We start from the raw sequence: 57,671 nt of genomic DNA, 5'->3' as shown, positions 1-57,671 counted from the left end.
TACGGGGCGCCTTGGTTTTCTAGCCACCGTCACCCCCGACCGGATTGCACAGGCCATGGATGCTCTCTTCAAAGGGCATTTCGTTCTGGAAGACCGTAGCTTAATCCGAGTCGAAACCGATCCTGACGCCTTTGGGGGTATCAATTTTGGACTCAATGAGTTCAGTATCCTCAAGCGTGATACCTCCTCCATGATAGTGGTCCATACCTATATCGATGGGGAGTATTTGAATTCTTATTGGGCTGATGGCCTCGTGGTGGCTACTCCAACTGGGTCGACGGGTTACTCGCTTAGCTGCGGTGGACCCGTCATGCTGCCGCAAACAAACAATTTTATCATTGCTCCCGTATGCCCTCACAATCTCAACGTGCGACCCATCATTGTATCGGACCGAAGCGTAATTTCCTTTGAAATTGAGGGCCGGAGCAACCAATTTTTGCTTTCTCTCGATTCGCGTTCTGTGGCGGTTGATGCGGGGGTTCAAATTGCAGTTAGACGGGAGAGCTTTTCAGTACGCTTAGTAAAATTCAATCATGTTAATTTCCTAAGTACGCTGCGTAGCAAGTTGAACTGGGGTCTAGATCGACGAAATCCGGCTGGAATTCCAGTTTAGGAGATATACTTTTTCTGCTATTTGTTTTTTTAGTTCCCTATATCTTCTACTTTTGTTGCTGACTGCTACTGTGTTTCCTTCAGATCAGGCCTCTTCTTTCGCTATTACTAACCTTCGCTCCAATATGAAGCAGTTTTTCAATTACAGTCTTACGTTGCTATTGGCTTCTATGCTAGTGGCACCTGCGGCGGATGCGCAGCAATTCACGAAGCGGAAGCAGTATAACTCGGTCGGTGTAACGCTGACAGCTATGAACTATTTTGGTGATATCACTCCTAAGCCTAGCATTCCAAGCTTACGTTTTGGTGCCACCCGCCCCAACCTCGGCGTTACGATCACTCACCGCTTTACACCTCGCCTCTCTGGTCGTGGTGGCCTAAGCTACGGTCGTATCACTGGTAGTGATGTTAAAGCTGCTGACCAAAATGATGCTGATGCTAAATTCCGCTACAACCGTAACATGAATTTCCGCAATGACATTGCCGAACTTTCTGCTGTAGCTATTTTTGACTTAATTCCGAACCGGAATACCTATATCAAACGTCCGGACTTCGTTCCATACTTGTTTGCTGGTGTAGCAGGCTATGCTGGCAACCCGAAGGGCGAGGTTACAGATGATAATTCTCAAAACCTGACCAGGGGCAGCTTCATTGCTTTACAACCCCTCAAAACTGAAGGATTTTCTTATAACAGAGCGGGTATTGCTATACCATTTGGTATTGGCGCACGTTACAAACTTAATAAGAGCTTTGACTTGGGTTTTGAAATAGGCTTCCGGAAGACGTTTAATGACTATCTTGACGATGTAAGCACAAAGTATGTAGTCAGCAGAAGTGCTCTTAATGCTGGAGCTGCTCAATATTTCGGCTGGGATATCACTGGCGGAGGCACTGCCGGGCTAGATGGTACTTGGCAAGAAACAAACCAATCCGGCTACCAGCGTGGCAAGAATAACGAAGACGATTGGTACGTTCAAGCTGGATTCACGCTCAACTACATTCTCGCTCCGCGCGTTAAAAGCCCCAAATTCCGCTAACCAGTTTTTGCTGGTTGGCATTCATTCACAACCAGTCTAATGACAAAAGCGAATCTATCTAAAACACTCCTTGTTTGCTTAACGCAAGCAGGGAGTGTTTTTTTTGCCCATTCAGCGGCCGCCCAATACACCAGTGAAATTGGAGTAGGCTTGGGTGGTCTAGTTTATAAAGGCGAGTTGTCGCCTAACTATCAGTTCAAGAATAATCGTCCGGCTATTACGGCCTTTTACCGCAGAGACATTTCAGCGCCGGTCACGCTGCGAGGAGCCTTGCTTGCTGGCCTTCTACGCGCTGATGATGGTAACGTGAGAGGGGAGAGCGGGAATGTGCCTGCATTACAAGCCTACCGCCAAGCGAATATGAAAGGCAGCCTATATGAAGCATCGGCGGTGCTGGAGTACAACTTCTTCGACTACCATTACCGTAAGGCAAAGGTGCATTTTACCCCTTATGTCTTTGTTGGAGTAGCTGGTTTTTTGGCCAGCACTACAACAGCCACCAACAATGGGGCTCTACCCGCGCTTAATCAAAAAGGAAGTATGCTAGGCGTAGCGGTGCCAGCGGGTTTTGGCTTCAAGTATGCCTTGTCTAATCGGTGGAACCTGGGTCTGGAGGCTGGTGCCCGTAAAGCATTCAGCGACCAACTCGACCATATTGATGGCAAGAGCAACGGGCAGACGGATGTAGTAGGCAACCCACACGATCAAGATTGGTATTTCTTTAACGGTTTCACTATCTCTTATACTTTTTATAAGATTAACTGTCCGCCTCAATACAAGGACAATCCTAAGTTGCTACGGTAGATAGCGGTATTGGACAGGTTGGAATGCAACCATTTGCGTAACTTGCAGCCTCTTTACGCAAAAAGTACCCATGGCCATCCGGTCCGAAATCGACCCACATAATATTCCTGCTCACGTAGCCGTGATTATGGATGGTAATGGCCGCTGGGCCAAGCAGAAGGGCGGCCTCCGCATCTTCGGGCACCAGAGCGCCATTACTGCCGTACGCGAGACAGTTGAAACTGCCGCCGAAATGGGGGTGCGCTACCTTACGCTCTATGCTTTTTCCACGGAGAATTGGTCGAGGCCAGCGCATGAGGTGACGGCCCTGATGCAGTTGCTGGTGCACACTATTCGGAAAGAGACTCCCACACTATTAAAGAATAGTATTCGTTTACAAGCTATCGGACAAACCGAAAGCTTGCCGAATTCTTGTCAGCGGGAACTGGCGGAAGCAATAGAGTTAACCAAAGCAGGTTCTCGAATGACGCTGGTATTAGCACTTAGCTACAGTGGCCGTTGGGATCTGACGCAAGCGGCTCGTCGCTTGGCTGCCGATGTAGCGGCCGGGCAATTGCGTGCCGAAGACATTCAGGAAAACACTATTGCGAAATACCTAACTACGGCGGGTATACCCGATCCAGAGTTGCTAATTCGCACTAGCGGTGAACAGCGAATCAGCAATTTTCTGTTGTGGCAGCTGGCTTATACTGAATTGTATATCACAGATCTATTGTGGCCTGATTTCCGCCAAGCTCATTTCGAGGAGGCTGTGCGGGCATATCAGCGTCGGGAGCGGCGTTTTGGGAAGACGAGTGAGCAGCTAACCGTTTCGTAAGGTTTCAACAACAGAATGAATTTATTTTTCACCACAGTAGGCCGAGTAGCGGCTATAGTTCTTGCACTAGGTGTAGTAGCACCGCTAACTGGAGTGGCCCAAACGGCAACTCCTGCTGCAGCAGGCGAAGAGCCGAAGCGCTACGAGCTAGGGGGCATTACCATTAGTGGTGCCCGTTACCTAGATGCCAATACCCTGATTGGCTTAACGGGACTGCGAGTCGGCGACCCTATCTCTATACCAGGAGAGGAAATAGGCAAAGCCATCCGTAAAGTATGGGAACAAGGTATTCTCGGGGACGTGAGCGTTTCGATTACGCGCATCGATGGGAATCGTATTTTCTTGGACTTCAACTTAAAGGAGCGTCCCCGACTATCGAAGTTCGAGTTTGCGGGCATTGGTAAGAGTCAGGCCGATGATCTTAAGAACAAGATCAAGCTGATTCGCGGCAAGGTGGTGACGGATGCTTTGCTGAGCAACACCAGCACGCAGGTACGGAAGTTTTACACCAACAAAGGCTTCTTAGACGCTAAAGTAAATATCACGCAGATACCCGACTCTAGTTTGTCGAATAGTGTGGTATTGAAGATTAACGTTGACAAAGGCGGGAAAAGTAAAATCCGTGAAATCACTTTTGAAGGCAACGAAGCATTCAAAGACAGCAAGCTGAAGGGAAAATTCAAAAAGACCAAGGAGAAGAAGTTTCCTAAATTCTTGAATTCTGGGAAATTCCAGCGCGTAGAGTTCGAGGGAGATAAAGAAAAGCTTATCGAGTTCTACAATTCGCAGGGTTACCGTGACGCAACGGTAGTATCGGATTCACTTATTCGCAACGGGGAAGACTTGGCATTACGGATCCGAGTGGACGAAGGTCCCAAGTACTACTTCCGCAACATCACGTGGGCCGGTAACTACTTGTACGACGACAAAACGCTGGCCTCAGTGCTTGGTATCAAAGAGGGAAGTGTGTACAGCAAGGAAACGCTGGACAAGCGCCTGAACTACAACCCAACGGGTCAGGACATCACTTCGCTCTACATGAACGACGGCTATCTGTTCTTCTCCATCGAACCGGTAGAGACCAAGGTAGAAGGCGATTCGATTGACATCGAGATGCGACTCACCGAGGGGGTACAGGCTCGAATCAAGGAGGTGAACATCGCCGGTAATACCAAGACTACCGACCACGTCTTGCGTCGCGAATTACGTACGTTGCCCGGCGACAAGTTCAACCGGGAACTGCTTATCCGCTCGCAGCGCGAAATATCTACCCTAGGCTACTTCGACCCGGAAAAAGTAGGTATCAACCCGGTGCCCAACCAAGCCGATGGTACGGTTGACATCAACTATACCGTAGTAGAGAAGCCTTCCGACCAGATTACTCTCTCGGGTGGTTGGGGTGGCTATGCTGGCTTTATTGGCACGGTTGGACTGGTATTCAACAATTTCTCGTTGCGTAAAGCTAAGGACTTCCGCAACTGGACCCCAGTCCCAGCAGGTGATGGTCAGCGCATAGCGCTGAACGTGCAGGCCAATGGTTTGCAGTATCAGGCTTATTCGTTCTCATTCACTGAGCCTTGGCTTGGTGGCCGCAAGCCCAACTCTTTTTCCTTCAGCTTAAATCGAAGTATCAGTCGTTTAGGTAACAACTTTGATGTGAGTAATGCTGGGTTTATTAAAAGCAACAGTGCTTCCATTAGTTTAGGCCGACGCTTGCGCTGGCCTGATGATTACTTTACGTTAACCAATTCGTTGTCAGCTACTCAATATCAAACTAGAGGATATTCGCAGTTCGCAGGTATTCCTGACGGTACTGCTACTAACATTACGTTTAATACTACGCTGGCTCGTAACAGCATAGACAACCCAACCTATACCAGACGAGGTTCTTCGTTATCACTGAGTACAAGCTTGACACCTCCTTACTCGGTATTCAAAGGTGCGCATCCAGCCGTTAATGAATGGGTTGAATTCCATAAGTGGATGTTTGATGCCTCGTGGTTTACACCTATTGTGGGCAAGCTGGTGCTCAATACCAGGGCTCACTTTGGCTTCATTGGTTCATACAACAGTAGCCGCCAGATCGGCCCATTTGAGCGATTTAAGCTTGGTGGTTCAGGTCTAGGGGCTGGTGGTAGCCAAAATTTCTTGGTGGGCACCGAGTTTGTAGGCTTGCGTGGCTATGCAGATGCACAAGATCCTAATGCAATACCTACTGCTCAGAATAATGAGACGGGGGGAGTTGTCTATAACAAGTACGTCATGGAACTGCGTTATCCGGTGTCACTGAACCCAGCGGCAACGGTTTATATTCTAAGCTTCGCGGAAGCTGGTAATGCTTTCGACAACTATACGAACTATAGCCCCTACAAGCTGTACCGTTCGGCTGGGGTAGGAGCTCGTATTTTCATGTCGGCATTTGGTTTGCTAGGGTTTGACTTCGGGCGGGCCTTTGACACTGTTCCGCGCAATGCGGCTAATGCATCATCGCCTCAGGACCGCAGTCAATTCCACTTCATCATCGGCCAGCAAATCCGCTAAACGCGGAAAGTGCTGGTCGGCTTTTATTGCTTGCTGCTATGAAGAAAATGTTTTCTGCTCTAGCTTCTCTGCTAGTGCTTTTATCGACTGCTAGCTCAGCTACGGCCCAAAAGTTTGGGTATGTAGACTCTGAGTTTGTTATGGGCAAAATGCCGGAGTACGCTCAAGCGCAGACTGAGTTGAATAATCTGTCGCAGAACTGGCAGAAAGATATTGAGGCTCAAAAGAAAGACCTCGATAAGTTGTACCGCACTTATCAGGCCGAGGAAGTTCTGCTAACGGAGCCGATGAAGAAGAAGCGGCAAGATGAGATCCTGAAAAAAGAGCAGGATATAAAAGGCTACCAGAACAAGATCTTCGGCTACGAAGGTCAACTGTTCAAAAAGCGCCAAGAACTTACAAAACCGGTGCAGGACAGGGTGTTTGAAGCCGTAGAAAAAGTAGCTAAGAAGAAGCAGCTAGCCATCATATTCGATAAATCTGGCGACTTAACTATGCTTTATACCAACCCAGTACATGACTACACGGAATTTGTATTGGAAGAATTGGGTTTAGCATCTGAGGACAGAAATCAAACCGCACAGAAGGGCAGCGTTAAATCGGTGTCCGTTCCCAAAACGCCGGCTGGTGATGAGCCTCAGGCCGACGATGACAAAGCTGGTGCGACTACACCAGCTTCTCGCCCCGCCCGGCAGCCGGCTACCCGTGCGGCAAGCCGAAAGAATTAACTTTGCAACAAAAACTTCCCTGACGTTTCCCTTTTCAATGACCATTATGAACATGTTCCGCGTTGTATTGGCTGCGGCCGCCCTTACTTTCACGTCGGCTTCAGTTGCGTTAGCGCAGGCTCCCACTACTGCAGCGGCAACCCCAGCTCCTACGGCAGCAGTTGCCAGCGGCCCGCTGAAAATTGGCTATACGAGCGTGGAATACGTGCTGAGCCAAATGCCCGAAAGCCGTCAAATCGAAACAGATTTGAAAGCATACAGCACGCAGCTGGAAAACCAGCTCAAGAGCAAGTATGCCGATTACCAAGCTAAGGCCGAAGCCTACCAGAAAGGTGCTGCTACTATGACCGATGTAGTGAAGGCTGACAAGGAAAAGGAGCTGACGACCATGCAGCAGTCCATCCAGGAATTTCAGCGTTCTGCCGACCAGAATTTGCAGCAAAAGCAGCAGACTCTGTTGAAGCCTGCACTAGACAAGCTTCAGAAGACAATTGATGCTGTTTCGCTAGAGAACGGTTATACCTACGTCCTAAACTCTGACGGCGCTAGCCCAGTATTGCTGCACGGTCCGAAAGAAGGTGATATTTCCGACTTGATTTTGAAGAAGATGGGTGTAACGCCAGGTGCTACGGCTTCGGCTGCCCCTAAGGCCAGTGTTGCTCCTGCGACTCCGGCGGCAACCTCTGCTTCAAGCACCAACAAAACAACTAAGACTACCAAAAAGAAGTAAGCTGCTTTTGCTTACTACTATAGAAAAGCCGGAGCTTTGCGCTTCGGCTTTTCTGTTTTTTAGCCACTCCACCTGAGATTTTATATGACTCAGATCGACTCATCAGACGATGAACTGCTGCCCCTTATTCCGTCTGAAGATGACGAGGCAGAAATAGGGGATGAACTTTACGAGCACCATCGCATAGTAGTAAGCCGTAAGCAGGATTTGCTACGGCTCGATAAATATTTGCTGCGCCAGTTACCGCACACCTCCCGCACCAAGATTCAAAACGCTATTCTGGCGGAGGCTGTGCAGGTAAACGAGCGGCCCGTAAAGTCCAGCTACCGCATCAAGCCCGGCGACCTTATTACCATTACGCTGCCAGAGCCGCCCATTGATTATCGGGTGTTGCCTGAACCCATGGACCTCGATATTCGCTATGAGGACGAGGCGCTGTTGATGGTAAATAAGCCGGCTGGCATGGTGGTGCATCCGGCTTATGGCAATTGGCACGGCACACTAGTTAATGGCTTGACTCATCACCTCAACAACCTGCCTACGGGCCGCAATGGTGAAATTCGTCCCGGCCTTATCCACCGCATCGACAAGGACACGTCTGGGCTGCTAGTTATTGGCAAGACGGAGTTTGCTATGACCCACCTCTCGCAGCAGTTCTTTTACCACACTATTGAGCGGACCTATCTGGCGTTGGTATGGGGTATACCCAAGGAAGCGCAAGGCACCATTCGCACCAACATAGGCCGCAGTGTAAAAGACCGTAAGGTACAGGCGGTATATCCACTCGACAGCGACCAAGGAAAATCAGCCGTAACGCATTACAAGGTGCTCCGCACGTTCGGACATGTAGCCTTGGTGCAGTGCAACCTTGAAACGGGTCGTACGCACCAGATTCGGGTGCATATGAAGCACATTGGTCATCCGCTGTTTTCCGACACCACCTACGGCGGAAATAAGGTGCTATACGGCCAGCGTACGGGGGCGTACAAGGCTTTCGTAGATAAAGCTTTCGAACTGATGCCTCGTCAAGCACTACATGCGAAATCTTTAGGCTTTGTGCATCCTATCACGGGCGAGCAAATGCAGTTCGAAGTAGAATTGCCCGCAGACTTTGCCTCAGTACTGAATCAGTGGGAACAGTATGTTGAGTAGAAATATAAGTTGCTTGATCTTTGAAGCGCATTAAAACAAAAAGCCCCGTAACAATTGTCACGGGGCTTTTTACGCTTTTCAAAAAAGCAGTTATGACTTCTTCTTTGGCGCGGCCTTAGGAGCAGTCTTAGGAGCTCTCATCGAGTCAATTACTTTCTTCGCGTTAGCGTTAGACGGATCTAGCTCAAGTACTTGCTCATAATAAGGAGCAGCAGTGGTCTTTTCGCCTTTAGCGTAGTAGTAGTAGCCTAGATACTCATTGGCCTCTGCCAGACCTTCCTTGTTCTTGGCAGGATCAGCTTTTGCTAGCTCTACATATTTCTCGTAGTGCGGCTTTGCCAAACCCTGCTTGGAGTCTGGGTCCAAGTACGAGTTAACCTTAGCACGCATCAGGTACGCCGGAGCATAAGTTGGGCGAGCTGTAATGATGATGTTGTAAAGGCTGTCGGCCTGCGTGTACTGCTTGTTGCCCTGATATGCAGTGGCCAGACGGAACTGGTCAGTCAGAGCAGGGGTAGGAGTGGCTTTCATGATTTCCTTGTAGGCAGCAATAGCCGAAGGATAATCTTTGCCTAGCATGTAGCTCTGAGCAAGCTCTCCTTGCAGTTCAGCAGCTTTCTTGGGGTCTTTAGCGATAGCACTCTTGATAGCCGCTTCTCCATCCTTTGCACGACCATTTTTGGCCAGTATCTTACCGTAGTACACATAGTCTTCGGTAATGAGCTTGTCAGCTGGCTGGATCTTCATGTAGTTTTCCATAGCCGTCAAAGACTCTGGATACTTACCGTTTTCGAACATCGAGTAAGCCAACAGACGGTTCATGGTCACGTTCTGAGGGTCACGAGCCAATACTTTCTCTACCTCGGCTTGGGCTTCAGGGTACTTCTTGGTCAGAAATAGGAATGAAGCATACTTGGCGTCTGTGCCCGGCGACTTCTCAGCTACACCCTGATACTTCTGGAAAGTAGCCAGGGCATCATCATATTTGCCAGCGTAGAAATACGTCTCGGCTAGCGCATTGTAGGCAGGAGCGTAGTTTGGGTCGATTTGAATAGCCTTCTCAAAAGAAGTTTTCGCATCGTTGTAGTTACGAGCCCGAACATTGAGCTCGCCTTTGCGATAGTTGGCTAAGGCGCTATTTGGATCGGCCAAAAGGGCACGCTCGTAGCTGTTCATTGCTTCGCCACCACCTTGCTCCGACTGAGCATAGATGTCACCGCGTGCAATCATCAACTCCGGGTTGTCTTTGCCCTTGCTCAGCTTTTCGGCTTCTTGCACATACGACAAAGCTTTGGCGTTATCGGCTTTAACGTCCGACTCACCATAGGCTTGGGCAATCATTGTGTAGACCTTAGGGTCTTTCTTTTTGCTGGCCTTTACTGCATTGTCGAACTGGATTTGAGCATCAGCAGGCTTGCCTTTTGCCAATGCCGCCCGGCCAGCCGCTACCATGGTCATCGGATTCTTGGGGTCCAGCGGAACACGGCTGAAGTAATAGGCAGCAGAGTCAGCCAAGCCACGCTTCTGATAGAGACGACCTAGTTCGTAGGAAGCTTCAGGAGACTGACCTTGCTTCAATAATGCGGCGCGGGCTTCGCTGTAGCGCTCAAGTTCAATAGCTTTTTGAGGAGTCTGAGCGAAAGCGGCAGAGCCGGAAACCGACAAGGCAACGAGGAACGAGATATTCCAGGGCTTGAAGTTCATGGATAATGGGTTTAGTGGAAAAGAGGTGTGTTAAAGTGAAAAAGAGCAGACCTACTTCTTGGAAGTATTTATGATTCGAGTCTGTCCGGTAGCAGGCATCAGACCTGATTTCAAAACAATCAGTTGACCCTTGGTTCCTGCTATGAAGGATGCAAAACCGGTGCCAAGCCCTGCTCTGCCTTCCCGACTGATAATATATACTTCGCGACGCAAAGGATATTTTTTGAGTGCCAAGTACGCCTGAAAAGGCTGGTAATAATCGTCAACCGATTTCGGGCTAGCTTCGGAGCTGATACTAGCTACCCGTACGCGTTTTAAGAACCGTTGTACTGCGGCGTCATCCCGGTCGCTGATCCAGTTGGCTCCGACAATGCCGATAGCGTTCGGATGAGTTGCAACGTAATCTAGTAGCGCAGGGTTCGATTTGGCCGCAAACACTCGCTTCGAAAGCGGTGCACCACGCGTGATAGAGTCTTGCACGTAGCGAGTTGTGCTAGACCTATTGGCATCGAAAACCACATCAATAGGTCCTAGCTTGCTCTTGCCACTTACTTGCTGCCAATCTGCTTGCCTACCCGAGAAGATAGCGCTCAACTGCGCCATCGTTAGCAGAGAATCAGGATTGGAAGGATGCAGAATGATAGCTAAACCATCAGTGGCAATGTGCGTGGTACGTGGAATAAGCTTTTGCTTTTCCAATTCGCTTTTCTCAGCAGCATTGAGTTGACGCGCCAAGACAACAGCCCTAACCTTATCAGTTAAAATGTCTTGCGCAACAAAATCTTCTGGCTTATAAGCCGCCGTAACGTGCGCGTACACATACAGCTGTTGAAATGTGTCGATGTGCGATTTCAGAATCGGCGCAAACGTTTCGTCTACGCTGATATTGACCCGGCCAGTGGTAGAAGTGTCTTCGTCAGGACCGGCACTATCTGGATTTCGGTTACAAGCCGCCATCAGCAATAGCCCACAGGCGGCCACACTGAGCGAAAAAAGACGAGAGAGAGCAGGGAGTTTAGTCATATTTAGAGTCAGCATTGCGGAAATGCTGCTGATAAGTACGGACAAATCTAATAATTCCGTAGAATACGAATATACCTCCTAAGATACGCCGGTTTGCTAAAGATAGGTTCAATGCCGGAGGAGGAGCCAACCAGAGGTATATACCCAAGGCGATATAAACGAGCGTCATGAACAGCAAAAAATAGCGTATCAGGCTCTTTGAGCCGGTGCCAGCGTTTATGCGTTCTTCCGTAGTGGGGCGATTCATCATGGTGTTGGTGACGACAACTGAAGAAAAGTGTGTACTACTTAATTAACACAAAATTCTTGGCCTCAGGTTCGCCAAAACGCAGGTAAGGCCATGTTATTGCCACAAGAAAGGCGGAAAAGTGCTTGATTTCGTAGAAATCAAGCACTTTTCCGCCAGTCAAGAAGCGTAATTTGTTTAAAGCATTACTCTTAAGCTTTTTACAAGATAAACTTATTTAGCTATTCGTAGCGAAAAGTAATAGGCATTGTGTACCGCACAGATACAGCGTGCTTATTTTGCTGACCAGGTTTCCAAGTCGGCATATTCTTTACGACACGTGCAGCTTCTTCATCGGTACCAAAGCCTAAGCCTTTGAGTACTTGCACATCTGCAACAGAGCCGTCAGCCTGCACAGTAAACGAAATGTATACTTTGCCTGCTATGTTGTTGCGCAATGCTATTGATGGGTACCGTAAGTTCTTCTGCATGTAACGCTGTAGTGCCTCAGGACCTCCTAAGAACTCGGGCATTACTTCCGCAGTGAGAAAGACAGTAGGCGCTGGAGGTGCTTTGGCTACGCTTCCAGCTGTGTCTTTACCACCTATGCTACCTGTCTCTGTCGAAGTGCCAGTGCCGCCTTCAACACCACCCGTCATTACTTCTGCTATAGCCTCGGTTGGAGTTATTGTAGGCTTTGTAGGCTCTTCCCGTTTTACCTTTTCGTCAGGCACTACCTTCGTAGCTACTTCTGGTGTCCGCACGATGGGTTCCAGCGGTTTTGGCTGGCTGGCTACTGGTTTTACTTTCGCAGTTGGTAAAGGAATGAAAATAGGCTCAACTGTCTTAGAAATTTCAAGAGGATCAGGAGCTTCTACAAGCGTAGGAAATAGCCACTCCTTGATAAGAGGGGAAGCCACTAATAACAAAGTCAGCGAAATGGCAATAGCTAGCGCTCTGGCCAAATGGCGCTCATACAATTGGCGAAGCACATAGGCTCCGTACAATTTGTTTCGGCCTTCAAAGACAATGTCATTGAGTGTTGCGGTGCTTAGGTCGGGCATGGTCATGAGATATATAGGTTAAGGTGAAACGGATACATATTTTGTAATACCCAAACCCGGCCTCTTGCTCGTCCTATACCCACTATTGCCTGGCTTTCACATCTCTAACGCCTCCTATATTTATCGTAGTATGCAAGCAGATAAATATTTTATAATAAGTTTTTCACTTGTCTCCTGGTATAAGAGTTTAGCTTTTTGTAGGGTTAAGTGGAAGATGCTTGGTTAATTTCGAAGGATATAGAAGGCTACCTGTTTAGAAGAAAAGCACAAAAAGGAACCCCGCTTCCGGCCGAGGCTGAAAGCGGGGTTCCTTTTTAAATGCCAGATACGCTAGTATCCGGAAAATTTACTTGATGGCAAAGGTTACAGGTACCGTGTAAGATACGCTAACTGCCCGACCGTTCTGCTTACCAGGAGAGAACTTAGGGAGCTTCTTTACCGAGGCAACTGCCGATTCGTCGCAGCCACCGCCGATGCCTTTTTGTACCTTAACATCCGTTACTGCACCATCCGGACCTACTACAAATGAGATGAAGACTTTGCCTTCAATCTGGTTACGTAGCGCGAGTGCCGGATAAGAGGCACCTTTTTGAATGGCTGCCAGCAAAGCATCTTGGCCACCAGGGAATACGGGCATTTGCTCCACGTACTGGTAAACCTTTTGCTCTACCACTTCTTCTACGACCTTATTGCCTTCACCTTCCAAGCCGTTCAGGTCGAGCGGGTTGTCGGTGTTGCCTTTTACGGTAGCAGTTGAAACCACTTTATCTTCCAGTTCCTTCTGATCTGGAATCTCTTCTACCTTCTTCACTTCTTCGTCTTTCTTAACGACGGGGGGAGTGAACTTGATGGTAGAGAGCTTCGGTGGTGGTGGTGGCGGCGCCTCGGGTGGCGGCGGGGGTGGTGGTGGTTTCGTTTCGTCCAATGGAGGAGCATCCATCAGGACGTTCTCCTTCAGCATCTTGTCGTCTTCTACCACTGTCTCGTCGCGGAACAACCGCGCAATCAGCGGGAAGCTCACCAACAGGGCGAAAACGGCAATGGCGATGAGCAGGGCGCGCGTGACGTGCTTGGTGTACAAGCGCCGCAACACATAGGCTCCGTAGGCCTTGTTACGGCCTTCGAATACGATGTCGTTGAGGCTAGCCCGCGCTATTTGGGTGTTGTCCATCATAGCCCAGATTTTTCAATTAAGTCCTTGTCAGCTTTCGAAGCAGGCACTAGTGCGTACTTCTTCTGGTCGGTGATATTCATCTCGTCCAAGATGTCCACCATGTTCTTGTACTTCGACTTTTCGTCCGGCTTGATCAGAATAACCGTTTTAGGGTTCTGACGTTGCCGAGTGAGCAACACTTTACGAATACCATCGGCCGAATAATTGGAAGTCTTTAATTCGGGCTTCACATCGTTATCCAGCAGGCCTTCGTAATAGTACAGCTTGTCGTTTTCACCCATGATGATGGTAAAAGCATCCGAAGCTTTTAGTACGGTTTGCTCGTCCGGGTTCTTCTCTTTTACCGGTAGCGTGAGCTGCATCACGTTCGGCTTGTTGAACGAGGCGGTCAGGATGAAGAAGGTTAAAAGCAAGAAGGCCAAATCCACCATGGGAGTCATGTCGATACGAGTCGACATTTTCTTGGCCCGCTTCTTTCCACCTTTTCCACCCCCGCCGGAGTTCTGTTGTATTTCTGCCATGGCTTAGCGAGGGTTAGCGTGACACCACCGGCTTGTTTTCCAGGTCGGTGATAAGGTTGAAACGGTTGATGTTCTTATCCTGCAGAATCTTAGTCACCTTTATCACCGTTGCCACGTCGGCGTCATTGTCGCCTTTGATAGCAATGAACGTTGGTTTACCAATGGCCTCCTGGTTAGCTTTCCGTGCCTCCATCACCCAATCAATCAGTTGATTGTTGAGCGAGTCGATCGGAATACCAGTTTGGTTGACTTTCTTGCGCTGCTCTGTGCTCATGCTAAGCAAAGAACCTAGCTGTTGCACCGGTACACCAAATGAATTCAGGTTACCGAAGTTTTTCTTCTGCTTCTCGTTGAAAGAAAGCTGGTACTTGGCAGCGATTTTGTCGAGCAATAAGCTTTTTGCTTTATCACTTTCAAAACCAAAGAAGACGCGCTTGTCTTTGTCAACGAGCAGGCGGATGATGTTGCTTTCCGGCAGCTTGATTTCCGAGGTAGAAGAGGGAGTATCAACTACCACCACTTCCTCGGCAGCAAACTTGGTGGTGAGCATGAAAAACGTCACCAGCAGGAAGGCCAAATCCACCATTGGAGTCATGTCCAGCGAAGGATTGGTTCTATGGGGCTTTACTTTAGGCATGTGCTGGAGGGTTTATAGAATATTCAGAAAACGAAACTCGTAGCTTCTTATTGCGTGAACCGCAACTTAGGCCGTGTAAGTTTCCTTTTCGCCGTGCTGCGAGGCGAAAGTCTGAATAATGCTGAAGCCAGCTTCGTCGATGCTGTAGGTCAGTTCGTCAATTTTGCTGGTGAAGAAGTTGTAGGCGATGATAGCCAGAGCCGAACCGGCGATACCGATAGCCGTGTTGATCAAGGCTTCCGAAATACCTTCTGCCAGGGCTACAGCGTCAGGGCTACCAGCTTGGGCAAGTGCCGAGAAGGCCTTGATCATACCGAATACCGTACCAAGCAGACCTACCAGCGTTGATACTGAGGCAATGGTCGAGATGATAACCAGGTTTTTCTCTAGCATAGGCAATTCCAGAGCAGTCGATTCTTCGATTTCCTTCTGGATGGCCAATACCTTCTGGTCTTTGTCCATACCACGCTCGCGAGCCATTTCCTGGTACTTCAGCAGACCCGACTTCACTACGTTAGCTACTGAGCCTTTCTGCTGGTCGCAGGTAGCAATAGCGCCGGTGATGTCGTTCACATTCAGCTTCTGGCGGATGTTGCGCACGAAGCTTTCGATGCTCTTGCTGCCTTTGGCCTTGCTGATGGTCAAGTAACGCTCGATAGAGAACGTGATTACCAACAGGAAAAGCGACATCAGAATAGGTACGATGGGGCCGCCTTTGTATACAATGCCTAGGTAGTTACCGGGCAATGCAGCGTTAGCATTATTACCACCTACGAAGTTGCCTCCGTTACCCAATACAAAGATGTAGATGACGATGCTAACAATGATTGCCAGCGGAATAACGATGGCGGCAAACGCGGAACCGCCTTTTGCCTCACCTGGTGCGGCGGCCGTAGCGGCAGGCCGCACGTTCTTGTTTGTGGCATTCTTTTGTTCCATTGTTCCGGAGTTTTAAGGGAGTTGGTGGTGAAAGGTAAACTGGTGTTGAAAAGAGGTAAAATGAACGGTAGAAAGCCTTAAGACGGCGGCGGCCCCGCTCACCTGCATGTTATGCAAAAAAGCATTAATAACATGGGTTTAATCGTGTGCGGGGCCCGTCCGAAATTCAGTCGATCCTTGGCAAACCTAAGTAAAAACCTGAGTGCCGCCAAATGAAATCACGGTTTAAACGCTCTAAAACCAATCAAGACTTAAAAAAAGCTACTTTTTATTTGTCGTGGAAGTAGAAAGCAAGTTAGATTTTTTTGCCTGCTCCCAATATATATCCATCTGGGCTAAACTTAGGTCCTGAAGCTTATGCCCGTCGCGGGCAGCCTCTGACTCAAGGTATTGGAAGCGAGAAATAAACTTTCGATTGGTGCGTTCGAGAGCTTCTTCGGGGTTGATGCCGGCATGACGGGCAAAGTTGATGAGCGAAAATAATAGGTCGCCAAATTCAGCGGTTGCCCGCTCCTGATCGATTGAAGCTGGATCGGTATGAGCGAATTCAGCTTCAAATTCCCCCAGTTCTTCTTGCACCTTGTTCCAAACCTGATCGGATTTTTCCCAATCAAATCCTGCACCGCGAGCTTTCTCCTGAATGCGCATGGCTTTCACAAGGGCGGGCAGTGAAGTAGGTACGCCGCCAAGTACTGACGTGTTGCCTTTTTCTTTGAGTTTTAATTGCTCCCAGTTGCGTTTGACATCTTCTTCGGTTTCAGCTTGGGTGTCGCCGTAGATGTGCGGATGACGAAAAATAAGCTTTTCGCACTGCGCGTTCAGAACGTCTGCCACATCGAAATGCCCCGTTTCCGACGCAATCTTCGCATAAAACAACAAGTGCAAAAAAACGTCGCCGAGTTCCTTCTTTACGTCGTTCAAGTCGTGGCGGATAATGGCGTCGCTTAGCTCGTACGTTTCCTCGATAGTGAGGTGGCGTAGGCTTTGCAGGGTTTGCTTCCGGTCCCAGGGGCACTCGACGCGTAGGCGCTCGAGTACGTCAAGTAGGCGGCCGAAAGCAGCTAACTGAGCTGGTCGGCGGTCGGGCGAGTTATATTCCATACAGTCAAAGATACAAGCGTGGGGCGCACTGTGCTACCTGTTCTAACGGCTCTGTTCACGGCTGAGGCAGTACATTTGCGTCTTCTGCAGTTGGGCTTATTAGCTCCACTGTAGCGAAACCAGGGGCGTTTCTCTACTTTTGCGGACCTATTTAAAGAATCAGCCTGTGGCACTCATAAAATCAATTTCTGGTATTCGAGGTACTATCGGCGGAGCTGCTGGTGAGGGCCTTACTCCGCTCGATATAGTGAAATATACGGCGGCCTTTGGGACGTGGGTACTCGATAAAACGCAGAACAACACCATCGTTATTGGGCGCGACGCCCGTATTTCTGGTGAAATGGTAAGTAAGCTGGTAGCGGCCACGCTACAAGGACTAGGCATCAATGTAATCGACTTGGGCCTGAGCACAACGCCTACCGTAGAAATGGCTGTGCCCGCTAAAAGAGCCGGTGGAGGCATTATTCTAACGGCCTCGCACAATCCAAAGCAGTGGAACGCACTCAAGTTGCTTGATAGTTCGGGCGAATTTATTTCCGATGCCGACGGGCAGCGGGTGCTGGCGCTTGGCGACACCGAAGCCTTCACGTTTGCCCCTGTTATGAAGCTCGGCCAGTACAGCATCGACGAAACGTTTTTGCAGGAGCACATTGATGCCATCTTGCGACTGCCGCTGGTTGATGCCGAAGCCATTAAAGCCAAGAACTTTCGGGTGGTAGTTGACGCTGTAAATTCGACTGGTGGTTTTGCTGTGCCTATGCTGCTGAATGCGTTAGGCGTGGAAACCATTGAAAAGCTGTTCTGCGAACCCACCGGCGACTTTGCGCACAACCCCGAGCCACTGCCCGAAAACCTGCGTGAAATAGCCAAAAAGTTGGAAAAGGGCTCATTTGACCTTGGTATCGTAGTAGACCCCGACGTTGACCGACTAGCACTGGTAAACGAGGATGGTAGCATGTTCGGTGAAGAGTACACCTTGGTGGCCGTAGCTGACTACGTGCTGCAACAGAACGGGGGGGGCAACACCGTAAGCAACCTCAGCAGCACCCGCGCCCTGCGCGACGTAACCGAGAAACACGGTGGTAGCTATGCTGCCGCTGCGGTAGGAGAGGTGAACGTGGTAACCAAAATGAAGGAAACCAACGCCATCATTGGTGGCGAAGGAAACGGCGGCATTATCTATCCGGAGCTGCACTACGGCCGCGACTCCCTGGTTGGTATAGCACTGTTTCTAAGTCATCTGGCGAAAAGTGGCCTCACGATGACGCGCTTACGAGCCAGCTATCCTAATTACTACATCTCGAAAAACAAGATCGAGCTGACGCCGGAAATTAACACCGATAAGGTGCTGAAGCTGATGGAGAAGCGTTATGCCAAGCAGCCTGTTAATACGATTGACGGCGTGAAAATTGAGTTTGACAAGGAATGGGTGCATCTGCGCAAATCCAATACGGAACCCATTATTCGGATTTATGCCGAGTCAGAGTCCAATGCTACTGCTGATCATTTAGCAAATAAGATCATTGCTGACATAAAAGAAATTATCAATCACTAGGGTAAAACAGGTTTTCCTTCAAGTATTCGCAACCAAGTAGGCTATGGCATTGCTTGAATAGCAAAAAAGAGATTTAATAGGTTTTTACTTTGTGCTAGGATTCCGGCTACCCCGCCGGAATCCTTTATTTTTGCAGGCAGTACCCATTCCCCATTAAGCTATTGCGCCGCATGACCGTGTATTTCGATAACGCCGCCACTACCCCCCTGGACTCTGAAGTGCTGGATGCTATGTTGCCCTTTATGCGGGAGCATTTCGGTAATCCGAGCAGCATTCACGGCCACGGACGACAGGTGCGCGCCGCCATTGAAAATGCCCGGAAGACCATTGCGCACCTCATCAATGCGGCTCCCGCGGAAATCAGCTTCACATCGGGAGGAACGGAGGCGGATAATTACGCGGCTTTTGGCAGCGTCCGGGCACTTGGGCTCAAGCACGCCATTACGTCGCTGCTAGAGCATCACGCGGTGCTACACGCCTTGCAGGCTTTAGAGAAGTCTGGCGACATTCAACTTAGCTACGTGCGTCACGACGAGCAGGGGCGCTTCGATTTAGAGCACTTGGACGAGTTATTGGCCACCCATCCGCGCACGTTTGTAAGCTTGATGCATGCCAACAATGAAATTGGCAATCTGAACGACATTGAGGCTATTGGGGAAATCTGTGCCCGGCATGACGCTGTGTTTCATACGGACACGGTGCAGACCATGGGGCATTACCGGCATGACGTGCAGAAGCTGAAAAACCACTTCCTGGTGGGTTCAGCGCACAAATTTCATGGACCGAAAGGAGTTGGTTTCCTTTACCGCCGCTCGGGGTTGCTGATAGACGCCCTAATTCATGGGGGCTCGCAGGAGCGGAATCAGCGGGCGGGCACCGAAAACGTATACGGCATTGTGGGACTGGCCAAGGCGTTGGAAATTGCTTACCACGGCATGGCCGAGCATCGGCAGCATATTCAAGGCTTAAAAGACCGATTCATCACGAAGTTGCGCAACGAAATCGACGGGATAGAATTCAATGGTACATCGGCCGAAGCCAATCAAAGCCTCTACACGGTGCTGAACGTGAGCTTGCCGCCTTCCGACTTAAATGAAATGCTGCTCTTCAACTTGGATATCAACCGCGTGTCGGTGTCGGGTGGTTCGGCGTGTACCAGCGGGGCCAACGCTGGCTCTCACGTGCTGACGGCTTTGGGCTGCGACCCTAACCGGGGCGCTATTCGCTTCTCGATGAGCAAGTACAACACTACCGAAGAAGTTGATTACGCCGTAGAGCAGCTAGCGAAGATGTACCGCAAGGTGCCTGCATAAAGAGCTAGGCGGGTGCGTTTCGTTCTTGATTGCGCGGGCAGTGAATTTATTGTTGCATTGCTGTGCATAGTACATCTTTTGCACTTCAGCAAGCGGCTTTACTGAGCGGGCCGCTGATGCCATGAGCAGCCAAGAGGCAACTCTAAGTTGCACTTCGCGACGTGTTGAACGACTGGCTACGCCGTTTGAGTAGGCGTCAGCACGCACCTCGCGAAGTATAACTTCCCGCGTTACCTCTGGTAGGCCCGGCTGTAGTATGGCTCCTTCACACGCTTCAGAAGAGTTTTTGCTGCTGTAGAAATGGCCTTTTTAGCCTCTCAGCTGACGGAGCGCAATAACAGTTATTTCAATTTTGGTTTGGCGCTTGAGGCCATTAACCACGAAAAACGAACTCAGTAGCTACCATCGGCCCCGCCGCCGCCGGAGCTACCCCCGCCAAACTCGAAGCCCACTGCTGCTGGCTGCGGCACAGTGGCTGTTTCGGCAATAATAAGAGATTCAAGGTTGAATTTGGGTTGGTCCTCATCGTCGGCAGTGGCGGTGAGGCCGTGGCGAGGCTGGCGCAAATAGCGTGTTACCCACAGCATGGCCACAATAAGCACTGCGCCCGCCAATGTAGCTGCTATTTCGGGCGGCAGTACGGAGCGGTAGTGCCGCAGGGTGTAAAGTGAGAAGACCACTATCAACAGCCCGACCAGCAGCCAAACCCGGTCGTGCCGGCGTAATCCGACTATTATGTAGGCTACTGGAATGCCAGCCGTAAAAAAGTAGAACAGCCACGCAAAAGGTATTTGCGCCGACACAAGGGCATCACTTAGCAGAGCGTTGCCTTCGCGCACCACGAGGTAGTTGCCGCCTAGGTAGAAAGTCAGCAACGACAGCACTTTCAGCACCTGGAGGCAGGGCTTGTAGTACAGGTGATCAGGGCGAAGGCTAAGCTTCTTGCCTAGGAAATAAGCTGCTACGGAGGCTAGCATCACGGCAAACGGTAGAATGAGGCGGCCAATGGGAAACTCAAGCAAGACGCTTGCTAGCAGTAGCAGGGAAGTGGCATAAGCCGCTGCCGCCACCAACCGGTCGGCATAGCGGACCGTGGCGGCTAGGAGCACAGGCAGCACGAGCAACAGGGTTGTTATGGTGTAAGAGCTGGTAGATGTGTTGCCTTCATAAAGTCCACTAGTGGCAGTTTTGTGGGTGAGGTAAACCAACAGGAACACAATCCAGCCAAGCAGGTAGTAGAGCAGCGCGTTATCGATACCCGAATGGCAGAGGCGAGACTCTTTGATGGCAAATTCCAGTGCTATCAAGCTCCCGATGATGCTTAGCACTCCTGTAGTAAGCAATAGCGTTTCCTCTGAGACACCGGAAGAAAAGCCTCCGGAAAAAACCAAGGCGGCAAAACCAGAGCCCGCCAACAGCCCGATGCTAGTGAAGATGAATAAGGTGATGCGCAAAAATATGGTGGGCCGGTAATAGTCAAGAGGGTGAGCGGCTTGTATGGCCGAAAGTTGCGCCATGGAAAGCAATCCTCGCTTCTGCCACCGAGTAGCCGTTGCGCGTATGGCCTCGTGATGCGCCCAAATAGGGTTATAGGCTTTCCAGTTCATTAATTGATACGCAAGATTTTCTTGATATTCACGAAGAACACGAGCACTCCGAAACACGAGAGCAAGAAATACAACATGATCAGGGATACTGCATCTGAAGTGCTATGATCAATAAGCCGGATAAACAGATAGGTGAGGACGATGTAGCTGTACAGGGCACCCATCAATATGAAAAGGTAGGAGCGGGTGCGCCGAGCATACCAAGCCAGAAAGCCGCACAGCACCAAAATCAGAACGGCGGCAACAAGAGGAGAAAGCCACGTTTCCGAATAACCGTCAACCAGCAAGAAAGTAGCAGCCAACAGCGCCAGGTTACTGCCCAGGGAGAGGTAAGTGAAGCCGAAGTGCCGTTTCCAGTTCTTGTATTCCGATAGTAGTCCTGCGCATGCCAGCGCGAGCCCCAAGCCTACTGCCGCGCCGCTTAGGCTGCGAAAATTATTGTCGGTAAAAGCCGACAGTGGCGCCACCGATACGCCCACCCAAGAGGCCAGGGCCGTAATGCCCATGGTAAGCACGCCCCGGTGGTCGAAAAGGTAAGCCAACCAAAAAAACAGTACGGCCGGCAGAAAAACCGCCAGCCCGTAGCGGGTACCGAAAATGCCGTATTGATACTGCACGTAGCCTTCCAGGCTCAGAAATAGCAGGCAGCCGAGCAGCAGCACATAGTCGGGCACAAAGCCGGCGCGTGGTACCTCGCCCCAGGTGAAGGCCGTGCGGTAACGGGCCACGTAGCCGAAACACACCGCTGTCAGCAACGTCATGCCGGCCACTACCACCCCATGCCCAATTTCGTCGATGTGCTGGTAAAGCAGCACGCCCAGGCCTCCGGTCAGCAACACGATGCCCAGGTACAGCAAGGTGCGCACCTCGTAGTGCACGGAGAACGGGCGCGTCTGCTCGTCTCGGCGGATAAGCGCGGCTTGCTCAGGCATGACCAGGCCTTGGGTTTGCAATTCGTTGAGAAACTGGTCGGGGAACATAAGCCGATAGTATATAGGAGCGTTAATATAAAAGGAAACATACCAACTTCGCTGGAATGCGTAATATGCCACTGCCCCGGCTGCACTATCAGCAGCCGGATTCATAGAACCAGGATATATGGCCGATATCAATATTCAGCGTAAAAAGTCTTCTCCCAGCCCCTGGCTGCTCGTTCTGCTGGCGCTGGTGGTACTAGGTGGCCTAGCCTGGTACCTGTTGCGCACTGATGCCAATGAGCAAATCCCTGCCGTGCCCCCCGAGCCAACCACGCCGGCTACCGGAACTGCGGCACCGGCCGCTGGTCTTTCTGCGGCCGATAGCATGATGCTGGAAACTCCCACTGCTACGCCCGAAGACCTGGCCGCTGCTGCCCAGCGCGACCCCACTGGCCCCAACTACGCCCGCAATGGCCTCCGCGTGCTAAGCGGCGTCCTAGTAGATTTGGCCGACCGCGCCGACCTGCGCGACGCCGCCGTAGGCGAAAAGCGCGACGTGCTAACCAGCGCTACCGCCCGCCTCGACGACTCCACAGCCAGCTTGCGCCCCGGCTTCGTTGCGGCCACGGGCCTTATGCAAGCCATGCAGCAAAAAGCGTATCCTACGCTGGAACCTGCCGTAGGCGACTTACTGGACCGAGCCAACCAACTGTCTGGCCACAGCAACACGCCGGAAGACCAGCAGCAATTGCGCGAGTTTTTTGGCCGAGCCACAGAAGTAGTGCGTACGCTAAACGAGCCCAGCAAATAGCCCATTGTTATTCCGACATTCCGCGCATTAAGCGGCTTGAGGAATAACAGCAAGTTTGAATGGTTGACCTGTGTATTCCTCTTTTCAGCTTCTCAACTGTCAATTCTGTGGAACCTACTCCTATTCCTTCCGCCCAGGGCATGCACCTACGCCGCCTGCGCGACCTAACTGAGTTTGAGGTAGCCAACGGCAGCCCCGACGTGCGTGGCTGGTCTGTCCGGGGCGGCGACGGTAAGAAATTCGGCGACGTAGCCGAGCTTATTGTAGAAGAAGTTGCACTGAAAGTTCGTTACCTCGATGTGGAGCTGGACGCCAGCCTCCAAATCAACGAGCACGAGCGCCACATCCTAATTCCGGTTGGCGTAGCAGCGTTAGATGAGGAAAGCGACAATGTCTTTGTGCCTTCCCTTACCCTAGAATCGGTGCTCGATTATCCACCCTACGAGGAATTCCATATTTCCCGTGAGTACGAAGAGGCCATGCTCCGCGCGTTGAAGCTGCCGCTGCCCGAACACAACAGCACCACCTTCTACGAGCAGCCATCCTTCAACGAGCAAAGCTTCTACCAGAACCGTCGCTCCCCCAAACTCCTAGACAGCTTCCGCCGCCGCGACCGGCAGGAATAGGTGAAATGGTGAGGCTGTAGTACCACTATCGTTGAACGACCCATCCGTATGGGGGCAGCAACGATAGTGGTACTACAGCCTCACCATTTCACCATCTCACAACTTCACCACTTAATTCCGGTGAATCATGTCCACCACGGCTTGTACCCAGGTGGGGTGGGTGTTGAGGGAAGGTACTAGCTGCCAGTGTTCCCCACCGGCTTCTTCGAATAGCTCTTTAAATTCTTCGCCTACTTCGATAGTAGTCTCCAGGCAATCGGCTACGAAGGCGGGGCTGAAGGCCAGCACATTCTTGATGCCTTTGGCCGGGAAGGGTTTCAGGACTTCATCGGTATAGGGCTGGAGCCATGGGTCGCGCAGGCGGCTTTGCAGGCGGCTCTGGAACGAAACCGTGTATTGTTCGGGCGTGATGCCTAAGCCTTGCGCTACGAGGCGGGAGGTTTCGAAGCACTGTGCCCGGTAGCAGTAGCGGTTGTTTTTGTTGTAGCTGTTGCAGCAGTTGCCCAGCTTGCAATAGCCGTTGTGGCTGCCCTTCAGCACGTGGCGCTCCGGAATGCCGTGGTAGCTGAACACGATGTGGTCGTAGTCGTGCTTGGCCATTTCCTGCTTGCCTAGGTCCACAATGGTGGCAATAAAACCGGGGTCGTTGGCGAAGGTGCTGATAAAGGAAATGCTCGGTACCACCCACCACTTGCTTACCAACTCCATCACCTTCTCCTGCACCGAACCCGTGCTGGCTGCCGCGTACTGCGGAAACAGCGGTAGCACAATAATGCGCTCCACGGCCGCCTCGCGCAACTCATTCAGGGCCTTCTCTATGCTTGGGTTCTGATAGCGCATCCCAAAGGCTACTAAGTAGTCGGAGCCGAGTTGCTCTTGCACCAGCTTCTGTAAGTCGAGGCCGTGGAAGAGCAGGGGGGAGCCCCGGTCGGTCCAGAGTTGTTGATAAATCTTGGCCGACTTGGGGGCCCGCAAGGGCACTACCAGGCCCTGAAAGAGCGGGTAACGGATAGCCGCCGGCATATCAACTACGCGGCCATCGGTCAGAAATTCGTTGAGGTAACGCCGTACATCACCGGTTTGCGGCGAGTCGGGGGTACCGAGGTTAACAAGCAGGACGCCAATGCGGCCTTTGGAGGGAGCGGGCATTTTATAGTAGCTGTTAGCGGTTGGCCGCTAGCGGTCAGACTTTTGCAAGACAGACAGCCGCTAGCCGTAGGCTGATTGGTGGTAACTATGCGTTAAACCAAAAAGAAGGCTTTTTGGCTCGAATTCACTTGCAAAAAAAGCGAATAGCTAACCCCCAATAGCTAACGGCTAAGAATAACCGTACCTTTGCAGGCCAATTTCCAGATTCTGAAGTGAATACCGAACCTACTCCGCACCGCGCTGGCTTTGTGAGCATTATCGGCAAGCCCAACGTTGGCAAGTCGACGCTCATGAACGCCCTAATGGGCGAGCGGCTCAGCATTGTCACAAGCAAAGCCCAAACAACGCGCCACCGCATCCTAGGCATCCTCAACGGGGAAAACTTTCAGTTGGTGTATTCCGATACGCCAGGCATCATCCAGCCTAAATACGAGCTGCACAATGCCATGATGTCGTTCGTGTATTCGTCGCTGGAAGATGCTGATGTTGTTCTGTTTGTGACGGATATCTACGAGAAGCACGACGAAGAGCCCGTGGTGGAGCGGCTGCGCAAGATGGAGAACACGCCCATCCTGCTCCTCGTCAACAAAATCGACCAAGCCGACCAGGCCGAGGTGGAAGCTAAGGTGGAATACTGGCAGCAACAGCTGCCTAATGCCACGCGGGTACTGCCTATTTCGGCCCTGGAAAAGTTTGGCACCGGTGAATTGTTGGATCTGATTCTTGGTTATCTACCAGTGCACCCTCCGTATTATCCTAAAGACGAGCTGACCGATAAACCCGAACGGTTTTTCGCTGCCGAGATGATTCGCGAGAAAATCTTTAAGCTCTACAAAAAAGAGGTGCCCTACAGCTGCGAAGTCGGCATCGAAGAGTTTAAAGAAGAAGAAGACATTATCCGGATGCGCTCCGTCATTTATGTGGAGCGCGCCAGCCAGAAAGGCATTATCATCGGCCAGAAAGGGGCGGCTTTGAAAAAAGTCGGCACCTGGGCCCGAGAAGAAATGGAAAAGTTTTTCCAGAAAAAAGTGTTCCTGGAAATCTACGTGAAAGTGGATGAGAACTGGCGCACCGACCCCAAAGCCCTAAGCCGCTTCGGCTACCAATAAAGGTGAAATTGTGAAGTTGTGAGATGGTGAATTCAACGTTCTAACCGCGCGGGTCCGCGCATTTTGCCTAAGTAGAACGTTGAACTCACTATTTCATAACTTCACAATCTCACCACTTCTGACCTTCTTCAACTTAACTACTCCGGGCACTGCCGAACATGGTCGGGCCGGCGGCTGGAGTCAGACCCAATGAAAAACACAATTGCTATTGTGGGACGCCCTAACGTGGGCAAATCCACGCTCTTTAACCGCCTCGTCGGCCAGCGCAAGGCTATCATGGACGACGAAAGCGGTGTTACCCGCGACCGGCACTACGGCTACGGTGAATGGATTGGTAAGTACTACACCGTTATCGATACGGGTGGTTACGTGCACAACTCCGACGACATCTTCGAAGGTGAAATCAACAAGCAAGTAAAGCTGGCTATTGACGAGGCCGATGTGGTGCTGTTCATGGTAGATGCCATGGCCGGGGTGCACGGCCTCGACGAGGAATTTGCCAGCGTGCTACGGCGCTATCAAGGCAAAAAGCCGATCTACATTGTCGCTAACAAAGCCGATACCAACTCCCGCATCCACTCTTCCGGTGAGTTCTATGCCTTAGGGGTAGGCGATGGCGAAATATTTCCGGTTTCCTCCGCCAATGGTTCTGGTACCGGTGATTTGCTGGATGCTGTGGTGAGCCACTTCCAGGAAGAAGGGGTAGAAGACCCCGACCTCGGCATTCCGAAAATTGCGGTAGTAGGCCGCCCCAATGTGGGTAAGTCCAGCTTCGTGAACCTGCTGCTCGGCACCGAGCGGAGCATCGTGACGGACATTGCGGGCACCACCCGCGACTCTATTCAGGCTCGCTACAACGCCTTTGGCAACGAGTTTATCCTGGTAGACACTGCAGGTCTGCGGCGCAAAACCAAGGTACACGAGGACGTGGAGTTTTACTCGGTGCTGCGCTCCATCCGGGCGCTGGAAGAAGCCGATATATGCGTAGTGATGCTTGACGCCACCCGTGGCATCGAAGCGCAGGACGTGAACATCATCGGTTTGGCCGACAAGAACCGCAAAGGCATCGTGATTCTGGTGAACAAGTGGGACTTGATTGAAAACAAGGAAACGAACACGGCTAAGGAGTTCGAAGAGAAGATCTACGAGAAGATTGCGCCTATTGCCTATCCGCCCATCATTTTCACTTCGGTGCTCACCAAGCAGCGCGTGCATAAAGCCATTGAAACGGCTATTGATGTGTACGAGAACAAGCGTCGTAAAATCCCGACTTCGCAGCTCAATGAAGTGATGCTGAAGGAAATCGAGAATTATCCGCCGCCGGCAACCAAAGGCAAGATGGTGCGCATCAAGTACGTCACGCAGCTGCCCACGCACAACCCGGTGTTTGCCTTCTTCTGCAACCTGCCGCAGTACGTGCGCGAGAGCTACACCCGCTACCTGGAAAATCGCCTACGGGAGCATTTCAACTTCACCGGCGTACCCATCGGCATCATTTTCCGGAAGAAGTAGAAGCGTAGGAATAAATTCTTTTCACTTGTCGGGTTACCTATTGAAAGCTCGTGTATAAAGTCTCGTAATTCGTCGTGGCTCTTAGGAGAAACCATTGAGTTACGCTTCTTAAATCGACTTTCATCTCTCCAAACAACCCTACCATGAAAAAAGTATTGTTCCTCGCTCTAGCTGCTGCCTCGTTCACTTTCACTTCTTGCGACAGCAAGACTGAAAACGCTACCGAAGGTGCTGCCGAGAATACCGAAGCTGCTGGCGAAGCCAAGGCTGACGCTATGGAAGAGCAGGCTGATGCCGTTCGTGACTCGGCTGATGCTACTGCCGACAAAATGGAAGACGGCGCTGATGCTGCCGACGCTCCTGCTACTACGGCTCCTGCTACCACGCCAGCTCAGTAATTTCTGCTGGTCTTAGACCCGAAAGGGGCTTCCCATCACGGGGAGCCCCTTTTTGTTTTTGCGCCTCAAGCTCTTAGTTTCAACTATAGGTTTTCACTGTCCTCAAATCTACCCCAACCGCCGTTTCAACAAGCCATCGACTACGTCGAACAGCTTGCGCGGCGGATAGGTCCGCCAAGGCATTTCGTCGAGTTGGCCCCCAAAGTTTACGTAGTTGTCGATGTTGTATTGGCGCATTTCCCGGATAACGTGTTCCTGGAAATTGATGGCAGCTATCCAGCCTTCTTCCACATCTTCAAACCATTCCTCGTAGTAATCGTCTTCGGAACCGTGGAAGTTGAACACGTTTTCGCCAATGAGAATGAATTTGCGGATGCCCTCGTGCGTCATCAGGTCCACGATGTTGCGCTTGAGCAGCATGATGTCATTTTCAATGGCGTCGTTCCACTCGCCAATAAATTCGATGATGGCAATGCCTAGCTCATAGTCGACGAACAGGATTTTCAGAAACAGTGTATCCGAGTCGAGGCTGTCCCACTGCGGATGAATATAGTAGCCGTAGATTGTGTTAACGTAGCTGTCGAGGCTATTCTCCGTTTTAAATAGCGGAGAACGAGGGTCTTCGGAAGCAGAATACTGCTCCATCCAAGCGTAGTGAGGTTCGATGGTATGCATGAGAGTTGGAATGTAGCATAGGCTTCGGCTTGTGCCGTGCCGGAGCCGCCCAATCAAAAGGACATTTGCTCCTCTAACTGCACCCAAAGCGTTAGGGTTTCCTCATGGCAGGTCGGCCATTATGCAGCACAGGGCGTAAGCTAAAGCGTATACTACTTCAACTGCCGTGCCGCTATGGCCGCCCGCACCGAGCCATGTTGGCGCAACAACTCCGCCGCCACTTCTTGCTCGATGCTCAACTCCTCCATGAGCATCCGCTCTCCCCGATCCACTAGCTTGGCGTTAGAGAGCTGCATATCTATCATCTTATTGCCCTTCACCCGGCCTAGCCGGACGAACGTGGCGGTGGTCAGCATATTAAGCGCCAGCTTCTGCGCCGTTCCTGCCTTCAGGCGTGTGCTACCGGTTACAAACTCCGGACCCGTTAAAATCTCCACCGGAAACTCAGCTGCTGCGGCCACTGCTGAGCCGGCATTGCAAACGATGCAACCCGTAGCCAAGCCGTGCTTACGGGCTTGTTCGAGGCCGCCGATAACGTAAGGAGTACGACCCGAGGCCGCAATGCCCACCACTATATCTTGGTCGTTGATGTTGTAGGCCTCTAAGTCGCGCCAAGCCTGTTGGGCATCATCTTCGGCATTTTCCACGGCCTTGCGAATGGCCGTATCGCCGCCCGCAATAAGCCCCACCACCACGCCGTGCGGTACGCCAAAGGTAGGCGGGCACTCCGACGCGTCGAGAATGCCAAGCCGGCCACTAGTGCCTGCCCCAATGTAAAAGAGCCGTCCGCCTTTGCCTAAACGCGCTACTGTTGCTTCTACCAGCGCCTCTAGCTGCGGTAGCACTTTGCCTACTGCCTGCGGCACAGTTTGATCCACGCTATTCATGCCAGCTAGCAGCTCATGGGTGGAAAGCGTTTCGAGGTGGTCGAAGTAGGAAGGGCTTTCGGTAGTGCTCATGGGGTAAGAGGATAGGTGAGGGACGAAGAACTAGTACAAAGCAAGGGCAGAGGTTGCAAAAGCCATGAAAAGACAAGCGCAACCCTATCACCTCCTACTAAGCCAACCGTCCGATGACGGAGAATTTGTCGAATACGTTGGAATTGTGCGGCGCATCTTCATCTAGCTCACGGGTTAGGTCCTGGCCGGCCCAATGCTCGTAGTGATTGCCGCGTTGCCAGAGCCGGGAACGAGTAACATCGTAAATCAGCCCTTTGTATGCCACCCAAATTTCGTCACGGTCTTGGCCGTTTCGCAGGGCCAGCTGTGCTCGGCTGAAAGTTGCTAATGGTTGGTTGCTGGCTACCTGATGCTCTGCTGGCTGACTGCCGCTTGCCGGCTGCCGGAGCGACAAGCCCGCTACTGATGCGTCATCTGGCTCGCTGCGCATGTTAGTATCCTGTGGGGTTGAATTCAAGTTTAATTGTTTCATCATCAACTAGAAACCAGCAACCAGAAATTCATCCAAGCAGGGCTTGGGTCAGAAACCAGCGGTTGGGCATGTCGCCTTGGGCTGCGTGAATGTAGTCTTCGTAGCTGCACGGAATGATGCGTTTCACGCTACTATTAGCTAAGCTTTCCACTTCCAGCCACCATTTTTCCGTGAACTTCGATTTGTAGAAAACCAGCTTGCCGGGTGTTTCGTGCGTATCGGGCAAGCCCACGGCGTAGCGAATAAAACGCTTGCTTTGAAAATCGGGTTCGGGGCAGCGGTGGTAGAAACCTTCCACGAAGTACCAGAGCATGGTAGCCAGCGTAGCAGCAGCCAGGCCATGTACATCGTAGTCGGGACGGTAGCCGTAGAGCCCAAACGAGGTAAGCTGGTCGTTGGTGCCGGCGTACCAAGCCAGCTTGGCTGCTTCCTCGTTGGTAAGCCCGAAAGGATTAGCCGGATAATAGCCCGGCGCATCGTTCCAGCGGAGCGCGGCTATGTCGAAACTCACAAAATCGGCGTGGCGCAACAGGGGTTCCGCCTGCCGGATATCGTCGCGAATCTGGCCTAGCCGCAGCCGCTCGAAATGCATCTTCTCCAAAGCCGCCAGCACATCGGGGGCTACCAGGTACTGCTGGTGGGCTAGCTGTGCGAAGCTGAACAGGAAGTTGGGCTCGTGCATGAGCATGCGCCGCAAGTGGCTGTCTTCGGCGCGCGAGCCTACCTGCTCCGCCATGTCCACGCGGGCGTCGATAGTAGCAAAGCTCACAGTGCGGTCCAGCGTTTCGTAGGCCAGAAACTGCCCGTAGTCGAGGTCGTGGGAGCCACCTAGCAGAATGGGCACGGTGCCATGCTCTAGCAGCGCCGCAATTATTTCGCGCAGCCGCTGATACGTGTCATCTAGGGTAAGACCGGGGCGCAGGTTGCCAAGGTCGGCCAGCCGGATAACCCCCGTGCCTCTTTGCAACTGGTAGAAACGCTGACGAACCGCGTCGGCTCCGTGCGCGGGAGGCGTTCCGGCGGCACTTCCACGCCACTCATTCAGCCCAATAAGCGCTATATCAGCAGTTCGCCAATCTGGAAATACGTCCAAAAACGGCGCGACGTAGCCAGCCAGCATACTAGGAGAGGAAGCAGAAGAAACTAGCTCTTCGGAGAGCGGGTCAAAAAAGATAGCCAGATTCATCGAGCGCGGACAGTGCGGACTACGGCAAAGCTACATCAAATGCCGCCACGAGCCGCACTTACCGTACTTACAAGAATTGTAAGCTAGGCATTACGTAAAAAAAGCAGTTATTTAAGGCAGCGGTTCCTAGCCATCAATCCTGTAAACACTCGATACAACAGCTACTTCCGTTTCCTGCCTAACCCACCTCCCGCCCCATTCTATGGACATTCGTCGCACCTTCGATATTATCCCCCACCTTCAGCAGAAGTACAATAAACCGGATTGCTTCGCCTCGAAGGTCAATGGCGAGTGGACGCCAATCAGCACCGACGAGGTTGCTAAACAGGTTGATTTAGTGAGCTTGGGTTTGCATCAGCTTGGCATCGGCAAAAACGATAAGGTGGCTATTATCGCCATGAACCGGCCTGAGTGGATGCTCGCCGATTTTGCCATCGCGCAGCTTGGCGCTACCAGCGTACCCATGTACCCAAGCATCACGGTTGAAGATTACAAGTACATCTTCACGGACGCAGGAGTGAAAGCCGTTTTCGTGTCCGACCAAAAGCTGCTCGACAAAGTACGCGAAGCCACCCAAGGCCTGAGCATCCCGGCCGACAACGTGTTTACTTTCGATAAACTGCCCGGGGCCCGCCACTTTTCAGAGCTGCTGGAGATGGGGAAGAAAGGCAACCCCGCCGACCTGGAGCCCATTAAAGCCGCCGTAGAGCCCGACGATTTGCTAACGCTGATCTACACCAGCGGCACCACGGGCCAGCCGAAAGGAGTAATGCTGACCCACAATAATATTCTTAGCAACTGCCGCAATGTCAAGCGCTTCGTGCCCGTCACGTCTGCCGACAAAGCGTTGAGCTTCTTGCCACTCTGTCACATCTTCGAGCGGATGGTGACTCACCTTTACCTAGTTTATGGGGTGAGCATCTACTATGCCGAGAGCATGGAAGTTATTGCCGACAACCTGCGCGAAGTGAAGCCGCAAATCTTTACCACCGTGCCTCGTCTGCTGGAAAAGGTGTACGACAAGATTGTGGCCAAAGGCCACGAGCTGGATGGCGTCAAGAAAAACCTGTTCTTTTGGGCGCTGGACTTAGGGTTGAAGTACGACACGCAGAAAGACCAAGGCTTCTTCTACAACACGCAGCTGGCTCTGGCCAATAAGCTCATCTTCAACAAATGGCGCGAGGCTTTGGGCGGTAACCTCCGTTGCATTGTAAGCGGAGGCGGCGCTCTGCAACCCCGGTTGGCACGGGTATTTTGGGCCGCGGGCATTCGGGTGATGGAGGGCTACGGCCTCACAGAAACGTCGCCGGTTATTGCCGTAGGCGGCTACGAGCCCGAAAACAACATGATTGGCACGGTAGGCCCCGTCATCGATGACACAGAAGTGAAGATTGCAGAGGACGGGGAAATCCTGACCCGGTCGGAGTCGGTGATGAAGGGCTACTACAACAAGCCCGAACTGACGGCCAAAGAGCTCGATGAGGATGGTTGGTTCCACACCGGCGACATTGGCGAGTTGGTAAACGGCCGGTTCCTCAAAATCACCGACCGTAAAAAAGAAATGTTTAAGACCTCTGGCGGCAAGTACATTGCGCCGCAGGTAATTGAAAGCAAGCTGAAAGAGTCGCCGCTAGTCGAGCAGTGCATGGTAGTAGGCGACGGCCAGAAGTTTCCGTCGGCCCTCCTGATTCCATCTTTCGACGACCTAAAGTCCTGGTGCAAGCGCAACAGTGTAAACTGCGATTGTTCTAACGAAGAACTGGTTAAAAACGAGAAGGTGGTTAAGATGTACGAAGACCTCGTGCACAAGTACAACACTGGATTCGCGCAGTGGGAACAGGTGAAGAAAATAGTATTGCTGCCTAAACTCTGGACTGTTGAAACCGGAGAAATGACGCCTACGCTCAAAGTGAAGCGGAAAATTATTTCCGATAAAAACAAGGACTTGATAGAGAGCCTGTACTATCACCCGGAACATCACTAACCTTAGGAAAACGGAAACGGCCCCGCTCCAATTTGGAGCGGGGCCGTTTCTATGAAATACAGACGGTACCTACCTGCTAAGGCGCGAAACTTTTTTATCGTAACTTAGTATGCAAGCATAACATATTTCTGTATGTTTACCGGACTTCCCACCTACTGATGAAACCCGAAGAAACCGTCGATTACAACATAAAAGTAGCCTGGCACGCCATTTCGCGCATGTACAACACGCAGGCTGCCAAGCACGATATCACTACGAGCATTGGCTTTGTTCTGCTGAACATCGACCAGGAAAACGGCACTCCGGCAACCAAGATTGCGCCCTTGTTAGGTCTCGAAACTCGCTCCCTTACGCGTATTCTGCGCTCCATGGAAGAGAAAGGATTAATCTACAAGCAGGCCGATACCCAAGACAAACGCTCAGTTCGCATTTTCCTAACTGAGGAAGGGTTGCGAGGTAAGGAAATTTCGCGCCAGACGGTGCGCCATTTCAACTTAAAAGTACGTGAGAAAATCCCGCAAAATCAACTAGACATTATGTTCAAGGTGATTGGCCAGATTACTAGCATGATTGAGGGAAAAACGCTCTACGACGATTTTCAGCTAAAGCAGCTGCGTTCCGAGTCGCCGTCAACGTAGCAGGATTAGCCTTCCAGACCGATTCTTAGAATCATCGGGCGTCGTTGCGCTTGCATATACTCTGCATGACGAACAGTTTAAACTAAGGCTAGCAGCCAAAAGCTGGTAGCTAACCGCTTAAAAACCAATTTTCCACCCACTCATTCTCCCCACGAATGAATCGTACCATCAAAAAAGTAGCTGTATTAGGCTCCGGTGTGATGGGCTCGCGCATTGCGTGCCACTTCGCCAACATCGGGGTGCAGGTGCTGCTGCTCGACATTGCCCCCAAAGAGTTGCTGCCAGCAGAAGAAGTTAAAGGTCTGAAGCTGGACAACCCGGCCGTGCGCAACCGCATCGTGAATGCGGCGCTACAAGCGGCTATTGTCAGCAACCCCGCGCCCCTCTACCGCAAAGCCGACGCCAGCCGTATCAAAACCGGCAACTTCGACGACAACCTCAAGGACATTGCGAGCTGCGACTGGACCATTGAAGTGGTAGTAGAGCGCCTCGACATCAAGAAGAGTCTGTTCGAGCGGGTAGAGCAGTTCCGTAAGCCTGGTACGCTCATTACCTCCAACACCAGCGGCATCCCGATTCATATGATGACGGAGGGCCGCTCCGACGATTTCAAGAAATACTTCTGCGGTACCCACTTTTTCAACCCGCCACGCTACCTCAAGCTACTCGAAGTCATCCCGACGCCCGACACCGATCCGGCCATCGCTGATTTCCTGATGCACTATGGTGACTTGTACCTTGGCAAAACCACTGTACTAGCCAAAGACACGCCCGCTTTCATTGCCAACCGCGTCGGCGTATTTGCCATTATGGACGTGGTGCAGGTAATGAGCCAGCTCGGCCTGACGGTAGAGGAAGTCGATAAGCTTAGTGGCCCGGTTATCGGCCACGCCAAGTCGGCTACCTTCCGTACTTCGGATGTGGTGGGCCTGGACACGATGATCAACGTAGCCAACGGACTAGCGCAGAACCTATCCAACGACGAAGCCAAGGACGTGTTTCAGGTGCCGGACTTCATCAAGAAGATGGCCGAGAATAAGTGGCTCGGCGACAAAACCGGCCAGGGCTTCTACAAGAAAGTGCGCGGCGAAGGCGGTAAGTCTGAAATCCAGGCGCTGGACCTAAACACGCTCGAATACAAGCCGAGCGCCAAGGTGAAGTTTGCCACTCTGGAAAGCACCAAGACAATTGAAAAGCTAGCGGACCGCTTCAAAGTGCTGGTAGCCGGCAAAGACAAAGCCGCCGATTTCTACCGCAAGACCTTCGCGGGCCTGTTTGCCTACGTGTCGAATCGAATTCCTGAAATCACCGATTCGCTTTACAAGATTGACGATGCCCTGCGTGCCGGCTTCGGTTGGGAAATGGGCCCGTTTGAAACCTGGGACGCTCTTGGCGTGCAGAAAGGTTTAGAACTGGCGCAGGCGGAAGGCAAAACAGTAGCCCCGTGGGTCGAGGAAATGCTAGGCGCCGGTAATGCCACCTTCTACAAGGTGAACGAGCAAGGCGTAAAGCAGTTTTATGACATACCCTCGAAAGCTTACAAGGCTATTCCAGGTCTCGAAAACTTTATCATCCTCGACAACCAGCGCGCCACTGGCAAAGTGGTGTGGAAAAACTCGGGTGCTTCGGTAATCGACCTCGGCGACGGTATTCTGAATGTAGAGTTCCACTCTAAGATGAATGCATTAGGCTCCGATGTAATTCAGGGCCTGATGAAAGGCGTGGAACTAGCTGAAAAGGACTTCCGCGGCTTGGTGGTTGGCAACGATGCGGTGAACTTCTCTGCTGGCGCCAACTTGGGCCTGGTATACATGTTCGCGCTGGATCAAGACTTCGATGAGCTGAACCTGATGATTGCGCAGTTCCAGCAGGCTATGATGCGGATGCGCTACAGCAGCATCCCGGTAGTAGGCGCTCCGCACGGCCTTGCCCTAGGCGGTGGCTGCGAGCTAAACCTGCACTGCGACCGGGTGGTAGCAGCAGCCGAAACCTATATGGGCCTTGTAGAATTTGGCGTAGGCTTAATTCCGGGCGGTGGTGGCACCAAGGAAATGACCTTGCGCACTGCTGCCAAGTACGAAGAAGGCGAGCCCGAGTACAACCTGCTCCGCAACACCTTCGTGACCATCAGCACAGCTAAAGTTTCAACCTCTGCGGCCGAGGCCTTCGATTTAGGCTTTCTGCGCCGCGGCGACGAGGTAGTGGTAAACGGGAACCGCGTCATTGCGCAAGCCAAAGCTGCCGCCATTGAGCTAGCCGAGGATGGCTACACGCAGCCCACGCAGAAAACCAACATCAAGGTGCAAGGTAAAGGGGCCTTGGGCATGTTCCTGACGGGCGTCCACGCCATGAAGGAAGGCCGCTACATCTCCGACCACGACGTGAAAATTGCCAACAAGCTGGCTTACATCATGTGCGGCGGCGACCTAAGCAGCCCCACCGAAGTATCGGAGCAGTACCTGCTGGACCTGGAACGCGAAGCCTTCTTAAGCCTCTGCGGCGAGCGGAAAACCTTGGAGCGTATCCAGTCGATTCTCACGACCGGTAAGCCCTTGCGGAACTAGCCTCTAGTGGCTTCACCCCTTAGCCCTCTCTCCGAATGAATAGGAGAGGGAAGCTAGCATAAAAACTAAACTAGCTTCTAGTGATGCTCTGGTTGTAAGCCTACAATAGCTTAGCCCGCAGCTAGTTCCCTCTCTCCTTTTCGGGGAGAGAGCTAGGGGATGAGGCCACTAGAGCTAGAAGCTAAAGCTCCCACTTTAAACTCTAAATTGAAATGAACGCATATATCGTAGCCGGTTACCGCACAGCAGTAGGCAAAGCTAACCGCGGCGGTTTCCGCTTCACCCGGCCCGATGACCTTGCGGCCGATGTTATCAAACACTTGGTAGCCTCCGTGCCTGCTCTCGATCCTAGCCGCATCGACGATGTGATGGTGGGCAATGCCGTGCCGGAAGCCGAGCAAGGATTGCAAATGGGCCGCTTAATTTCGTTGTTGGCCCTGCCTACCAACGTGTCGGGCCTTATCGTGAACCGCTATTGCGGCTCCGGCGTGGAAACTATTGCTATGGCTGCCAGCAAAATTTCTGCTGGTATGGCCGATTGCATTGTGGCCGGTGGAACTGAGAGCATGAGCATGGTGCCTACCGTGGGTTGGAAAACGGTGCCCAATTACAAGCTGGCGCAGCAGCACCCCGACTACTACCTCGGCATGGGCCTAACCGCCGAAGCTGTAGCGCAGGACTATAAAATCTCCCGCGATGATCAGGACCAATTTTCCTACAACTCTCACCAGAAGGCCATCAAAGCTATTCAGGAGGGCAAGTTCAAGGAGCAGATTGTGCCTGTCACGGTAGAGGAAACCTACCTCGACCAAACTACCAACAAAAAGAAAACCCGTTCTTACGTAGTCGATACCGACGAAGGCCCACGCGCCGACACATCGGTGGAAGCACTAGGCAAACTAAAGCCCGTATTCGCGGCCAACGGTACCGTAACGGCTGGTAACTCTTCGCAGACTTCTGATGGTGCAGCCTTCGTGCTGGTGATGTCGGAGCGCATGGTGAAGGAGCTGAACCTGGAGCCTATTGCTCGTATGATAACCTACGCCACTGAGGGTATCGACCCGCGCATCATGGGTATGGGTCCAATCAAGGCAGTGCCGAAGGCGCTCAAGCAAGCCGGCATGAAGCTCGACGATATCGACCTGTTCGAGTTGAACGAGGCGTTTGCTTCGCAGTCCATTGCAGTGGTGCGCGAGCTAGGCATTGACGAGAGCAAGTTGAACGTGAACGGCGGTGCTATTGCCCTTGGCCACCCACTCGGCTGCTCGGGTGCCAAGCTTAGCATTCAGTTGTTCCATGAACTGCGCCAGCGCGGCAAGAAGTACGGCATGGTCACGGCCTGCGTCGGTGGTGGCCAAGGCGTAGCCGGCATCTATGAGTTGCTGAAGTAACACCAAGCCAACGCTTGGCAGGACACCTTACTTTATGAAAAAGCGGTTGCGTAAAAAGAAGCACCTCTGCGAGTTCAAACAGTTCGGCTGGTACGTAGAGTATGAGTTGTCTGAAAGAAGCGAGGAAGAGGAATTCTGGGATTTAATGCTGGATGAAATCGACTCTATTGGCCTAGAAGTAGGAGGTGCCACGACTTCCTTTTTCACGACACCGCGCAAAGGAGCTTCGCTGGAACAGACGTATGAGAAGCGGCAGCAGTTACACAGTTGGCTTCAGCAGCAGCCCGGCATAACTGGTGTAACCAGCTCACCCCTCACGGATGCTTGGTACGGCCCGTTTCAGAACTAGCCTGAAAAGAAAACCCCGAACAAACGGGGTTTTCTTTTCGTTAAATACTCGGCAAGCATAACATATTTTTGTATATTTCGCTACTATAGCCAGAAGGACACGTCTGGCCAAAAATACTCGGCAAGCCGAACACCTTGCCGCTTCTTTCGACTTCAATCAAACCTCTCACAACAATTCTCACTTTAGTCATGGAAGTTACCAACAAGCTTGTGAAAGGCGGCGAGTTCATCATCAAAGAGACCGACGCCCAAGACATATTCACGCCCGCCGATTTCACGGAAGAGCAAAACATGATGCACCAGACGGCCCTGGACTTCGTGGAAAAGGAGGTTCAGCCTCTTCTCGAGCGCCTCGATAACCATGAAGAGGGCCTCATGCGTGGCCTGATGGAAAAAGCTGGTCAGCTTGGCTTGTTCGGGGTAAGCATGCCCGAGCGGTTCGGCGGTCTGGATATGGACTTCACGACTTCCCTGCGCGTGACGGAAGGGGTAGGCGGTGGCCACTCGTTCCCGGTTGCTTTCGCGGCGCACACGGGTATTGCTATGCTGCCCATCCTTTACTTCGGCAACGATGAGCAGAAGAACAAGTACCTGCCCGGCCTAACCAACGGCGAGCTAATGGGTGCTTACTGCCTCACCGAGCCCGGCTCCGGTTCCGACGCGCTAGGTGCTAAAACCAAGGCTATTCCTACCGAAGACGGCGAGTTTTACGTGCTCAACGGCCAGAAAATGTGGATCACCAACGGCGGCTTCGCCGACGTATTCATCGTATTCGCGCAGGTAGATGGCGACAAGTTCACCGGCTTCATTGTAGAGCGCAACACGCCGGGACTAAGTCTCGGCAACGAAGAGCACAAGATGGGCATTAAGGGTTCTTCAACCCGCCAGGTGTTTCTTTCTGATGTGAAAGTGCCGAAGTCTGCCGTACTAGGCGAGATTGGCAAAGGCCACCTCATTGCGTTCAATATTCTCAACATCGGCCGTATCAAGCTGGCGGCGGCTTGCTTGGGCGCTTCTAAGATGGCGGCCACGCTGAGCGTGAAGTATGCCAACGAGCGGGTGCAGTTCAAGCTGCCCATCGCCAAGTTCGGCGCTATCAAGCACAAGCTGGCGCAGCAGGCTATCCGCATTTATGCGGTTGAGTCGGCTATCTACCGCGCCGGTATGGACATTGCCCGCATGGAGCAGGAGCTACTCAGCAAAGGCCAGAGCCACAACGAGGCTTTGCTAGGTGCCGCCCGCGAGTTTGCCGTGGAGTGCGCCGTGCTGAAAGTAGAAGGCTCGGAAGTGCTTGACTACGTAGTAGACGAAGGCGTGCAAGTGTACGGCGGTTACGGCTTCTCGGCCGACTACCCCATGGACCGCGCTTATCGGGATTCGCGCATCAACCGCATCTTCGAGGGTACCAACGAAATCAACCGCATGCTGGCCGTCGACATGATCCTGAAGAAGGGTCTGAAAGGCGAGCTTGACCTGATGGGTCCGGCACAAGCGGTACAGCAGGAACTGATGGCTATTCCAGACATGAACCTGGAAGAGGAAACCGGCCTGTTCGCTACCGAGAAAAAGACTATTGCCAAGCTGAAGAAAGCCATCCTGATGATAGCTGGCACAGCCGTGCAGAAGTACATGAACTCGCTGGCCAAAGAGCAGGAAGTATTAATGAACATTGCCGACATGGCCATCAAAGTCTACACAGCGGAGAGCACCTTGCTCCGCGTGGAAAAGGAAGCCGGCATCAAAGGCGAAGAAGCACTGTCGACGCAAATTGACATTGCCCGCGTGTACCTCTACGACACGGTGGACATGGTGAACAAGTTCGGCAAAGACGCTATTGCTACTATGACCGAAGGCGACGAGCAGCGCCTGCTAGCCATGGGCCTGAAGCGCTTCACCAAAGCCGACCTCTACAACGCCAAAGAAGCTCGCCGCCGCATCGCCGACGTGCTGATTGCAGCCAACGAGTACGCCTACTAAAGCACCGTTGCAGACAAGTTTTAAGAACTACGCAGCATAGACTGCGTAGTGAGGCCGATAAAGCCGCTCCTGTCATGGGGGCGGCTTTGTTGTTTGTGGTGGCAACGGATTGCTGTGCTATGCGTTTGCCAAACACACTCCACTCCAAACTCCTACAAACTATGGCCAACGAACAGGTACAGGGCAAGGACTTCTACGAGAGCGTGCTGCGGTTCTACGACCACGCCGCCAGCTTCTCGAAGCTAGACCCTGGTATTCTCGCCCAGATACGCGTTTGCAACAGCATCTATAAAGTGAACTTCCCGGTGGAAGTGGATGGGCATGTGCAAGTATTTGAAGGAATCCGTGTGCAGCACAGTCACCATAAGCTGCCCAGCAAGGGTGGTATTCGCTACAGCGTGTATGTAGATGAGGAAGAGGTGATGGCGCTGGCCACGCTCATGACCTTTAAGTGTGCGTTAGTAGATGTTCCGTTTGGTGGAGCCAAAGGAGGCGTAAAAATCAACCCCCGCACTAGCTCTGAGCAGCTACTAGAGCGGGTGACGCGTCGTTACGCTAGTGAGCTAATCAAGAAAAACCTAATTGGGCCGGGTACGGATGTGCCCGCTCCCGATTACGGCACTGGCAGCCGGGAAATGGCTTGGATTGCCGACACCTACCTCACCTTTAAATACGGTGACACCAACGCTTTGGGATGCGTAACTGGTAAGCCAGTAGGGCAGGGAGGCATCCGCGGCCGTACCGAGGCTACCGGCCTCGGGGTGTTCTACGGGCTGCGCGAGTTGCTGGTGGATCAGCCAATGCTAGATAAGATAGGGTTAAGTAGCGGCATTGCGGGTAAGCGCATTATTGTGCAAGGCCTCGGCAACGTGGGGTACTACGCCGCACATTTTTGCCAAGCGGCCGGCGCCACCATCACGGGCATTGCCGAGCGGGAAGGCGGCATCTTCAACCCGAAGGGGTTGGATGTGGCCGCTGTACTTAAGCATCGGCAAGATACAGGAGCTATTTGTGAATTTGAAGGCGCACAAGATGTAGCTGACTCCCTAGACCTGCTCGAATACGAGTGCGACGTGCTCTTACCTGCCGCTCTGGAAAACCAGATTCACGAAGGCAACGCGGCCAATATCAAAGCTAAAATCATTGCTGAAGGCGCCAACGGCCCCACGACGCAAGCCGCCGAAAAGATCTTGTTGGAGCGCGGCATCGTTATTCTTCCTGACCTTTACCTCAACGCGGGTGGCGTGACAGTATCCTACTTTGAGTGGTTGAAGAACCTATCCAACGTGCGGTTTGGCCGCATGGGCAAACGGGCCGAGGAAGCGGCTATGAAGCGCTTGGTGGAAACCATAGAGCGGACCACTGGCAAAACTATCACGCCTCAAGAACGGGAGTTGATTGTACACGGAGCCGATGAAATCGACCTTGTTCATTCGGGCCTGGAAGACACCATGATTACCGCTTACCACGCTATTCGGCGGGTAATGGATGAAGTGGAAGGCATTACTGATCTGCGGACAGCTGCCTTCTACAATGCCATCGAGAAGATAGGCGTGAGCTACCAGTCGTTGGGCATTTTCCCATAGCCAATTTGGTTTTCGAACCACGCCAAAGCGCCACTCCTGGCTTCAGGAGTGGCGCTTTGGTGTGGTGGCGAGTTTGTATTTAAACAGCTGTTTTGTCCTTCACCTCAGCGGTTGGGGCGTTTCGCTGTACGGCTTCAATACCATTGTCGCGGCTGGAAGCAGTGGTATAGCCTTCACTTTGTCCGATAGTCTGGCCGTTGGCGGCTTTCAGTACAAACGAGAAGCTGTTGCCGTCGCGCCGGGTGTATCGGTCGTCATCAGGAGCGTTCTTTTTCACCGATGAAACGCCGTTCTCGCAGGCCGCAAGCGTGGTATAACCTTCACTTTGCAGAATAGGCTCATGGTTACCAGCTTTCAAGCGAAAATAAAAGTCGGCATTCTTTCCTCGGAAAATCTCGAAATACCCCATAATGCTTTTGAAATGAGTGAATTAGCCTACGTATAGATAACTATATTTATTTTGACCACAAAATAAAAATGCTTGCTGATATCCTGCGAGCTACTTCCAATGTTTGTGGAGGGACATCTTACTTTACCACAATCTTGTTCAGCATCAGAGCAGCCGATTTCTTGCTTGGCCGGCTAACGCCGATGAGCGTTTTGGCGTCCAACCAAGCCGTGAAATCCTTCACATAGGAAGGGTTTTGGTCGGCTGCTACGTTCATGCCTAAGCCTTTTGGCGCTTGCACTACGCCGGTTTGCAAGTTTACGCGCCGTAGATAGAGGTCTGATTTACCTTTCAGCTTTTCCCACGTCATGAGTTGCAAATCGGGGCCAAACACAGCCGCCCGGTAGCCGATGCTGCTGAAACCCTCCGCAGCCGGCGCTACCTGATCTTTCGCAACAATACTGTGCCAGCTTGGCGATAAAAACTCGTTGTAGCCGAACAAGTGCAGCTCGCGGGTATGGCCAGGTGAATCGTCGCCACCTTCTTCGTATTTTTTCTCGCCTACCACCACCAGTTGCTTTTCATCGGTAAGCAATAAGTCAGTGAGATACACGTCCTCCAGGCGTTTGGCGGTGCCGGCGGTGGCTTTATTGGTTTCTGCTAAGTAATCAGGGGTGAAGCTGAACTCAGGAGCGAACTTCATGTCCCCTTCGCTCGAGAAATCAAACTTCACCACCTTCAAGCTGTGGTAAACCCCGGTTTCTCGCTCGTTGCAGATGGCAGCGGCGTACAGCACATTGTCGGGCTGCAGCGCAAACCGGGAGTCGAACACGTTGACTACCTTACCCCCAAACGTGCCGCCCACCGACACCGACATCACCTTGATATCGTTGTTGTCGTTGCGGTAGCGCCGGACGGTAAGCTTCTTCATTTCGTCGCTCACCAGCGTCACGTACTGCGTGCCGTCGTTGCCAACGTGGATGGTAGTGGAAAAGAACGCGCCTTGGTCGCTGAAGTCGTAGGTGCGGTCTTTGAGTTTGGTTTGCTTTTCGTCGAATATACTGGCAGTAACAGACCTGATTTGCGTGTTGCGCATGAGGTAGCGCCACGCAATTACCTTGCTCCCGTCCGGGCTAAAGGCTACCCCAGGGCGCCGGTCGCGCAAGCCGGTTTCGGTTAGCTTTTTCAGTGGTGACTTCTGGCCATTGCTCAGGTCAATAGCTTGAACGGAGAGGCTCTGCGTGGCACCGTTTTTCTCATAGACGGCCACTAAGGCCCGGCCGCTGCTGGTAGTGAAACCTTCAATGGCTTGCTCAGCCGTTAGAGGTAAGGCAGTGCTCCACTGACGTTTCAACTCAGCATCGTAGCGCTCAATAGCATACTCAGTGGCCGATTTGTGAGCGAGAATGATAAAACTACCGCCGGCCAGTGGCAGCGTCTTGCGTGACACACGCTGGTTATACCGGTCATCGGAGCGTTCGGGGAGGTAACTGAAAGGAGCTGATTTTACCTTCTGAGCCGATGCCGTGATCGGGCCAAGTAGCAAGGAGGAGGCAAGGGTGCCAGCAGCTAGCAGATAGTTAAAACGCACGGGCAAAGTAGATTAAATGAAAAATTCAGGAGAACGGGAAACTGCACTCTCCAAAGGTATCCAAGTCCAAGTTTGTACCGTACATGCTCTGCCGCTCACGGTTAGGCTCCTATAGATAACGATTTGTTTACGCAATTCTAATACAACGGCTACCAACTGTCTATTGTGTATGTGTTTAATTTGCAGCAGTTTTTGCTTACGAGTTGCGGTGAAGATTGAACACGAATGTCATTTTTGTCCTTCTAATAAAAATTTATATAAAGCAAGGTTTCGATTTTTGGCATTACCCCTCAGTTGCTTGTGAATTGCGTTTTACAAGCATTTATGAATATTCATAAAATAGTTTTCTCCTAAAATCCCCTTGAAAGGTAAGATTTGGCCTTAACTTTGTGCCGCAACGCTCCATAGCATGCACCTTTTCTATCTTATGAAATCTTTCATCCAATTCGCTCTTCTTTTTGCTCTTATCGTTGTTGGTAAACTGGCTAAGCAGCCAGAAGGCATCGTCGGTACGGCAAAAGTAAAGCCAGTGGTAAATCCGATTCTAGTGAAGCAGGTATCCTATCAGCAAGCTATTGATCAAGCATACAGCAGCCAATTATGGCACGCTACGGCTCCCACCACCAGTTCAACTCAGTAGTATACTTTAAGCAACAGCAACTTTCTTAAGCGACTCATTCGAGCCGCTTTTTTTATGCTCACTTACTCAACTGATTCGACTCCAGTTCACGGCCGTGGCAGGCAAGCTTTCAATATGGTGACGGATGTTGGCATTGTCGGGATGGTTGAGGCCCGGATCATCGTTGAGTAGTTGCTGTGCCGCCGCTCTCGATTCTGTTAGAATGCGGCCGTCTTTAGCCAAGTCAGCAATAAGCAGGTCCAGTACGCCGCTTTGCTGCGTACCCATTAGGTCGCCCGGGCCGCGCAGCTTCAGATCGATATCAGCAATTTCGAAGCCGTTGTTGGTGCGTACCATCGTTTCGATCCGAGTGCGCGAATCCTTGCTCAGCTTGTAGCCCGACATCAGAATGCAGTAGCTCTGGTCGGCGCCCCGGCCTACCCGGCCTCGCAGCTGGTGGAGTTGCGAAAGTCCAAACCGTTCGGTGCTTTCAATAACCATTACCGACGCGTTAGGCACGTTTACACCCACCTCAATTACGGTGGTAGCCACCATGATTTGCGTTTCGCGCTTCACGAAGCGCTGCATCTCGCTATCCTTCTCGCCTGCGCTCATGCGGCCGTGCACAATGCTGATCTGGAATTCTGGAAAAGCTCGTTCTATGCTTTCGTAGCCATCCATGAGGTCTTTGTAGTCGGCCATGGCCTCGCTTTCCTCGATAAGCGGGTACACAATGTATACCTGCCGGCCAAGGTTAATTTGGTCGCGCAGAAAACCGAACACTTTAAGGCGGTTGGAGTCGAACCGGTGCACCGTCACGATAGGCTTGCGACCCGCCGGCAACTCGTCGATTACTGATACATCCAAGTCGCCGTAGAGCGTCATGGCCAGGGTGCGTGGGATGGGTGTGGCGGTCATCACCAACACGTGCGGGATGACGTGGGGGTTTTTTTGCCACAGTTTCGAGCGTTGCGCCACCCCGAAGCGGTGCTGCTCGTCCATGATAGTTAGACCTAGGTTCCGGAACTGGACTACATCTTCGAGCAGAGCATGAGTGCCCACGAGCATATGCATCTCACCGGAGCGCAATTGCTCGTGTAGTACGCGCCGCTCGGCGGTGCGGGTGCTGCCAGTCAGCTTACCAATCTTGATGCCAAGCAAATCAGCAAACTGCTTTAACCCGATGTAGTGCTGATCGGCCAAGATTTCGGTGGGAGCCATCAGACAGCTTTGCGCGCCGTTGTCGGCGGCCATGAGCATGCTGATGAAGGCCACAATAGTCTTGCCTGAGCCTACGTCGCCCTGCAAGAGGCGGTTCATTTGCTTGCCCGTACAAAAGTCTTTGTAGATGTCGTGGATTACCCGCTTTTGGGCACCAGTAAGGTCGAAGGGCAAAACGTTTTTGTAGAAGTGCACCAGCGTGGGTACTTCCTTGAAAAGTTGTCCAGCTAACTCCACTTTGCGCTGGTCGCGCTGGCGCAGTAGCTTAAGCTGCACGTAAAACAACTCCTCGAACTTCAACCGAAACCGAGCCGCTTGCAGCAACTCGGTGCTTTGCGGAAAGTGGATTTGCTGGATGGCCGTCGCCTTGTCCATCAACCCATACTGCCGAATAAGGTCTGTGGAAAGCGTTTCGTGTACGTGGGGCAGCGCCAGCTTCAGCAAGTCGGCCACCATGCGTGCAATAGCCTTGCTATCGATACGGTGGTAGTTCTTGAGCTTCTCCGACGTATTGTAGACGGGTTGCAGGTAGCTTTGGCCGGGCTTGGCTTCTGTCACCTCTTCCAGTTCAGGGTGCGCCATCTGCGGCCGCCCGTTAAACATCGTGGGCTTGCCGAACACGATGTACTCCTGATGGTTCTTGATGACCTTCTCCAGGTAGTTGACGCCCTTAAACCATACCAACTCCAACTCGCCGCTGGCGTCGCCTACTTTGGCCACCATACGCTTCTTGGGGCCTTCCCCGACCACCTCGCGGTTGCGCAGAATACCTTTCACCTGCACAAACGGTAAGTCGTCGTGCAGGTCACAGATGTTGTAGAATTGCGTGCGGTCGAGGTAGCGGAACGGGTAGCGCTGAATCAGGTCACCATAGGTAAACAGGTTCAGTTCCTTTTGCAGAAGCTGCGCCCGTTGCAGCCCCACGCCGCGCAGATACTCTATCTTGGTTTGAAAAAAACTCATTTCAATCAACAATCAACATCTATCATTTAACAATCCGCGGCAAGTCAAAAGGCGCATTGCAGGCCTTGAGAACCTGATTCAAAGGAGTGACACAACTGTTAAATGTTAATTGGCAAATGTTAAATGACTACTGATACTTCAGGGTGTTAAGCAACTGCGCAATATCCTTCTTGACATAGTCAATCACCGGAGCCAGCGAATCGTTGGCCGTCGCCGTGCGGAAATATAGGGCCCCACGGAAAAAGTGTTTGGTGCTGTCCGTGGTATAGAACTGCATCTGGCTAGGTACTTCCCCCTGAAGTTCAAACACGGCCACACGCAGCCCCGCAGGCGTTTTCAAGATGTTTTCGTCAATGGCGGTGGCCTTGACTTCGTGCTTGCTAGTCAGCTTCCGAGCGTCTTCGAGCATCTTGTTGTACAGCTGCCGATTGCCCTTCAAATCAGAATACGTGATTTGAACACTAGCTTTTAAACTCGGATAGTACACATTAATCCAATGAGGCTGAGCTAGGTACGAGGAGTCGCGCAGCACTTTGGCGTAGCGTGAATACTGGAATGTGTAAGGATGCCCCGGCGCCAGTTGTTGGTAGCGGTGCGGCGGCAAGTCGATGCGGTTGTAGCCCTTGGGTTTGGGAGTATAATCGTCGGAGCCCGGCGAGGAGCAGGCCGCTACTAACAACGTTGAAAGCAAGAAGGCAAGCAGAATACGAAAAGCAGGCATTGGCAGCAATGCAAATATGTGTCTCAAAGGTAACGCGAAACCCCGGCCCCGTAGCAACGGCTGTTTGTGCTAAACTATATGGCAGCGCTAAGTCCTGCTGTACTATCACCTAAAAAAGCGCGCACGCAATGGCTAACGTAGGCCTCAAGTTACAGCTATTCTACAGGGACAAAGAGTCCCTCCATAACGCAAAAAGCTCTGGCAAAATGCCAGAGCTTGAAAATTGACGCTGAAAAAGCTTAGAAAGGCAGTTGATCCAACTCCGGTTCCTGACGGAAGGTTTGTGGTGCTTCTGCGGCAGCCGCAGTGCCGTTGGTTTGCGCTTGCCCATCACCCACCTGCGGACGGCCACCGAGCATGGTGATTTCGTCGGCAATGATTTCGGTGATGTAGCGAGTCTGGTTTTCCTTGTCCTGATACTGACGAGTGCGGATCTTGCCTTCTATGTACACCTGCTGGCCTTTCTTGAGATACTTCTCAGTCATTTCGGCCAGGCCACGCCAAGCAGCGATGTTGTGCCATTCCGTCCGCTCAACGCGAGTGCCTTGTTTGTCTTTGTAGTATTCATTGGTAGCCAACGTAAAATTGGCTACACTGACTCCACCTTCTAGGTGGCGTACCTCGGGGTCTTTGCCTAGGTTGCCTACCAAAATCACTTTGTTGATGCCTGCCATTGCTTGCTTATGGGAAAGTTATGTGCGCTTGTATTTATGTTTAAAGATATTAAAGCCTCATGTGATTACCAAATGTATTAGTAATTATTTCCAGGTTTTGTTAAGGAAGTTAGCAATGATAATGGGCTTCGGTAGTCTCTCTGCTTGCTCCACCGTAAATGCTGCCAATCCTGATGCTTGCAAGGCGGCTGTAGGTAGCGGCTCGCTTAGCCATACCGGATGAAACTTTGCTTCCACCTTCTGGTGGCTCAATACGTGGCGCATCGCTTGTACTGGTTCCTGCACTCGGTTAGTATCCAATCGGCCACCTAAGGTTTCCACTGCATCTAGCAGTTCGACAGCCGGTAATTCGGGGGCAGATGTTTCGGTAAGTGCGAAATCGTAAAGCCCTTCCCAAATGTCTTTAGGGCCACGCTTGCGCATATACACAGTATCAGCGTGGCGCAGCACGAGGTAGTGGAAATGGCGCGTACGACCTGCTTTTGCCTTGCTCTTGACAGGCAACTCGTTCACCATGCCGTGCTGAAAAGCATAGCATTGGCTTTGCAGCGGGCAAAACAAGCAGTCCGGATTGACGGGTGTACACTGAATCGCTCCAAACTCCATAATGGCTTGGTTGAATTCGGCGGGGGCAGCGGCCGGAATAAGCTGGTCGGCTAGAACTTGAAATACGCGCCGGCTAGCGGGAGCCGCAATGTCTTGCGTGAGACCAAAAATTCGGGCCAGCACCCGAAATACGTTGCCATCCAATACCGCCACCTTTTCATCGAAAGCAAAAGAAGCAATAGCCGCGGCAGTGTACTGGCCCACCCCTCGCAGTTTCAGGAGGTCGGCATAAGTTTCTGGGAAGCGCCCCCCGTATTCGTTTACTACCTGTTGCGCCGTATGGTGCATGTTGCGGGCACGGCTGTAGTAGCCGAGGCCTTGCCAGTGGCGTAGCACCTCATCTTCAGGAGCCACGGCTAGGTCTTGGACCGTAGGATAGGTGCTGATGTAGGTAAGGTAGTAGGGGAGGCCCTGCTTTACGCGGGTTTGCTGCAGAATCACCTCGGAAAGCCAGATGGCGTACGGGTCGCGGGTGTGGCGCCAAGGCAGGTCGCGACGATGGCGCGGGTACCATTCCAAGAGGGCTGCCGAAAAGTACGGATGAGCAACAGTGGAAGAAGTGGAAGTCAATGTTTTGAGAAAGAATTAGTTGGACGTAAGTAAGGATATAAATTTCATAGCAGGCTCTACTATTGCAAAACCAAAAAAGGGAACTACCTTTGTGGCCCCAATTCGCGAGCGAACAGCCTACCAGGCAAAGGCTTACGTTTGGGATTGGGCGTCAGACCCGACACATATTTTTCACACCATAGTACACTTACCAGCGTGACTAAAGCAGAAGTAATCGCCGAAATTGCCGACAAGACTGGCATTGAGAAAGCTGACGTTTCGGCTACCGTAGAAGCCTTCTTCAAAGTTGTGAAGGACTCGATGGCTGAGGGCAACAACATCTACGTACGCGGCTTCGGCAGCTTCGTAAACAAGAAACGTGCGAAGAAAGTAGCCCGCAACATTTCGAAAAACACGTCGATTATCATCGACGAGCATTTCATCCCGAGCTTCAAGCCGTCGAAGACCTTCGTTGGGAAGATCAAAAACAGCAAGAAGATCAAGGCGCTGGCTAACGCTTAAGCGCTATTGTCGTAATATTGCCGGCTGTGCCGCTGGGTATCCTGTCTAGGAAACCCGGCGGCCTGCTTTTTCCACATGGCGCAACGTAGTTCTTCGCATCAGCTTATTCTTCTGGCCGTAGCCATTGCGCTAGTAGCTGGCTTATTTTTGTTGCCGAAAGTAATTGTGAAGCCCAAGGAAGGCAAAGGAGAGCTAGCCCAAGATGCCGCCAAAACCGCTAACCGTGACGGAGGTGGTCCGAACACAAATGGCTCGAAAGCAGTAGCTTCTTCCGGCGACCAGGAACAAACAGCCGTTGGACCGTCGCTGGAGCAGCCGCATATGACGGTAGCACCAACTCAGCGCCGCGAAATCAGCGCTCTTGCTGCCAAGTACACTGCCGAGCGAGATCCTGCAGCTAAGCTTCGGCTGGCTCGGGATTTGGCCGATAAGTACAAGGCGGCAGAGAAGTTTGATAGCGCGGGCTACTTTCTCGAGCAGTTGGCGCTAGCCCGACCCGGAGAGCAAACGTGGAAGCGCGCTGCTGATGCTTATTTCGAGGCATTTAGCTTTGCAACCACGCAGGAGCGCCAGAAAATGTTGGGAGCTAAGTGTCAGGAACTCTACGGGAAAGTGTTGAAAAACAACCCCGAGAATCTTGATGCTAAAACCAACTTGGGTATGGCGTTCATGGCCAGCGAAAATCCGGTGCAAGGCGTAGTACTCCTGCGCGAAGTGCTGGTAGCCGACCCGCGCAATGAGAAGGCTATCTACAACTTGGGCTTGCTCTCGATGCAAAGCAATCAGTATGATAAAGCCGTAGAGCGTTTTCGGGAGCTAACGAAAGTTAACCCTGACAATGTGAACGGACAGTTTTACCTCGGCGTTGCGCTAGCTCAAACCGGAGCGAACAACGACGCCAAGGCTGCCTTTCAAAAGGCGAAAAGTCTGAGCACGGACCCGGGGCTAACGGCCGCGGTGGACGAGCAGCTTCAGAAGCTTCAGTGAAAAGGTTGATTGTTGCTTGTTCTCCTGTTCAAAAGCAATTAGCAATCAACAATCAATAACCAACAACCATTTAACCCCATCACAACATGCCCTGCGGTAAGAAAAGAAAGCGTCACAAGATTGCCACTCACAAGCGGAAGAAGCGTCTGCGCAAGAACCGTCACAAGAAGAAGTAAGCCTTCGGGGTTTGCTGGCGGGTTTTCTTGCTAGAAAACATCGTCTATCTCTCATTTTGTATCCCCGAGAGTGGCTGTTTATTCGCTTTCCCCGAGGCTTGCAAGGGAAGCCGGTGCTACGTGTACCGGCTTCCCTTTGCCGGTTTCGGAGGCTGCGGGCCATCAATCAGGAGTACCTAACAACCCAATCCATTGAGTAACGAATTAATAATTAATTCTACTCAGGAAGGAGAACGGATTGCCCTGCTCCAGGACAAGCGGCTGATCGAATATCATTTCGACCGCAACGACACCAATTATTCGGTGGGCGACATCTTCCTGGGCACGGTCAAGAAAGTTATGCCCGGTCTGAACGCCGCGTTCATTGACATCGGGTACGAAAAGGATGCGTTTCTGCACTACGGCGACCTGGGCGAGCAATTTCCCTCGCTCAGCAAGTGGGTGCGGGGCGTACAGTCGCAGAAAATTACGGTAGGCGCACTGAAAGCCTTTGGTCTGGAAGGGCCACTGGATAAAGTAGGAAAGGCTGCCGATATTCTCAAGAAGGGCCAGCAGATTGTGGTCCAGATTGTAAAAGAGCCGATATCAACCAAGGGGCCACGCTTGTCCACGGATATATCCATGGCCGGTCGCTACTTGGTGTTGGTACCGTTCTCGAATACCATCAGCGTCTCGAAGAAAATCGTGAGCAAGGCGGAGCGGGAGCGGCTGAAACGGCTAATCGCCTCCATTAAGCCCGAAAACTTCGGCGTCATCATTCGGACGGTAGCCGAGGGACGGGAAGTGGCCGAACTGGACCGCGACATGCAAAGCATGACTAGCAAATGGGACCAGCTCTTCACGGCCCTACGTTCGGCCAAACCGAACGATAAGGTATTGGGTGAGCTTGGCCGCACCAGCTCCATGTTGCGTGACATGCTCAACGAGTCGTTTGATGCCATTACGGTGGATACGCCGGCTCGCTACGAGGAAATGCGCGGGTACCTAGAGCAGATTGCCCCTGATAAGATCGGGCTGCTCAAACACTACACCGGAAAAGTGAAGGTGTTTGAGCACCTCGGGATTGAAAAGCAGCTTAAAACGCTGTTCGGTAAAACTGTAACGGTGCCCGGCGGCGGCTACCTGGTAATCGAGCACACCGAGGCATTACACGTCATCGATGTAAACTCAGGTAACAAGAGCAACCAGGAAAGTGACCAAGAAGCTACGGCTTTGATGGTGAACATGCTGGCTGCCAAAGAGGTGGCGCGGCAGCTGCGGCTGCGGGACATGGGTGGTATTATCGTCGTCGATTTTATTGATATGAAGTCGGCGGAGAGCCGCAAGAAGGTGGAGGATGCGGTACACAGCATCATGAAGCTCGACAAGGCCCGCTATACCATTCTGCCCATCACTAAGTTTGGCTTGCTGCAGATCACGCGGCAACGCGTGCGGCCAGCCGAAAACATTGTGACCGGCGAGGCCTGCCCAACTTGTGGCGGCACCGGCAAGATTTCCGCCTCGATTCAAGTAACCGACGAAATCGACAATAGCATTGAAGATTTGTTGGTGACGCAGAATCAGGCGGGTATTACGTTGTACGTGCATCCCTTCCTGCACGCATATTATACCAAAGGTCTGGTTTCGAAGCAGATGAAATGGTATCTGAAGTACTACAAGTGGATCAAAGTAGTGAAGGACACCAGCCTCGGCCTAACTGATTACCGAATTGAGGACGAGCAAGGCGAGGAAATAGAGCTGCACTCCGCTGCCGCTGCTATGGCCCGCCTGCAAGACCGCGAAATTGAAATAACTGACTAACCGGAAACGTTCTGCGACGACTCCTCCTGACAGAAGAAAAGCCCGCGGTACTCGAAGTACCGCGGGCTTTTTCCGCTTTTCAGCACAAGCTGATTTAAAATTTGAGGCCTAAATCCAGGGCAAACTCACTGTTCTTAAGTGTTACATCAGAGAAGCCGCGCTCGTCCTCGAAGTAGTTGTCGATGTTGAACAGACCCCGGTGGTAGCTTAAACCCGCAAAAACTTTGGTGCTTTGGCCTAACTGGTATTCGGCTCCGAAACCTAGCAATACGGCTGCATCGGGAAGAATAACGTAATCAAGAGCCTTAGTTTCCTTGTTAGTAACTGGATCTGTATAGCGTTTGTTGCCATCTATCCTTCCGGCAATAGCGCCGCCTATAGTGCCGCCCAACTGAAAGTAGAGCTTGGTATCAGTAGCTACGTCATTGGTGAATAGCTTAACTGTAACTGGTACTTCAAGGTATTGGATGCCAATTTTTCGTTCTACCCGCTGTGTTGATTCAAAATAGCTAATGGTGCCGCCTTTGCCAACCAACTGCAGGCCGGAGCTGAAGGCATAGTTTTGACCGAAAAAGTAATCTACTACAAGGCCCCCGCCGATGGCCAACTTGCTGCTTTCGTTTTGAAAACCACCACTTGAAGCTGACTCAGCGCGCAGATTGGTAATGGAAGGCGAAAGTTTTAACCCAATTTCAACCTGAGCCGAAGCGGCGCCGGCTGAAGCGCCCACGGTTAGCAGTGCTAGAAGTAATTTTTTCATGGACAATCTTGATAAACTGAATGGCTTACGAAAGCAGAGCCGTCTGGCGTTTGGTTTTAGGCTATTTTCGCCTCAAAGATAGAAGCGTGTTCTACAATCCTACTTATATGCGTCCCATTCTTGCTACTCTACTGGGGTTGGTTTTCGCACTGCTCACTGCCTGCAGCCGGGACCAGAATACGTGTGAGCTCAATCCTGAAGTAGCTAACGTAAGTGCTCCAGTAGAGTTGGAGCGGTTAGAAAAACCGTTTTTCCAAATCAAAAACACCACGGAGGCTAAGCGCTTCATTACGCAACATCCTTTGTTTGCCAACCAGTTTTTGCAGCGACGCCAGTTTCCCACCGATGACGTGTTGGCTGAAATGCTCACCCGGCTGTCCACTAATGCTGGGTTGCAGCAGCTCGGCCGTCAGACCGATAGCACCTTTCAGGATTCTGAAAAATTGAAAAGCCAGTTACAGCGCATGTTTCAGCACATCCGCTACAATTTCAAGGATTTCCGGGTGCCACCCGTCAAGACATTCGTGACGGGGCTGAGCCAAGATATGTTTGTTAACGACAGCTTGATGGTGCTAGGCCTAGACTTCTTTGTAGGGCCCAATGCTCGTTACCGCCCTAATGTGCCTGATTATATCTTGCGTCGGTACCGGCCCGAGTACGTGCTGCCAACTGCTGCACTGGCCATCAGCAGCAAATACAACAAAAAGGAACTGACAAACCAGACCATGCTAGCGGAGATGGTTCAGTTCGGTAAGTCGCTCTACTTCGCTGAGCGGGTACTGCCTTGCACTCCCGATTCTATTCTCATAGGCTACACCAATAAAGAGTTGACCGGCGTGTACTTCAACGAAGGCAAAGTGTGGGCGCACTTTCTGGATAAGAAGCTGCTTTATAACACGGCTCCTTTCACAGTTCAGAAGTATGTGGGGGAGCGGCCTAATATTCCTGAAATCGACAAGACGTGCCCGGGCCGGGTGGGGGCCTGGGTAGGCTGGCAAATCGTGCGCAAATACATGACCACGCATCCTGAGGTGACCCTGGTGCAGCTGATGGCCAATAAAAATCCTCAGCAAATTCTCAACGAATCGCGTTACCGCCCCAAGCCGCGCCGGGCAGAACGGTAGGATGAATTATGAATGTAGAATTATGAAGTAGGATCGTGAGTTAGTATGTGCCATTATAGGGTACATACTAACTCACGATCCTACTTCATAATTCCTAATTGCCCTAAGGTGCACATTGCCGTTTTCAGTCAGTACCATACCAATCCCGACTGTCCGGCAACGAGCCGGCATTATGCGTTGTTGGCGCATATTGCTCGCACGCACCGTGTTACGCTTATTACTACCCGTACCTGGGAGCAGCAACGGCTAACGCAGGAGTTTTCGTGGCTGCCGGAAGGGGTGGAGATGCACGCAGCCAATGTGCCTTACCACAACAAGATGGGTATACGGCGACGGGCGTTGGCATTCGGGCAATATGCGACTTATGCCTTACGTGAAGGGTTGCGCATAGCCAAGCCTGACGTTATCTGGGGAATAAGTACTCCTCTGACAGCGGCTTGGGCCGCTGAGCAGGTGGCTCGTTGGCGGCGGGTGCCATGGGTTTTTGAAGTGCAGGACTTATGGCCTTCGTTTCCGGTGGCCATGGGCGCTGTGCCTAACCAATGGGCACAGAAGCGGCTTTTCTCTATGGAGAAAAGCTTGTACCAATCGGCTCGTCATATCCTGCCTTTGTCGCCCGGGATGACGAGCTACATTCGCAACCTGGGAATACCCGAACAGAAGTTAACTACGGTACTCAACGGCACCGATTTCGACCTTGCAGCGCGGGCTACCGATGCCACGGTGGCAGCACTACGCCAGCAACTACACCTAGAAGGACGTCGGGTTGTGCTTTACGCGGGTACCTTTGGGCGAGCTAATAACATCCCCATGCTAATAGGTGCCGCCTTGGCGCTAGCTGCTAGTTGTCCGGAGGTGACTTGGCTGTTTATGGGGCACGGATATGATGAGGTTCTGCTAAGAGAAGCTGCCGCTGCTTATCCATTTATTCGGCTAGTGCCGCCCCAACCCCGCCACGCGGTATTCACGTGGTTTCGGCTAGCTGATGTGTCGGTGGTGTCGTTCCTAGGACTGCCCGTATTGGACGCCAACTCACCAGCTAAACTCTACGATAGCCTTGCAGTAGGTACCCCCGTCATCGTGACGAACAAGGGTTGGACGCGTGATTTAGTGGAGGACAATGGCTGCGGCTGGTACTCACCTGCCGATGACGCAAGTGCCTTGGCACAGCAGCTCCGCCACCTCTTCAAACATCCTGAACTGCTGCAAGCCGCATCTAAAGCTAGCTACCAAATAGCTGCTACTACCTTTGACCGTCAGAAAATAGCGGCTATAATGCAGGAGGTTTTGGAGCAGGCTATCAACTGAATGCATGCAGAATAACTAGTTGTACTACTAAGAACTGGTTTTATACTAAGTTGTGCTAGATGGCGTCTGATTTATGGCAGATTTCAGTGTAACGGCCCTTTTTTCTGTCGGAGCTACATTAGTAGCATAGTACTTACACCAACTAGTGAGAGGACAAATGGTACACTTAGGCTGCCGGGCTACGCAGATATACCGGCCATGCAGAATCAGCCAGTGATGGGCCTTCGGAATCAGCATCTCCGGAATATGCTTCACTAGCGCTTTCTCTACAGCCAGTGGCGTAGTAGCTGTGCGCGGAACCAAGCCTAGCCGATGCGACACCCGAAACACGTGCGTATCAACAGCCATAGCCGGCTGGTTGTAAATAACGGATACCACGACGTTGGCGGTCTTGCGCCCTACGCCCGGTAGCCGTTGTAGCTCTTCGATGCTGCTGGGTACTTCGCCACCAAACTCTTCGGTCAGCATACGCCCGAGGCCAGCTAAGTGCTTGGCTTTGTTGTTGGGATAAGAAACGCTTCGGATAAGAGGAAAAATATCTTCGGCGGTGGCCGCAGCTAGGTGAGCCGGGGTAGGAAACTGCTCGACCAAAGCCGGCATTATCTGATTAACGCGTTTATCAGTGCACTGTGCACTCAATACCACCGCCACAATTAGCTCGTAGGGGTTAGCGTAGTGCAGTTCGGTTTCGGGCTGCGGAAAGTTGGTGGTGAAATATTCAAGAAAATGGCGGAAACGCTCGGTAGTGCGCATGGCAAGATAGTAGCGAGAGCAAAGCTGATGGTTGGTGGTAGTCCTGCAGGAGTGTTGTCACCTATCAAATCAAACAGGCAAAAAACGGGACACTACGAAGTTACCGCATGGCAAGCTTCGTAGTGTCCCGTTTTTTCCTTTACTCGATTTAAGTTGCTTCCGCTAGGCGGAGCGCATGAAAGTACGCGAATACTGCAGTAGCGCCTCGGTGCTGCGTTGGCGCGGCGTGCAGGCCAATCCATCTAGGGTGCGCTGCGCTAACAGCAAGTCGGCACAGGCAGCGGCCAGTTCAGGGTCGTGCACTAAGGCTTGTTCTACTTCCTGCTGCTCATCAGCTGGCAATTCGTTGTACACGTACCGGAGCAGCTTCTCGTTGGGTAAGGTTTTGATCATAGAGAGTTGGTTGTACGGCCATCTTCTTCCGAAGGTTGATCAGCGCGTAACGCATCCTCCCCAGCGCAGTGTTGATACTAACTCCCGTGGCATCGGCAATTTCCTGGAAGCTCATGTCGCCGTAGTGGCGCATAACAAGCACTTCCTTTTGAGCCGCTGGCAGGTCTTGTATCAGTTCACGGAGCCGGGCGTAGGTTTCTTCCCGAGTCAGAGCCGCTTCAACGCCCTCTTCAGCATGCGAAAGAGTATTGAAAGCATGGCTCGTCGTGTCGAGGTTGAGCAGCGGACTGCGCTTCTCACGACGGAAAAAATCAATGGCCAGGTTATGGGCAATTCGGCAGATCCAAGAAGAAAACTTACCTTCTTCGTTGTATCGACCACTTTTCATGGTGTGAATAGCCTTGATAAAGGTATCCTGCAGCAAGTCATCGGCCACGTCTTCATCACGCACAATCAACATGATCGTGGTGAATACCCGGGCTTTATGACGTTCGAGCAATTGCGCGAAGGCTTCTTCTTTGCCGGCAATATAAAGTGAAATCAGAGCGGAGTCGCTCGGCTGCATGGTTTCCATAAAGGCTACGAATAAGGGAACGTAGAGCTTCAAACCATATTGCGTGATTACCGGTGAATTTTCTTAGATGAGGGGAGGATGAAGATTTCCTTCTGTACCAAATGTAGAGAACTGCCGGGGCAAACACAATGCCTAACCAGCGTTAGTTGAAAATATTTTTTGGTATTAAGAAACCTTTTTATATAAAATATATAATGCTTAATGTTTTGTTGCACTAGATTAATTATTTTCAATTAAGCGCACAAAGTTTATTCAGAGCATTTATTGCATTAACCAGATAATTTGCGCCGATTCGCTAACAGACGTTATAATTCAGTTTATTTCCCTAAAATCTGGTAGCAAAGGCGTTATATAG

53 protein-coding genes (1 of these 53 only partly in view) are annotated in these 57,671 nt (G+C 51.9%); 28 read left to right on the top strand and 25 right to left on the bottom strand.

Annotated elements, in window-relative coordinates; genetic code table 11:
* From VF639_RS22025 to VF639_RS21990, 8 genes are all read left to right on the top strand, one after another.
* Positions 1–613: the 3' portion of an NAD kinase gene (locus VF639_RS22025; protein ID WP_331148106.1), read on the top strand. 281 nt of this gene lie to the left of the window's left edge; only the last 613 of its 894 coding nucleotides appear in the window; its start codon lies off the left edge, out of view; its stop codon occupies positions 611–613.
* A gap of 52 nt (positions 614–665) precedes the next feature.
* Positions 666–1,649: a DUF6089 family protein gene (locus VF639_RS22020; RefSeq protein ID WP_331148105.1), complete on the top strand. Its 984-nt coding sequence runs from the start codon at positions 666–668 to the stop codon at positions 1,647–1,649.
* Between the two features lie 39 nt (positions 1,650–1,688).
* Positions 1,689–2,453 (top strand): type IX secretion system protein PorG, encoded by a 765-nt coding sequence (porG, locus tag VF639_RS22015; protein WP_331148104.1) that lies wholly within the window; start codon positions 1,689–1,691, stop codon positions 2,451–2,453.
* A gap of 76 nt (positions 2,454–2,529) precedes the next feature.
* Entirely contained in the window at positions 2,530–3,270 is a 741-nt protein-coding gene (locus tag VF639_RS22010; RefSeq protein WP_414654777.1) for an isoprenyl transferase, read from the top strand.
* 15 nt (positions 3,271–3,285) lie between these two features.
* Entirely contained in the window at positions 3,286–5,811 is a 2,526-nt protein-coding gene (gene bamA / locus VF639_RS22005) for an outer membrane protein assembly factor BamA (RefSeq protein WP_331148102.1), read from the top strand.
* Between the two features lie 38 nt (positions 5,812–5,849).
* A complete protein-coding gene (locus VF639_RS22000) occupies positions 5,850–6,539 on the top strand; it encodes an OmpH/Skp family outer membrane protein (protein WP_331148101.1) in 690 nt (229 codons plus the stop codon).
* Between the two features lie 46 nt (positions 6,540–6,585).
* On the top strand, positions 6,586–7,269 hold the full coding sequence (locus VF639_RS21995; RefSeq protein WP_331148100.1) for an OmpH/Skp family outer membrane protein: 684 nt from the start codon (positions 6,586–6,588) through the stop codon (positions 7,267–7,269).
* Between the two features lie 84 nt (positions 7,270–7,353).
* Positions 7,354–8,421, top strand: coding sequence for an RluA family pseudouridine synthase (locus tag VF639_RS21990; RefSeq protein WP_331148099.1), 1,068 nt, complete (start codon positions 7,354–7,356; stop codon positions 8,419–8,421).
* A gap of 90 nt (positions 8,422–8,511) precedes the next feature.
* Here VF639_RS21990 and VF639_RS21985 read toward each other — a convergent pair whose 3' ends face one another.
* The 8 genes from VF639_RS21985 to mazG form a co-directional block, all read right to left on the bottom strand.
* Positions 8,512–10,125: a tetratricopeptide repeat protein gene (locus tag VF639_RS21985; RefSeq protein ID WP_331148098.1), complete on the bottom strand. Its 1,614-nt coding sequence runs from the start codon at positions 10,123–10,125 to the stop codon at positions 8,512–8,514.
* A gap of 51 nt (positions 10,126–10,176) precedes the next feature.
* Positions 10,177–11,148 carry a PstS family phosphate ABC transporter substrate-binding protein gene (locus VF639_RS21980; protein WP_331148097.1) on the bottom strand — a complete coding sequence of 324 codons (972 nt, stop codon included), beginning with the start codon at positions 11,146–11,148 and terminating at the stop codon, positions 10,177–10,179.
* A 468-nt stretch (positions 11,149–11,616) separates the two neighbouring features.
* Complete coding sequence (locus VF639_RS21975; protein WP_331148096.1) at positions 11,617–12,444, bottom strand: energy transducer TonB; 828 nt, start codon at positions 12,442–12,444, stop codon at positions 11,617–11,619.
* 340 nt (positions 12,445–12,784) lie between these two features.
* Positions 12,785–13,612, bottom strand: coding sequence for an energy transducer TonB (locus VF639_RS21970; RefSeq protein WP_331148095.1), 828 nt, complete (start codon positions 13,610–13,612; stop codon positions 12,785–12,787).
* Positions 13,609–14,133 (bottom strand): ExbD/TolR family protein, encoded by a 525-nt coding sequence (locus VF639_RS21965; RefSeq protein ID WP_331148094.1) that lies wholly within the window; start codon positions 14,131–14,133, stop codon positions 13,609–13,611. The genes VF639_RS21970 and VF639_RS21965 overlap by 4 nt, the downstream gene beginning before the upstream one ends.
* Positions 14,134–14,146: 13 nt before the next feature.
* Positions 14,147–14,770, bottom strand: a complete 624-nt coding sequence (locus VF639_RS21960) for an ExbD/TolR family protein (RefSeq protein ID WP_331148093.1) — start codon at positions 14,768–14,770, stop codon at positions 14,147–14,149.
* Between the two features lie 66 nt (positions 14,771–14,836).
* The gene (locus VF639_RS21955) at positions 14,837–15,709 is read right to left on the bottom strand and encodes a MotA/TolQ/ExbB proton channel family protein (RefSeq protein ID WP_331148092.1); all 873 of its coding nucleotides are present in this window, start codon (positions 15,707–15,709) and stop codon (positions 14,837–14,839) included.
* 261 nt (positions 15,710–15,970) lie between these two features.
* Positions 15,971–16,810, bottom strand: a complete 840-nt coding sequence (gene mazG / locus VF639_RS21950; RefSeq protein WP_331148091.1) for a nucleoside triphosphate pyrophosphohydrolase — start codon at positions 16,808–16,810, stop codon at positions 15,971–15,973.
* 166 nt (positions 16,811–16,976) lie between these two features.
* Here mazG and glmM point away from each other — a divergent pair, with 166 nt between their 5' ends.
* Both glmM and VF639_RS21940 read left to right on the top strand, forming a co-directional pair.
* A complete protein-coding gene (gene glmM / locus VF639_RS21945; RefSeq protein ID WP_331148090.1) occupies positions 16,977–18,365 on the top strand; it encodes a phosphoglucosamine mutase in 1,389 nt (462 codons plus the stop codon).
* A gap of 170 nt (positions 18,366–18,535) precedes the next feature.
* Positions 18,536–19,678, top strand: coding sequence for a cysteine desulfurase family protein (locus VF639_RS21940; RefSeq protein WP_331148089.1), 1,143 nt, complete (start codon positions 18,536–18,538; stop codon positions 19,676–19,678).
* Between the two features lie 392 nt (positions 19,679–20,070).
* On the opposite strand, the gene VF639_RS21935 is transcribed toward VF639_RS21940, so the two are convergent.
* Together VF639_RS21935 and VF639_RS21930 are read right to left on the bottom strand one after the other, a co-directional pair.
* A complete protein-coding gene (locus tag VF639_RS21935; RefSeq protein WP_331148088.1) occupies positions 20,071–21,195 on the bottom strand; it encodes a hypothetical protein in 1,125 nt (374 codons plus the stop codon).
* Between the two features lie 89 nt (positions 21,196–21,284).
* Positions 21,285–22,265: a DUF2157 domain-containing protein gene (locus VF639_RS21930; RefSeq protein ID WP_331148087.1), complete on the bottom strand. Its 981-nt coding sequence runs from the start codon at positions 22,263–22,265 to the stop codon at positions 21,285–21,287.
* A 118-nt stretch (positions 22,266–22,383) separates the two neighbouring features.
* Here VF639_RS21930 and VF639_RS21925 point away from each other — a divergent pair, with 118 nt between their 5' ends.
* Entirely contained in the window at positions 22,384–23,013 is a 630-nt protein-coding gene (locus VF639_RS21925; protein WP_331148086.1) for a hypothetical protein, read from the top strand.
* 107 nt (positions 23,014–23,120) lie between these two features.
* Positions 23,121–23,639 (top strand): PRC-barrel domain-containing protein, encoded by a 519-nt coding sequence (locus tag VF639_RS21920; protein ID WP_331148085.1) that lies wholly within the window; start codon positions 23,121–23,123, stop codon positions 23,637–23,639.
* Positions 23,640–23,750: 111 nt separating this feature from the next.
* Here VF639_RS21920 and hemH read toward each other — a convergent pair whose 3' ends face one another.
* Complete coding sequence (gene hemH, locus VF639_RS21915; RefSeq protein ID WP_331148084.1) at positions 23,751–24,788, bottom strand: ferrochelatase; 1,038 nt, start codon at positions 24,786–24,788, stop codon at positions 23,751–23,753.
* Between the two features lie 212 nt (positions 24,789–25,000).
* On the opposite strand from hemH, the gene era reads away from it, so the two are divergent.
* The 3 genes from era (at position 25,001) to VF639_RS21900 (ending at position 27,807) form a co-directional block, all read left to right on the top strand.
* Positions 25,001–25,897: a GTPase Era gene (era, locus tag VF639_RS21910; RefSeq protein WP_331148083.1), complete on the top strand. Its 897-nt coding sequence runs from the start codon at positions 25,001–25,003 to the stop codon at positions 25,895–25,897.
* Between the two features lie 189 nt (positions 25,898–26,086).
* Positions 26,087–27,409 carry a ribosome biogenesis GTPase Der gene (der, locus tag VF639_RS21905; protein ID WP_331148082.1) on the top strand — a complete coding sequence of 441 codons (1,323 nt, stop codon included), beginning with the start codon at positions 26,087–26,089 and terminating at the stop codon, positions 27,407–27,409.
* 143 nt (positions 27,410–27,552) lie between these two features.
* Positions 27,553–27,807: a hypothetical protein gene (locus VF639_RS21900; protein ID WP_331148081.1), complete on the top strand. Its 255-nt coding sequence runs from the start codon at positions 27,553–27,555 to the stop codon at positions 27,805–27,807.
* A gap of 108 nt (positions 27,808–27,915) precedes the next feature.
* On the opposite strand, the gene VF639_RS21895 is transcribed toward VF639_RS21900, so the two are convergent.
* From VF639_RS21895 to VF639_RS21880, 4 genes are all read right to left on the bottom strand, one after another.
* Positions 27,916–28,482 (bottom strand): hypothetical protein, encoded by a 567-nt coding sequence (locus tag VF639_RS21895; protein WP_331148080.1) that lies wholly within the window; start codon positions 28,480–28,482, stop codon positions 27,916–27,918.
* Positions 28,483–28,634: 152 nt separating this feature from the next.
* Positions 28,635–29,441, bottom strand: a complete 807-nt coding sequence (gene murQ / locus VF639_RS21890; protein WP_331148079.1) for an N-acetylmuramic acid 6-phosphate etherase — start codon at positions 29,439–29,441, stop codon at positions 28,635–28,637.
* A gap of 97 nt (positions 29,442–29,538) precedes the next feature.
* Positions 29,539–29,745, bottom strand: coding sequence for a cytochrome b5 domain-containing protein (locus VF639_RS21885; RefSeq protein ID WP_331148153.1), 207 nt, complete (start codon positions 29,743–29,745; stop codon positions 29,539–29,541).
* 196 nt (positions 29,746–29,941) lie between these two features.
* The gene (locus VF639_RS21880) at positions 29,942–31,099 is read right to left on the bottom strand and encodes a formimidoylglutamase (RefSeq protein ID WP_331148078.1); all 1,158 of its coding nucleotides are present in this window, start codon (positions 31,097–31,099) and stop codon (positions 29,942–29,944) included.
* A 202-nt stretch (positions 31,100–31,301) separates the two neighbouring features.
* Between VF639_RS21880 and VF639_RS21875 the strand changes: the two genes are divergently transcribed.
* The 7 genes from VF639_RS21875 to VF639_RS21845 all read left to right on the top strand — a co-directional run bounded on the left by VF639_RS21875 (position 31,302) and on the right by VF639_RS21845 (position 41,587).
* Positions 31,302–33,083, top strand: a complete 1,782-nt coding sequence (locus VF639_RS21875; protein WP_331148077.1) for an AMP-dependent synthetase/ligase — start codon at positions 31,302–31,304, stop codon at positions 33,081–33,083.
* A gap of 158 nt (positions 33,084–33,241) precedes the next feature.
* Positions 33,242–33,721: a MarR family winged helix-turn-helix transcriptional regulator gene (locus tag VF639_RS21870; protein WP_331148076.1), complete on the top strand. Its 480-nt coding sequence runs from the start codon at positions 33,242–33,244 to the stop codon at positions 33,719–33,721.
* Between the two features lie 155 nt (positions 33,722–33,876).
* Positions 33,877–36,285 carry a 3-hydroxyacyl-CoA dehydrogenase/enoyl-CoA hydratase family protein gene (locus VF639_RS21865; RefSeq protein WP_331148075.1) on the top strand — a complete coding sequence of 803 codons (2,409 nt, stop codon included), beginning with the start codon at positions 33,877–33,879 and terminating at the stop codon, positions 36,283–36,285.
* 212 nt (positions 36,286–36,497) lie between these two features.
* Complete coding sequence (locus VF639_RS21860) at positions 36,498–37,676, top strand: acetyl-CoA C-acyltransferase (RefSeq protein ID WP_331148074.1); 1,179 nt, start codon at positions 36,498–36,500, stop codon at positions 37,674–37,676.
* 34 nt (positions 37,677–37,710) lie between these two features.
* Entirely contained in the window at positions 37,711–38,025 is a 315-nt protein-coding gene (locus VF639_RS21855; protein WP_331148073.1) for a 50S ribosome-binding protein YggL, read from the top strand.
* A gap of 188 nt (positions 38,026–38,213) precedes the next feature.
* Positions 38,214–40,001, top strand: coding sequence for an acyl-CoA dehydrogenase family protein (locus VF639_RS21850; protein ID WP_331148072.1), 1,788 nt, complete (start codon positions 38,214–38,216; stop codon positions 39,999–40,001).
* 161 nt (positions 40,002–40,162) lie between these two features.
* Positions 40,163–41,587 carry a Glu/Leu/Phe/Val family dehydrogenase gene (locus tag VF639_RS21845; RefSeq protein ID WP_331148071.1) on the top strand — a complete coding sequence of 475 codons (1,425 nt, stop codon included), beginning with the start codon at positions 40,163–40,165 and terminating at the stop codon, positions 41,585–41,587.
* 79 nt (positions 41,588–41,666) lie between these two features.
* Here the strand turns inward: VF639_RS21845 and VF639_RS21840 are convergent, their stop codons facing one another.
* Together VF639_RS21840 and VF639_RS21835 are read right to left on the bottom strand one after the other, a co-directional pair.
* The gene (locus tag VF639_RS21840) at positions 41,667–41,996 is read right to left on the bottom strand and encodes a YegP family protein (protein WP_331148070.1); all 330 of its coding nucleotides are present in this window, start codon (positions 41,994–41,996) and stop codon (positions 41,667–41,669) included.
* A 118-nt stretch (positions 41,997–42,114) separates the two neighbouring features.
* Positions 42,115–43,566 (bottom strand): hypothetical protein, encoded by a 1,452-nt coding sequence (locus tag VF639_RS21835; RefSeq protein ID WP_331148069.1) that lies wholly within the window; start codon positions 43,564–43,566, stop codon positions 42,115–42,117.
* 427 nt (positions 43,567–43,993) lie between these two features.
* Here VF639_RS21835 and VF639_RS21830 point away from each other — a divergent pair, with 427 nt between their 5' ends.
* Entirely contained in the window at positions 43,994–44,206 is a 213-nt protein-coding gene (locus VF639_RS21830) for a hypothetical protein (protein ID WP_331148068.1), read from the top strand.
* A gap of 66 nt (positions 44,207–44,272) precedes the next feature.
* Here VF639_RS21830 and recG read toward each other — a convergent pair whose 3' ends face one another.
* From recG to mutY, 4 genes are all read right to left on the bottom strand, one after another.
* A complete protein-coding gene (recG, locus tag VF639_RS21825) occupies positions 44,273–46,369 on the bottom strand; it encodes an ATP-dependent DNA helicase RecG (RefSeq protein ID WP_331148067.1) in 2,097 nt (698 codons plus the stop codon).
* A gap of 127 nt (positions 46,370–46,496) precedes the next feature.
* Positions 46,497–47,090 (bottom strand): gliding motility lipoprotein GldD, encoded by a 594-nt coding sequence (gldD, locus tag VF639_RS21820; RefSeq protein ID WP_331148066.1) that lies wholly within the window; start codon positions 47,088–47,090, stop codon positions 46,497–46,499.
* A gap of 239 nt (positions 47,091–47,329) precedes the next feature.
* On the bottom strand, positions 47,330–47,764 hold the full coding sequence (locus tag VF639_RS21815) for a single-stranded DNA-binding protein (protein ID WP_331148065.1): 435 nt from the start codon (positions 47,762–47,764) through the stop codon (positions 47,330–47,332).
* Positions 47,765–47,848: 84 nt separating this feature from the next.
* Entirely contained in the window at positions 47,849–48,940 is a 1,092-nt protein-coding gene (gene mutY, locus VF639_RS21810) for an A/G-specific adenine glycosylase (protein WP_331148064.1), read from the bottom strand.
* Between the two features lie 195 nt (positions 48,941–49,135).
* Between mutY and VF639_RS21805 the strand changes: the two genes are divergently transcribed.
* The 3 genes from VF639_RS21805 to VF639_RS21795 all read left to right on the top strand — a co-directional run bounded on the left by VF639_RS21805 (position 49,136) and on the right by VF639_RS21795 (position 52,404).
* Positions 49,136–49,441: an HU family DNA-binding protein gene (locus VF639_RS21805; RefSeq protein WP_473964823.1), complete on the top strand. Its 306-nt coding sequence runs from the start codon at positions 49,136–49,138 to the stop codon at positions 49,439–49,441.
* A gap of 75 nt (positions 49,442–49,516) precedes the next feature.
* Positions 49,517–50,428, top strand: coding sequence for a tetratricopeptide repeat protein (locus VF639_RS21800; RefSeq protein WP_331148062.1), 912 nt, complete (start codon positions 49,517–49,519; stop codon positions 50,426–50,428).
* A 368-nt stretch (positions 50,429–50,796) separates the two neighbouring features.
* The gene (locus VF639_RS21795; RefSeq protein WP_331148061.1) at positions 50,797–52,404 is read left to right on the top strand and encodes an Rne/Rng family ribonuclease; all 1,608 of its coding nucleotides are present in this window, start codon (positions 50,797–50,799) and stop codon (positions 52,402–52,404) included.
* Between the two features lie 94 nt (positions 52,405–52,498).
* Here VF639_RS21795 and VF639_RS21790 read toward each other — a convergent pair whose 3' ends face one another.
* Positions 52,499–53,164 carry a porin family protein gene (locus VF639_RS21790; RefSeq protein ID WP_331148060.1) on the bottom strand — a complete coding sequence of 222 codons (666 nt, stop codon included), beginning with the start codon at positions 53,162–53,164 and terminating at the stop codon, positions 52,499–52,501.
* Between the two features lie 107 nt (positions 53,165–53,271).
* Here VF639_RS21790 and gldB point away from each other — a divergent pair, with 107 nt between their 5' ends.
* Positions 53,272–54,288 carry a gliding motility lipoprotein GldB gene (gene gldB / locus VF639_RS21785; protein ID WP_331148059.1) on the top strand — a complete coding sequence of 339 codons (1,017 nt, stop codon included), beginning with the start codon at positions 53,272–53,274 and terminating at the stop codon, positions 54,286–54,288.
* Between the two features lie 108 nt (positions 54,289–54,396).
* Positions 54,397–55,596, top strand: coding sequence for a glycosyltransferase family 4 protein (locus tag VF639_RS21780; protein ID WP_331148058.1), 1,200 nt, complete (start codon positions 54,397–54,399; stop codon positions 55,594–55,596).
* A gap of 45 nt (positions 55,597–55,641) precedes the next feature.
* Here VF639_RS21780 and nth read toward each other — a convergent pair whose 3' ends face one another.
* The 3 genes from nth to VF639_RS21765 form a co-directional block, all read right to left on the bottom strand.
* Positions 55,642–56,349: an endonuclease III gene (gene nth / locus VF639_RS21775; RefSeq protein ID WP_331148057.1), complete on the bottom strand. Its 708-nt coding sequence runs from the start codon at positions 56,347–56,349 to the stop codon at positions 55,642–55,644.
* Between the two features lie 162 nt (positions 56,350–56,511).
* Positions 56,512–56,742 (bottom strand): hypothetical protein, encoded by a 231-nt coding sequence (locus VF639_RS21770; RefSeq protein WP_331148056.1) that lies wholly within the window; start codon positions 56,740–56,742, stop codon positions 56,512–56,514.
* Positions 56,681–57,316: an RNA polymerase sigma factor gene (locus tag VF639_RS21765; RefSeq protein ID WP_331148055.1), complete on the bottom strand. Its 636-nt coding sequence runs from the start codon at positions 57,314–57,316 to the stop codon at positions 56,681–56,683. Before VF639_RS21765 ends, VF639_RS21770 begins: the two co-directional genes overlap by 62 nt.
* Positions 57,317–57,671 lie beyond the last annotated feature (355 nt).

Source organism: Hymenobacter sp., assembly GCF_036387835.1.
Lineage (GTDB): Bacteria > Bacteroidota > Bacteroidia > Cytophagales > Hymenobacteraceae > Hymenobacter.
This window is presented reverse-complemented; position numbering and strand designations above follow the sequence as displayed.

Coding starts and splice junctions, on each gene's coding strand:
- porG (WP_331148104.1), top strand. CDS start 1,689: ATGACAAAAGCGAATCTATCTAAAACACTCCTTGTTTGCTTAACGCAA.
- bamA (WP_331148102.1), top strand. CDS start 3,286: ATGAATTTATTTTTCACCACAGTAGGCCGAGTAGCGGCTATAGTTCTT.
- VF639_RS22000 (WP_331148101.1), top strand. CDS start 5,850: ATGAAGAAAATGTTTTCTGCTCTAGCTTCTCTGCTAGTGCTTTTATCG.
- VF639_RS21995 (WP_331148100.1), top strand. CDS start 6,586: ATGAACATGTTCCGCGTTGTATTGGCTGCGGCCGCCCTTACTTTCACG.
- VF639_RS21990 (WP_331148099.1), top strand. CDS start 7,354: ATGACTCAGATCGACTCATCAGACGATGAACTGCTGCCCCTTATTCCG.
- VF639_RS21985 (WP_331148098.1), bottom strand. CDS start 10,125: ATGAACTTCAAGCCCTGGAATATCTCGTTCCTCGTTGCCTTGTCGGTT.
- VF639_RS21980 (WP_331148097.1), bottom strand. CDS start 11,148: ATGACTAAACTCCCTGCTCTCTCTCGTCTTTTTTCGCTCAGTGTGGCC.
- VF639_RS21975 (WP_331148096.1), bottom strand. CDS start 12,444: ATGACCATGCCCGACCTAAGCACCGCAACACTCAATGACATTGTCTTT.
- VF639_RS21970 (WP_331148095.1), bottom strand. CDS start 13,612: ATGATGGACAACACCCAAATAGCGCGGGCTAGCCTCAACGACATCGTA.
- VF639_RS21965 (WP_331148094.1), bottom strand. CDS start 14,133: ATGGCAGAAATACAACAGAACTCCGGCGGGGGTGGAAAAGGTGGAAAG.
- VF639_RS21960 (WP_331148093.1), bottom strand. CDS start 14,770: ATGCCTAAAGTAAAGCCCCATAGAACCAATCCTTCGCTGGACATGACT.
- VF639_RS21955 (WP_331148092.1), bottom strand. CDS start 15,709: ATGGAACAAAAGAATGCCACAAACAAGAACGTGCGGCCTGCCGCTACG.
- mazG (WP_331148091.1), bottom strand. CDS start 16,810: ATGGAATATAACTCGCCCGACCGCCGACCAGCTCAGTTAGCTGCTTTC.
- VF639_RS21940 (WP_331148089.1), top strand. CDS start 18,536: ATGACCGTGTATTTCGATAACGCCGCCACTACCCCCCTGGACTCTGAA.
- VF639_RS21935 (WP_331148088.1), bottom strand. CDS start 21,195: ATGGCGCAACTTTCGGCCATACAAGCCGCTCACCCTCTTGACTATTAC.
- VF639_RS21930 (WP_331148087.1), bottom strand. CDS start 22,265: ATGTTCCCCGACCAGTTTCTCAACGAATTGCAAACCCAAGGCCTGGTC.
- VF639_RS21925 (WP_331148086.1), top strand. CDS start 22,384: ATGGCCGATATCAATATTCAGCGTAAAAAGTCTTCTCCCAGCCCCTGG.
- hemH (WP_331148084.1), bottom strand. CDS start 24,788: ATGCCCGCTCCCTCCAAAGGCCGCATTGGCGTCCTGCTTGTTAACCTC.
- der (WP_331148082.1), top strand. CDS start 26,087: ATGAAAAACACAATTGCTATTGTGGGACGCCCTAACGTGGGCAAATCC.
- VF639_RS21900 (WP_331148081.1), top strand. CDS start 27,553: ATGAAAAAAGTATTGTTCCTCGCTCTAGCTGCTGCCTCGTTCACTTTC.
- VF639_RS21895 (WP_331148080.1), bottom strand. CDS start 28,482: ATGCATACCATCGAACCTCACTACGCTTGGATGGAGCAGTATTCTGCT.
- murQ (WP_331148079.1), bottom strand. CDS start 29,441: ATGAGCACTACCGAAAGCCCTTCCTACTTCGACCACCTCGAAACGCTT.
- VF639_RS21880 (WP_331148078.1), bottom strand. CDS start 31,099: ATGAATCTGGCTATCTTTTTTGACCCGCTCTCCGAAGAGCTAGTTTCT.
- VF639_RS21875 (WP_331148077.1), top strand. CDS start 31,302: ATGGACATTCGTCGCACCTTCGATATTATCCCCCACCTTCAGCAGAAG.
- VF639_RS21870 (WP_331148076.1), top strand. CDS start 33,242: ATGAAACCCGAAGAAACCGTCGATTACAACATAAAAGTAGCCTGGCAC.
- VF639_RS21865 (WP_331148075.1), top strand. CDS start 33,877: ATGAATCGTACCATCAAAAAAGTAGCTGTATTAGGCTCCGGTGTGATG.
- VF639_RS21860 (WP_331148074.1), top strand. CDS start 36,498: ATGAACGCATATATCGTAGCCGGTTACCGCACAGCAGTAGGCAAAGCT.
- VF639_RS21855 (WP_331148073.1), top strand. CDS start 37,711: ATGAAAAAGCGGTTGCGTAAAAAGAAGCACCTCTGCGAGTTCAAACAG.
- VF639_RS21850 (WP_331148072.1), top strand. CDS start 38,214: ATGGAAGTTACCAACAAGCTTGTGAAAGGCGGCGAGTTCATCATCAAA.
- VF639_RS21845 (WP_331148071.1), top strand. CDS start 40,163: ATGGCCAACGAACAGGTACAGGGCAAGGACTTCTACGAGAGCGTGCTG.
- VF639_RS21840 (WP_331148070.1), bottom strand. CDS start 41,996: ATGGGGTATTTCGAGATTTTCCGAGGAAAGAATGCCGACTTTTATTTT.
- VF639_RS21830 (WP_331148068.1), top strand. CDS start 43,994: ATGAAATCTTTCATCCAATTCGCTCTTCTTTTTGCTCTTATCGTTGTT.
- recG (WP_331148067.1), bottom strand. CDS start 46,369: ATGAGTTTTTTTCAAACCAAGATAGAGTATCTGCGCGGCGTGGGGCTG.
- gldD (WP_331148066.1), bottom strand. CDS start 47,090: ATGCCTGCTTTTCGTATTCTGCTTGCCTTCTTGCTTTCAACGTTGTTA.
- VF639_RS21815 (WP_331148065.1), bottom strand. CDS start 47,764: ATGGCAGGCATCAACAAAGTGATTTTGGTAGGCAACCTAGGCAAAGAC.
- VF639_RS21800 (WP_331148062.1), top strand. CDS start 49,517: ATGGCGCAACGTAGTTCTTCGCATCAGCTTATTCTTCTGGCCGTAGCC.
- VF639_RS21790 (WP_331148060.1), bottom strand. CDS start 53,164: ATGAAAAAATTACTTCTAGCACTGCTAACCGTGGGCGCTTCAGCCGGC.
- gldB (WP_331148059.1), top strand. CDS start 53,272: ATGCGTCCCATTCTTGCTACTCTACTGGGGTTGGTTTTCGCACTGCTC.
- nth (WP_331148057.1), bottom strand. CDS start 56,349: ATGCGCACTACCGAGCGTTTCCGCCATTTTCTTGAATATTTCACCACC.
- VF639_RS21770 (WP_331148056.1), bottom strand. CDS start 56,742: ATGATCAAAACCTTACCCAACGAGAAGCTGCTCCGGTACGTGTACAAC.
- VF639_RS21765 (WP_331148055.1), bottom strand. CDS start 57,316: ATGGAAACCATGCAGCCGAGCGACTCCGCTCTGATTTCACTTTATATT.